At 69.9% G+C, this 55,598-nt stretch carries 61 protein-coding genes, 1 tRNA gene and 1 pseudogene; 32 read left to right on the top strand and 31 right to left on the bottom strand.

Annotation, left to right across the window (positions count from 1 at the left end):
- A partial coding sequence (locus ACZ7CD_RS39110) for an ANTAR domain-containing response regulator (protein ID WP_470380940.1) occupies positions 1–378 on the top strand: 378 nt, incomplete at its 5' end.
- Positions 379–905: 527 nt separating this feature from the next.
- Here ACZ7CD_RS39110 and ACZ7CD_RS39105 read toward each other — a convergent pair.
- Positions 906–1,502: a hypothetical protein gene (locus ACZ7CD_RS39105; protein WP_458433547.1), complete on the bottom strand. Its 597-nt coding sequence runs from the start codon at positions 1,500–1,502 to the stop codon at positions 906–908.
- A 240-nt stretch (positions 1,503–1,742) separates the two neighbouring features.
- Between ACZ7CD_RS39105 and ACZ7CD_RS39100 the strand changes: the two genes are divergently transcribed.
- From ACZ7CD_RS39100 to ACZ7CD_RS39085, 4 genes are all read left to right on the top strand, one after another.
- Complete coding sequence (locus ACZ7CD_RS39100; RefSeq protein WP_470380939.1) at positions 1,743–2,213, top strand: helix-turn-helix domain-containing protein; 471 nt, start codon at positions 1,743–1,745, stop codon at positions 2,211–2,213.
- A gap of 50 nt (positions 2,214–2,263) precedes the next feature.
- On the top strand, positions 2,264–2,854 hold the full coding sequence (locus ACZ7CD_RS39095) for a transposase (RefSeq protein WP_470380938.1): 591 nt from the start codon (positions 2,264–2,266) through the stop codon (positions 2,852–2,854).
- 678 nt (positions 2,855–3,532) lie between these two features.
- A complete protein-coding gene (locus ACZ7CD_RS39090) occupies positions 3,533–4,261 on the top strand; it encodes a calcium-binding protein (protein ID WP_470376297.1) in 729 nt (242 codons plus the stop codon).
- Between the two features lie 322 nt (positions 4,262–4,583).
- Positions 4,584–4,718 (top strand): hypothetical protein, encoded by a 135-nt coding sequence (locus ACZ7CD_RS39085; RefSeq protein ID WP_458433552.1) that lies wholly within the window; start codon positions 4,584–4,586, stop codon positions 4,716–4,718.
- 125 nt (positions 4,719–4,843) lie between these two features.
- Here ACZ7CD_RS39085 and ACZ7CD_RS39080 read toward each other — a convergent pair whose 3' ends face one another.
- Positions 4,844–5,020: a hypothetical protein gene (locus ACZ7CD_RS39080; RefSeq protein WP_470380937.1), complete on the bottom strand. Its 177-nt coding sequence runs from the start codon at positions 5,018–5,020 to the stop codon at positions 4,844–4,846.
- Positions 5,021–5,303: 283 nt separating this feature from the next.
- Here ACZ7CD_RS39080 and ACZ7CD_RS39075 point away from each other — a divergent pair, with 283 nt between their 5' ends.
- The 7 genes from ACZ7CD_RS39075 to ACZ7CD_RS39045 all read left to right on the top strand — a co-directional run bounded on the left by ACZ7CD_RS39075 (position 5,304) and on the right by ACZ7CD_RS39045 (position 8,825).
- Positions 5,304–5,552: an isoprenoid biosynthesis enzyme family protein gene (locus ACZ7CD_RS39075; RefSeq protein ID WP_360401477.1), complete on the top strand. Its 249-nt coding sequence runs from the start codon at positions 5,304–5,306 to the stop codon at positions 5,550–5,552.
- Positions 5,553–5,564: 12 nt separating this feature from the next.
- On the top strand, positions 5,565–5,948 hold the full coding sequence (locus tag ACZ7CD_RS39070) for a terpene synthase family protein (protein ID WP_470376302.1): 384 nt from the start codon (positions 5,565–5,567) through the stop codon (positions 5,946–5,948).
- A gap of 415 nt (positions 5,949–6,363) precedes the next feature.
- Complete coding sequence (locus ACZ7CD_RS39065) at positions 6,364–6,591, top strand: DUF2188 domain-containing protein (RefSeq protein ID WP_458433553.1); 228 nt, start codon at positions 6,364–6,366, stop codon at positions 6,589–6,591.
- Between the two features lie 221 nt (positions 6,592–6,812).
- Complete coding sequence (locus ACZ7CD_RS39060; protein WP_470380936.1) at positions 6,813–7,340, top strand: glycosyltransferase; 528 nt, start codon at positions 6,813–6,815, stop codon at positions 7,338–7,340.
- A 614-nt stretch (positions 7,341–7,954) separates the two neighbouring features.
- On the top strand, positions 7,955–8,149 hold the full coding sequence (locus tag ACZ7CD_RS39055) for a hypothetical protein (protein WP_360401486.1): 195 nt from the start codon (positions 7,955–7,957) through the stop codon (positions 8,147–8,149).
- A 59-nt stretch (positions 8,150–8,208) separates the two neighbouring features.
- The gene (locus ACZ7CD_RS39050) at positions 8,209–8,346 is read left to right on the top strand and encodes a hypothetical protein (RefSeq protein ID WP_360401489.1); all 138 of its coding nucleotides are present in this window, start codon (positions 8,209–8,211) and stop codon (positions 8,344–8,346) included.
- Entirely contained in the window at positions 8,343–8,825 is a 483-nt protein-coding gene (locus ACZ7CD_RS39045) for a hypothetical protein (RefSeq protein ID WP_458433555.1), read from the top strand. Before ACZ7CD_RS39050 ends, ACZ7CD_RS39045 begins: the two co-directional genes overlap by 4 nt.
- A gap of 16 nt (positions 8,826–8,841) precedes the next feature.
- On the opposite strand, the gene ACZ7CD_RS39040 is transcribed toward ACZ7CD_RS39045, so the two are convergent.
- Complete coding sequence (locus tag ACZ7CD_RS39040; RefSeq protein WP_470380935.1) at positions 8,842–9,012, bottom strand: hypothetical protein; 171 nt, start codon at positions 9,010–9,012, stop codon at positions 8,842–8,844.
- A 68-nt stretch (positions 9,013–9,080) separates the two neighbouring features.
- Positions 9,081–9,236 (bottom strand): hypothetical protein, encoded by a 156-nt coding sequence (locus tag ACZ7CD_RS39035; protein WP_470368765.1) that lies wholly within the window; start codon positions 9,234–9,236, stop codon positions 9,081–9,083.
- Between the two features lie 219 nt (positions 9,237–9,455).
- Between ACZ7CD_RS39035 and ACZ7CD_RS39030 the strand changes: the two genes are divergently transcribed.
- From ACZ7CD_RS39030 to cas6e, 7 genes are all read left to right on the top strand, one after another.
- Positions 9,456–10,061 carry an ANTAR domain-containing response regulator gene (locus tag ACZ7CD_RS39030; protein WP_470380934.1) on the top strand — a complete coding sequence of 202 codons (606 nt, stop codon included), beginning with the start codon at positions 9,456–9,458 and terminating at the stop codon, positions 10,059–10,061.
- 206 nt (positions 10,062–10,267) lie between these two features.
- Positions 10,268–11,149 (top strand): tetratricopeptide repeat protein, encoded by an 882-nt coding sequence (locus tag ACZ7CD_RS39025; RefSeq protein ID WP_470380933.1) that lies wholly within the window; start codon positions 10,268–10,270, stop codon positions 11,147–11,149.
- Positions 11,095–11,343 carry a sigma factor-like helix-turn-helix DNA-binding protein gene (locus tag ACZ7CD_RS39020; protein ID WP_470380932.1) on the top strand — a complete coding sequence of 83 codons (249 nt, stop codon included), beginning with the start codon at positions 11,095–11,097 and terminating at the stop codon, positions 11,341–11,343. The genes ACZ7CD_RS39025 and ACZ7CD_RS39020 overlap by 55 nt, the downstream gene beginning before the upstream one ends.
- Positions 11,344–11,788: 445 nt before the next feature.
- Positions 11,789–12,187, top strand: a complete 399-nt coding sequence (locus tag ACZ7CD_RS39015; protein WP_360401504.1) for an HPF/RaiA family ribosome-associated protein — start codon at positions 11,789–11,791, stop codon at positions 12,185–12,187.
- The gene (locus ACZ7CD_RS39010) at positions 12,184–12,813 is read left to right on the top strand and encodes a GAF domain-containing protein (RefSeq protein WP_360401507.1); all 630 of its coding nucleotides are present in this window, start codon (positions 12,184–12,186) and stop codon (positions 12,811–12,813) included. The genes ACZ7CD_RS39015 and ACZ7CD_RS39010 overlap by 4 nt, the downstream gene beginning before the upstream one ends.
- A gap of 72 nt (positions 12,814–12,885) precedes the next feature.
- On the top strand, positions 12,886–13,296 hold the full coding sequence (locus ACZ7CD_RS39005) for a GAF domain-containing protein (protein ID WP_470380931.1): 411 nt from the start codon (positions 12,886–12,888) through the stop codon (positions 13,294–13,296).
- A gap of 415 nt (positions 13,297–13,711) precedes the next feature.
- Complete coding sequence (gene cas6e, locus ACZ7CD_RS39000) at positions 13,712–14,242, top strand: type I-E CRISPR-associated protein Cas6/Cse3/CasE (RefSeq protein ID WP_470380930.1); 531 nt, start codon at positions 13,712–13,714, stop codon at positions 14,240–14,242.
- Between the two features lie 199 nt (positions 14,243–14,441).
- Here the strand turns inward: cas6e and ACZ7CD_RS38995 are convergent, their stop codons facing one another.
- The 4 genes from ACZ7CD_RS38995 to ACZ7CD_RS38980 are packed head-to-tail and all read right to left on the bottom strand — an operon-like array spanning position 14,442 to position 18,631.
- Positions 14,442–16,988 (bottom strand): cation-translocating P-type ATPase, encoded by a 2,547-nt coding sequence (locus ACZ7CD_RS38995; RefSeq protein WP_470380929.1) that lies wholly within the window; start codon positions 16,986–16,988, stop codon positions 14,442–14,444.
- Positions 16,969–17,343, bottom strand: coding sequence for a universal stress protein (locus ACZ7CD_RS38990; protein ID WP_360401513.1), 375 nt, complete (start codon positions 17,341–17,343; stop codon positions 16,969–16,971). Before ACZ7CD_RS38990 ends, ACZ7CD_RS38995 begins: the two co-directional genes overlap by 20 nt.
- On the bottom strand, positions 17,340–17,762 hold the full coding sequence (locus tag ACZ7CD_RS38985) for a universal stress protein (protein ID WP_470380928.1): 423 nt from the start codon (positions 17,760–17,762) through the stop codon (positions 17,340–17,342). The genes ACZ7CD_RS38990 and ACZ7CD_RS38985 overlap by 4 nt, the downstream gene beginning before the upstream one ends.
- Positions 17,759–18,631, bottom strand: a complete 873-nt coding sequence (locus ACZ7CD_RS38980; protein WP_470380941.1) for a universal stress protein — start codon at positions 18,629–18,631, stop codon at positions 17,759–17,761. Before ACZ7CD_RS38980 ends, ACZ7CD_RS38985 begins: the two co-directional genes overlap by 4 nt.
- A 407-nt stretch (positions 18,632–19,038) precedes the next feature.
- Here ACZ7CD_RS38980 and ACZ7CD_RS38975 point away from each other — a divergent pair, with 407 nt between their 5' ends.
- Positions 19,039–20,052, top strand: a complete 1,014-nt coding sequence (locus ACZ7CD_RS38975) for a magnesium transporter (protein WP_470380927.1) — start codon at positions 19,039–19,041, stop codon at positions 20,050–20,052.
- Here the strand turns inward: ACZ7CD_RS38975 and ACZ7CD_RS38970 are convergent.
- The 13 genes and pseudogenes from ACZ7CD_RS38970 to cmk form a co-directional block, all read right to left on the bottom strand.
- Entirely contained in the window at positions 20,030–21,130 is a 1,101-nt protein-coding gene (locus ACZ7CD_RS38970; RefSeq protein WP_470368772.1) for an acetate/propionate family kinase, read from the bottom strand. The genes ACZ7CD_RS38975 and ACZ7CD_RS38970 overlap by 23 nt on opposite strands.
- A gap of 9 nt (positions 21,131–21,139) precedes the next feature.
- A complete protein-coding gene (locus ACZ7CD_RS38965; protein WP_470376288.1) occupies positions 21,140–23,515 on the bottom strand; it encodes a phosphoketolase family protein in 2,376 nt (791 codons plus the stop codon).
- Positions 23,512–24,651, bottom strand: coding sequence for an AI-2E family transporter (locus tag ACZ7CD_RS38960; RefSeq protein ID WP_470380926.1), 1,140 nt, complete (start codon positions 24,649–24,651; stop codon positions 23,512–23,514). Before ACZ7CD_RS38960 ends, ACZ7CD_RS38965 begins: the two co-directional genes overlap by 4 nt.
- Before the next feature lie 163 nt (positions 24,652–24,814).
- A complete protein-coding gene (locus ACZ7CD_RS38955; protein WP_470368774.1) occupies positions 24,815–25,552 on the bottom strand; it encodes a GAF and ANTAR domain-containing protein in 738 nt (245 codons plus the stop codon).
- 5 nt (positions 25,553–25,557) lie between these two features.
- Positions 25,558–26,151 carry a GAF and ANTAR domain-containing protein gene (locus ACZ7CD_RS38950; protein WP_470376301.1) on the bottom strand — a complete coding sequence of 198 codons (594 nt, stop codon included), beginning with the start codon at positions 26,149–26,151 and terminating at the stop codon, positions 25,558–25,560.
- Positions 26,105–27,460: a transcriptional regulator gene (locus tag ACZ7CD_RS38945; RefSeq protein WP_470368775.1), complete on the bottom strand. Its 1,356-nt coding sequence runs from the start codon at positions 27,458–27,460 to the stop codon at positions 26,105–26,107. The genes ACZ7CD_RS38950 and ACZ7CD_RS38945 overlap by 47 nt, the downstream gene beginning before the upstream one ends.
- Positions 27,461–27,631: 171 nt before the next feature.
- A pseudogene (locus ACZ7CD_RS38940) lies at positions 27,632–28,807 on the bottom strand (IS3 family transposase).
- A gap of 503 nt (positions 28,808–29,310) precedes the next feature.
- Positions 29,311–29,384, bottom strand: a tRNA-Pro gene (locus ACZ7CD_RS38935).
- A 189-nt stretch (positions 29,385–29,573) separates the two neighbouring features.
- A complete protein-coding gene (locus tag ACZ7CD_RS38930) occupies positions 29,574–30,689 on the bottom strand; it encodes a sensor histidine kinase (RefSeq protein ID WP_470368817.1) in 1,116 nt (371 codons plus the stop codon).
- On the bottom strand, positions 30,683–31,315 hold the full coding sequence (locus ACZ7CD_RS38925; protein WP_470380925.1) for a response regulator: 633 nt from the start codon (positions 31,313–31,315) through the stop codon (positions 30,683–30,685). The genes ACZ7CD_RS38930 and ACZ7CD_RS38925 overlap by 7 nt, the downstream gene beginning before the upstream one ends.
- A 51-nt stretch (positions 31,316–31,366) precedes the next feature.
- Positions 31,367–32,788 carry a ribosome biogenesis GTPase Der gene (gene der, locus ACZ7CD_RS38920; RefSeq protein WP_360398898.1) on the bottom strand — a complete coding sequence of 474 codons (1,422 nt, stop codon included), beginning with the start codon at positions 32,786–32,788 and terminating at the stop codon, positions 31,367–31,369.
- A complete protein-coding gene (locus ACZ7CD_RS38915) occupies positions 32,785–33,423 on the bottom strand; it encodes a lysophospholipid acyltransferase family protein (protein ID WP_470380924.1) in 639 nt (212 codons plus the stop codon). Before ACZ7CD_RS38915 ends, der begins: the two co-directional genes overlap by 4 nt.
- Positions 33,420–34,163, bottom strand: coding sequence for a (d)CMP kinase (gene cmk, locus ACZ7CD_RS38910; RefSeq protein ID WP_458433598.1), 744 nt, complete (start codon positions 34,161–34,163; stop codon positions 33,420–33,422). Before cmk ends, ACZ7CD_RS38915 begins: the two co-directional genes overlap by 4 nt.
- A gap of 151 nt (positions 34,164–34,314) precedes the next feature.
- Between cmk and ACZ7CD_RS38905 the strand changes: the two genes are divergently transcribed.
- Entirely contained in the window at positions 34,315–34,755 is a 441-nt protein-coding gene (locus ACZ7CD_RS38905; RefSeq protein ID WP_470380923.1) for a pyridoxamine 5'-phosphate oxidase family protein, read from the top strand.
- Between the two features lie 50 nt (positions 34,756–34,805).
- Here the strand turns inward: ACZ7CD_RS38905 and ACZ7CD_RS38900 are convergent, their stop codons facing one another.
- Together ACZ7CD_RS38900 and ACZ7CD_RS38895 are read right to left on the bottom strand one after the other, a co-directional pair.
- Entirely contained in the window at positions 34,806–35,777 is a 972-nt protein-coding gene (locus ACZ7CD_RS38900; protein ID WP_470375861.1) for a 5'-methylthioadenosine/S-adenosylhomocysteine nucleosidase family protein, read from the bottom strand.
- Positions 35,774–36,493, bottom strand: coding sequence for an NUDIX hydrolase (locus ACZ7CD_RS38895; RefSeq protein ID WP_458433601.1), 720 nt, complete (start codon positions 36,491–36,493; stop codon positions 35,774–35,776). The genes ACZ7CD_RS38900 and ACZ7CD_RS38895 overlap by 4 nt, the downstream gene beginning before the upstream one ends.
- Before the next feature lie 92 nt (positions 36,494–36,585).
- On the opposite strand from ACZ7CD_RS38895, the gene ACZ7CD_RS38890 reads away from it, so the two are divergent.
- The 4 genes from ACZ7CD_RS38890 to ACZ7CD_RS38875 are packed head-to-tail and all read left to right on the top strand — an operon-like array spanning position 36,586 to position 42,264.
- Positions 36,586–37,629: a 5'-methylthioadenosine/S-adenosylhomocysteine nucleosidase family protein gene (locus tag ACZ7CD_RS38890; RefSeq protein ID WP_470368820.1), complete on the top strand. Its 1,044-nt coding sequence runs from the start codon at positions 36,586–36,588 to the stop codon at positions 37,627–37,629.
- A complete protein-coding gene (locus ACZ7CD_RS38885; protein ID WP_360398922.1) occupies positions 37,630–39,768 on the top strand; it encodes a hypothetical protein in 2,139 nt (712 codons plus the stop codon). It abuts the gene before it with no gap.
- A complete protein-coding gene (locus tag ACZ7CD_RS38880) occupies positions 39,765–41,183 on the top strand; it encodes a hypothetical protein (RefSeq protein ID WP_470380922.1) in 1,419 nt (472 codons plus the stop codon). Before ACZ7CD_RS38885 ends, ACZ7CD_RS38880 begins: the two co-directional genes overlap by 4 nt.
- Positions 41,184–41,187: 4 nt before the next feature.
- On the top strand, positions 41,188–42,264 hold the full coding sequence (locus tag ACZ7CD_RS38875; RefSeq protein WP_470380921.1) for a TIR domain-containing protein: 1,077 nt from the start codon (positions 41,188–41,190) through the stop codon (positions 42,262–42,264).
- 186 nt (positions 42,265–42,450) lie between these two features.
- On the opposite strand, the gene ACZ7CD_RS38870 is transcribed toward ACZ7CD_RS38875, so the two are convergent.
- Positions 42,451–43,575, bottom strand: a complete 1,125-nt coding sequence (locus ACZ7CD_RS38870) for a DUF1015 family protein (RefSeq protein ID WP_470380920.1) — start codon at positions 43,573–43,575, stop codon at positions 42,451–42,453.
- 18 nt (positions 43,576–43,593) lie between these two features.
- On the opposite strand from ACZ7CD_RS38870, the gene ACZ7CD_RS38865 reads away from it, so the two are divergent.
- The 5 genes from ACZ7CD_RS38865 to ACZ7CD_RS38845 all read left to right on the top strand — a co-directional run bounded on the left by ACZ7CD_RS38865 (position 43,594) and on the right by ACZ7CD_RS38845 (position 47,332).
- Complete coding sequence (locus ACZ7CD_RS38865; RefSeq protein ID WP_360398934.1) at positions 43,594–44,067, top strand: cation:proton antiporter regulatory subunit; 474 nt, start codon at positions 43,594–43,596, stop codon at positions 44,065–44,067.
- Positions 44,068–44,072: 5 nt separating this feature from the next.
- Positions 44,073–45,245 (top strand): cation:proton antiporter, encoded by a 1,173-nt coding sequence (locus tag ACZ7CD_RS38860; RefSeq protein ID WP_360398937.1) that lies wholly within the window; start codon positions 44,073–44,075, stop codon positions 45,243–45,245.
- 62 nt (positions 45,246–45,307) lie between these two features.
- The gene (locus ACZ7CD_RS38855) at positions 45,308–46,465 is read left to right on the top strand and encodes a S8 family peptidase (protein ID WP_470380919.1); all 1,158 of its coding nucleotides are present in this window, start codon (positions 45,308–45,310) and stop codon (positions 46,463–46,465) included.
- Entirely contained in the window at positions 46,462–46,683 is a 222-nt protein-coding gene (locus tag ACZ7CD_RS38850) for a hypothetical protein (protein WP_458433606.1), read from the top strand. The genes ACZ7CD_RS38855 and ACZ7CD_RS38850 overlap by 4 nt, the downstream gene beginning before the upstream one ends.
- A gap of 94 nt (positions 46,684–46,777) precedes the next feature.
- A complete protein-coding gene (locus ACZ7CD_RS38845; RefSeq protein WP_470380918.1) occupies positions 46,778–47,332 on the top strand; it encodes a DUF6319 family protein in 555 nt (184 codons plus the stop codon).
- A 530-nt stretch (positions 47,333–47,862) separates the two neighbouring features.
- Here the strand turns inward: ACZ7CD_RS38845 and ACZ7CD_RS38840 are convergent.
- The gene (locus ACZ7CD_RS38840; protein WP_470380917.1) at positions 47,863–48,834 is read right to left on the bottom strand and encodes a quinone oxidoreductase family protein; all 972 of its coding nucleotides are present in this window, start codon (positions 48,832–48,834) and stop codon (positions 47,863–47,865) included.
- Between the two features lies 1 nt (position 48,835).
- Positions 48,836–49,636: an SDR family NAD(P)-dependent oxidoreductase gene (locus ACZ7CD_RS38835; protein WP_470380916.1), complete on the bottom strand. Its 801-nt coding sequence runs from the start codon at positions 49,634–49,636 to the stop codon at positions 48,836–48,838.
- 125 nt (positions 49,637–49,761) lie between these two features.
- On the opposite strand from ACZ7CD_RS38835, the gene ACZ7CD_RS38830 reads away from it, so the two are divergent.
- Both ACZ7CD_RS38830 and ACZ7CD_RS38825 read left to right on the top strand, forming a co-directional pair.
- Positions 49,762–50,514 (top strand): SDR family oxidoreductase, encoded by a 753-nt coding sequence (locus ACZ7CD_RS38830; RefSeq protein ID WP_470380915.1) that lies wholly within the window; start codon positions 49,762–49,764, stop codon positions 50,512–50,514.
- 10 nt (positions 50,515–50,524) lie between these two features.
- Entirely contained in the window at positions 50,525–50,977 is a 453-nt protein-coding gene (locus ACZ7CD_RS38825; protein ID WP_360398958.1) for a MaoC family dehydratase, read from the top strand.
- Here ACZ7CD_RS38825 and ACZ7CD_RS38820 read toward each other — a convergent pair.
- The 5 genes from ACZ7CD_RS38820 to ACZ7CD_RS38800 all read right to left on the bottom strand — a co-directional run bounded on the left by ACZ7CD_RS38820 (position 50,964) and on the right by ACZ7CD_RS38800 (position 55,444).
- A complete protein-coding gene (locus ACZ7CD_RS38820) occupies positions 50,964–51,533 on the bottom strand; it encodes a TetR/AcrR family transcriptional regulator (protein WP_470368826.1) in 570 nt (189 codons plus the stop codon). The two genes, ACZ7CD_RS38825 and ACZ7CD_RS38820, sit on opposite strands and share 14 nt — an antisense overlap.
- 94 nt (positions 51,534–51,627) lie before the next feature.
- Positions 51,628–52,170: a 3'-5' exonuclease gene (locus tag ACZ7CD_RS38815; RefSeq protein WP_470380914.1), complete on the bottom strand. Its 543-nt coding sequence runs from the start codon at positions 52,168–52,170 to the stop codon at positions 51,628–51,630.
- Between the two features lie 22 nt (positions 52,171–52,192).
- Complete coding sequence (locus ACZ7CD_RS38810) at positions 52,193–52,903, bottom strand: hypothetical protein (RefSeq protein WP_470375854.1); 711 nt, start codon at positions 52,901–52,903, stop codon at positions 52,193–52,195.
- Positions 52,890–54,326 carry a vWA domain-containing protein gene (locus ACZ7CD_RS38805; RefSeq protein ID WP_470380913.1) on the bottom strand — a complete coding sequence of 479 codons (1,437 nt, stop codon included), beginning with the start codon at positions 54,324–54,326 and terminating at the stop codon, positions 52,890–52,892. The genes ACZ7CD_RS38810 and ACZ7CD_RS38805 overlap by 14 nt, the downstream gene beginning before the upstream one ends.
- Complete coding sequence (locus ACZ7CD_RS38800) at positions 54,323–55,444, bottom strand: hypothetical protein (protein ID WP_470380912.1); 1,122 nt, start codon at positions 55,442–55,444, stop codon at positions 54,323–54,325. Before ACZ7CD_RS38800 ends, ACZ7CD_RS38805 begins: the two co-directional genes overlap by 4 nt.
- Positions 55,445–55,598 lie beyond the last annotated feature (154 nt).

Raw genomic sequence — 55,598 nt, 5'->3', positions numbered from 1 at the left:
GCCTACCTGTCCGTGCCGGTGCTGCTGCCCTCCTCGAACTCCTCCGACGAAAAGCACCTCGGTTCACTCAACATCTACAGCCACACGGCCGCGGCGTTCGACCCCTTCGACGAAGGGCTCATGCGGCTGTTCACGACAGCCGCGTCGGTCACGATCGCCAGCGCCCAGCGCTGGCAGCGCTCACGAGACCACATCGACAGCCTGGAGAAGGCCCTCGCCTCCCGGGCCGTCATCGACCAAGCAAAAGGTGTCCTGATGGCCGTGCACTCCTGCAGCGCCGACGAAGCCTTCACGATGCTCGTGCAGCGCTCACAGCACGAGAACGTCAAACTCCGCGACGTAGCCAAGAACCTCCTCGACTCGGTCGCCGGTTCCTGAACGGTCGGCGCCGTTCGCGGCAGACGGGCAACACCTCGCCCCGCCAGCTATTCGTCCTGGGTTCTCAAGCGTTCTGAGGCGCCGCTGATGAAGCTCTCCGCCGTCGACCGTGGCCTCGAGTGATGTGCGGCGGCGGCGCCGGGAAAGCGGGGATCGTGGACGCGCGAACTGTTCGCCCGCATGCGGTGCGCTGGTGGGCGTGTCAATGAGCAAGGCGACGTCTGGGCGCACGTCGCCGACTCCCTCCACGCTGAAGACGCAACTCGCCGGTTTCGTGGGAGCTCCACCTCAAAACTCGGCATACTGATGGGGCTCTGCCGAAACATCGGGCCGACCGCTATCCGCACCTGGACCCATTACCTGATCAAGGTTGCGTGACGCAGCACTAGCTGGGTCTTTCAGCTCAGGCTGAGGCGTGTTGACGGAGGTTTCTGCGAGGGCTTCCCATCCCGCAGAGCCCAACCGTGGGGCGGACCCGGTCGGCGCGGTGCTCATGGCTCATCCGTGCCGCGCGGTGCGTGGTCCCCCTACCCTTCCCGGTTCGACCAGGACAGGAAATCCGACCAGAACGCTGCTGTGGCGGCAACGACGTGCCGCTCCTCGTCGGCTCTGCCCTGCGGGCCGCCGAACTCCTGGTGCACGTAGTCGATGAGGTCGTACCCGTAGGGGATGATGTCGGCGCCGCGGATCGACAACACCGGGTGAGCGAATGTCGCCTGGCCCGCGGGCAGGTAGCGATGGGAGTAGACCGGAACCAGCTGCGGCACTGACGCCAAGTGCGCCCTCGCGCCGGCTACGGCGTCGGTCCGCCGGGCAGGGCGCGTGCCCCAGCTCGGATGCCAGAAGTCCGCCTCCGCCACCGCGAATACCACGTCCTCGACCGGTCTGTCGAGCCAGGAACGAAGCTGCGCGGCGTTGCCGTGACGCCAGTCGGGCCATGCCCCTCCCGTGGGCAGCCCCGCCGCGAGAAAAGCGCGGTGGTCGTCGGCGAACGCGAACCCGAACCGCGCTTCGATACCGGTCAACTCCTGCTCCGTCAACCCTGGGCGGATCTCGGCGCGTCCGAGCCGGGCCAGCAGGCGTGCAGCCTTGGCGCCGAGACTCACCCCGAACGGATTGATCATTTGTGCAGGTTACAGCCCCATGGCGTGCAATCAGGGCCCAAGAGCTGCGAGTTCGTCGACGCGCAGAAGATGTACGACGCGCATCGGAGCGATCGTCAGCACCGCACTCGCCCCGCTCGACATGGGAGGACCAGCCTGGACCGTCAGCAGACCGAGCCGATCACCGGGTCAACGTTCCGAGATGCGGCACCAGTAGTGTCGCTGCTTAGTTATGGCGCGTTTGGCTGGGAGGCTGTTGTCATGGCCTCCCAGTTGAAGCGGCCGGTGACGTTGTCGGCGCGGGATCGTGAAGAGCTGATCCGGCTGACCACCACTGGTGTGCGCTCAGCCTCAGCGATCAGGCGGGCGCGGGTACTGCTCGCGCTGGACACCTCGGCAGGTGAGCCCGATCCGAAGGAAGTGATCGCAGATCGGCTCGGGGTCTCGGGTGAGATGCTGCGGCTGGTCGCCAAGCGATTCGCCGAGACCGGCGGTGATGTCCTGGCCACGATCGGGCGCAAGAAGCGTGACCTTCCGCCGGTGCCCTCGCCGGTCACCGGTGAGGTCGAGGCCCGGTTGATCGCCCTGGCGTGCTCGCAGCCGCCGGCGGGGCATGCTCGATGGTCGTTGCGGCTGCTGGAAAAACACGTCGAGCTCACCGAGGACATCCCGAACCTGGACCACTCGACCATCGGCCGGGTTTTGAAAAAACGGAACTGCGTCCTCATCTGAGGAAGTGCTGGAACATCCCGCCGAAGGCGAACGCGGAGTTCGCAGCCCGCATGGAAGACGTCCTCGCCGTCTACGCCCGCCCGCACGACCCTGCCCGCCCGGTCGTGTGCATGGACGAGAAGCCCTTCCAGTTCCTTGGCGAGGTCCGCGACCCGCTGCCGGCCCGGCCGGGCCGCGATGCCCGCCAGGACAGTGAGTACGTCCGGTGCGGCACCTGCTCGATCTTCGTGTGGGCAGAACCGCTGCGTGGCTGGCGCCGCGTGCATGCCCTGGCCCAGCGCACCAAACTCGACTGGGCAGGGCAGGTCAAACACCTACTGGCCGTGGACTATCCCGACGCCGAGACCGTCGTGCTGGTCATGGACAACCTCAACACCCACGGCATCGCCTCGCTCTACGAAGCCTTCGACCCCGGCGAGGCCTTCGCCCTGGCTCAGCGACTCGAGATCCACCACACACCCAAACACGGGTCCTGGCTGCTCCTGCCACCGGTTCGCAAGCGCCCTCTCGTCCAACGCCAGTGCCGACGCCGCCGGCCGCACCGGCGCCACCGATACCACCGGCACCCGCGCCACCGGCGACGAGACCGCTGTTACCTCCGAGGCCACCAAGACCGCCGTTGCCGCCCTTGCCCGCGGTGAGCACGACGGTATCGCTACCGGCGCCGCCGGTGACGGTCCCGGCGTTGCCGGTAAAGCCGTCCCACCGCGGTGCCCAGGTCGACCAGGGCCCGGCCCGTCGTACTGGTACGTGCTGTCGATCCCTTGACCGACCTTTCACTCTGAAGTGAGCCCGGGACTGAGGTCTCCCCTGCCACCGCCTGCCTTGCTTTCGCCCGCCTGACCACCCACACGCCACGAAAATATCACCGAAACAGCGGACGGAAATTACGGAGGCGCGAATTACGAGAACAGCGGCAACGATCAACCGGTACTAGCCTGCGATCTTCACCGGGACGTTGACCAAATCTGTGGGACAACCTCGGTTCCAAGCCATGAGAAAATATGTGTTCCATAGTGTCTGATCAGGTTTTTTGCCAAGCCCACCACAATCAACTTCCGCACAGGTGGGCCATTTAGGGGACGGCGGTACCGGTCGGCGCATCTGAAGGAGTACACTTCGGTCTGTTACCCCGGACCTCGGTGACGTGACATGACCCGCGATGATCATGGGTACAGATCACGAGCCGAGGTTTTCGCATGTGCGAGTAGCCGCACAGGCTGCTTCGGCAAGGTCTCCGCGCGTCGCTCGCGCACTCTTCTCCGCTGGCGCGTCCGCGCTGTGCGGCTATGAACAAATCGTGTTCGGGAAATGAAGACATGAGGATCCAGCAGAGTCAGATCCGCCGGGTGATCGTCGCCGCGGTGGCCGGAGTTCTCGCGGTCCCCGGCTTGTGGGCGGTCGCTCCACTGACCGCCCAGGCCGCCGTCAACTGCGTCGTGAGCGCCGGTGTGACCCAGACCGACACCGTCGTGATTGGAAGTCCCGGCAACGACACGATCGACTGCGGCGGAACGGATCCCGCCAAGACGATCCGCGGCAACGGTGGCAACGACACCATCACCGGCTCAGCGCTCGACGACACGATCGACGGCGGCGACGGCAACGACACCCTCACCGGCGGCACCGGCAACGACACCCTCACCGGCGGCCTGGGCATCGACACGATCTCCGGCAGCGCGGGCACCGACACCCTCATCGGCGCTTCCGTCGACGGCAGCCAGGACAGCCTCGACGGTGGCCTCGGCGTCGACACCTGCCAGGGGCCCGCACCGGACCCCGACATCCACGCCAGCTGCGAGAACACCAGCACCCCGCCGGCAACGGGCCCCGGCTCGGGCACGGGAAACGCAACCGCACTGTGCATCGCGACCGGCGGCGTGCTCACCCTCACCGTGAACCCGGTGGGATATGTCTGCGTGTTCAACCCCCTCAGCCCGGCGAACCGCCGCGTCCAGGAAGCCCGCAGCATCTGCACCGGAGCCGGAGGAACGTTCGTGAGCCTGCTCCCCCTGAGCTACACCTGCCTCCTACCGACCACGCCATGAGGTATCCGCCCCACGAACTGATCCAGTCGCTGGGCATCCGAGCGAGGAGAGAAGTCAGGCCCTGATCCCGTCCCGAGAGGGCCCCGGGCTCCGCGGAGGCCAGGGTCCTCGTGCCGAACGCACCTGTCAGCCCCGGAACGCCGCTCGTGGCGTCTTCGACCGGTTGCGAACTCTCTCAGCAGGTATCGCAACCGGGTGAAATTCCAGACCGAAGTGTCCTGCCCAGCAGAATGTAGTCCGATGTGGACATACTGATCCCCAACCTCCGACAAGGCACCTCGCCGGTCGGGCCCGCCGCTCATGCAACGAAACGCTCCTCCGTTTGGACATCGTCACAACCATCGGCCAGTCGATCGTTGCGCAGGCCGAGCGCAACCGGGCCAAGACGCCACACCTGTCCGCCGCGGTCTGCTTCTACCGCTCCGTGCACGGGTTCGGCACGAGTTTCGTGTACTGAAGGGCGTGGGTCGAGGGCGGGGAGAGAGTCGATGGAACATCGTCTGTTCACCGTCATGCGGGTAGCGGATCTTTCCCGCCGCAAGGAGTTCTTCACCGCGATCGGGCTTCGGTTCGACCTCGATCTCACGCGTCGTCGACACCCGGACCGAAATCGAAGCCGTGTTCGACATCTTCGCCAACGACCGCGGCGATGTGGAGCTCATCGTCGACCGAGCCATCATCGCTGGTGGCCAGGAGTACTCGCCACCGTGGGATGCGGACTTCTTCCATCAACGCGTCTTCGAGGACCTCGACGGCCACCAGCGGAAGATCTGCTGGGTCAAGAACGCCCCGGCATCATGAGATGACACGTGCGCGACCTCGCACCGTCCGAGAAGTAATCACTCTCCCGGGTGTCTCAGCAACCGCCTGAACGGACGGCTCGGGTCGCGGCCATTCGTCGGTAGTGCCCGATGCGATGACGACTATCTGCAACTCGTACTGAATTCACGCTGAACGCCAGGCCAGGTCGTGGGCTGCCCGACACGGCCTGGTCAGCGCGGGCGAGCAGGCGCGGCGGTTGGGTCGCATGGGGCACGGGCGCATGGCCGGATGGCTGACTCCGCATGCGGACCCTGCTGAGCTGGGAGTCAAAGCCGAGTGGGGTGCGTTCGTCGCGCTGGTCGACGACAGGTTCGACCAGGAAGGGCAGTCACCGGCCGAGGTGCGGAAGCTGCTGCAACAGCTCCTTGAGGTGCTCAGCGGCGCGGACCGAAGTGAGCACCCGGTGGCAGCGGTGCGCGCACTCGGCGACCTGTGGGGCCGCACGAAAGCGGCGGCTCGGCCGGGATGAAGCGACCAGTTCATCGGGCTGTACCGGGACTTTGCCGAGGCCATCTGCACGGAGGCGGAGCTGCGGGCGTCTGGTGAGCGGCTCGGGCTCGACGATTACGTGGTGTTGCGCCGACGCACCATCACGGTGTTGCCGGTGCTGGCCGTCATGGAACGCGCTCTGCCCGAGGCCCGTCAACTGGACGGGTTGCGCAACGCGACCGCCGACATCATCGCCTGGACCAACGACCTGCGTTCCGCGCGGCGGGAGTTGGAGGAGGGCACGGACAATCTCATCACTGTGCTCGCCCGGCACCACCGGTGCAGCCTGGTCGAGGCTGCGGCGAAAGCTCGCACGATGCTCGCCGGGCGCATGGACGACTTCGAGCAGGGCGGTGCCGGCGGCGACCGGGCCTAGCTGATCCGCCGGGCGCGGGACGGATCCCTCGCCTGGCAACGCGAAACCCGTCGAAACACGACGGGCTCGGTGACTTCGGGCGAGCCTCGGAGGGGTGTGCGGGCGCTGGCCAGACATCTGGCTGTCGAGGTGGACGCCACCGGTGTCGTGGATGACCGGTGATGGCCGCGATCCACCGACGCTCGGCTGACCTGCACGAAACGTATTCCCGGCATGCACGAACTCGCTTTGATCTGATCTCGATCGGGTTTCCGGGCAGCGGCTTCCGAACCTGATCTGCGCGGGCACGCTGCACAAGGCCCGCACGACGGGCATCTCGACCAAGCGGCGCGACCGATCGGCTCGCGGAGGGCAAGCGGTGTGACAGCCGGCGCCAGCGGGTACTCGGAAGGTCGAACCTGCGGGGAGTGAGCCCATGCGTGGCGACATCGAGACCTACTTCGAAAACGGCCGGTGGAAGAACAAGGTCGAGGGGAACGACCTTCCTTCCAGCATTCACCTGTCCAAGGAAGATGCGCGCACGAACGGCCGTGAGATGGCCATCTCGCACGCGGTGGACCACGTCGTCCGCGGCCGGGACGGTTCGGTCGCGGAGCACGAGGTGTACCCCCGCGGGCGCGACCCGCGCACTCTCTCCCGCTGAATCTCTGGCGGCCGCCGGCAACGCGACTGTCCTGTGCTGGTGGCGTTCCGCCGTCCTGCTGAACGAGGCCGGCCCAATTCGCGACAACATCCACAGTGGACTTCGAACGCCACGGTCGGATAAGCGGCAGACAGTGTTCAAAAATTGAAGAATCGGTGAACGGCGAACGGCCGCACAACGGATCCCCCAGAATCACGGGAAGGGTTCGAACGGGTGCCGTCGTGGTGGCGTGCTTGCTCGCGCTGCTCGCGGCGGCTCTGATCGCGGGGCAGACCCATCCGAAGGTGCTGGCGCACGGGGGCGAGAGGTACCGGACGCACCTGCGCGACCGTGCCGCCGCCCACGGCGTCGGGGACCTGGTGGAGTTCGATCCGACCTACCTCGAGGCGAACGCGCTGGCGGACCTCGTGGGCCGGGCCGATGTCGTCCCGCTCCCCTACGACTCCTCCGAACAGGTCACGTCGGGCGTGCTCGTCGAAGCGCTCGCGGCGTGCGGACCGGTCGTCACCACGGTGTTCCCGCACGCCGTCGAACTGCTGGCCGGCGGAGCCGGTCTGCTGGTGCCGCACCGAGACCCTGCGGCCATCACGGCGGCGCTGCGGCGCGTGCTGACGGAGCCCCAGCTCGCCGCGGGAATGCACGACCGCTCCACCGAGCTCGGTCCGGCGCTGAGCTGGCCCGCGGTGGCCGGCCGGTATCTCCGCCTCGCCGAGGACCTGCTCACCACCCGAGTCGTCCTGACACGATGAGGGAACCCGACTTCTCCCACCTGGTGCGGCTCAGCGACGACACGGGTCTCTACGAGCACGCGGAAGGCCCCTTGCCGCGGCGGGAGCACGGCTACTGCCTCGACGACGTCGCCAGGGGTCTGGTGGTCCTGAGCCGCGAACCGGAACTGCCCGCCGAACTGGCCGGGCTGGCTGAGGGCTATCTGGCCTTCATGGCCTACGCGCAGAACGAGGACGGGCGCTTCCACAACCGTCTCGGGCCTAGGCCGCGACTGGCAGGACGAGCCGGGACTGGGCGACTGGTGGGGCCGGGCGCTGTGGAGACTCGGCACCGCCGCCGCCCGCTGCCCGGTGCCCTCGATCCGCCGGACAGCACTGGAGTGCTTCGACCGCAGCGCCCACCACCGGCCGCCGTCGGTGCGCTCGATGACGTTCGCCGCGCTCGGCGCCGCCGAGGGCCTCAGCGCCGATCCGGTCCACGCCTCCGCCGCCGCGCTGCTCGGCGATGTCCCCTCGTACGTCGGTGAACCACGTCCCGACCCGACGTGGCCGTGGCCCGAGAACCGGCTGTTCTACGCCAACGCCGCGCTGGCCGAGGCGCTGATCGCCGCGGGGATCTCCTCGCCGACGACAAGGTGCGCGATGACGGCCTGCGGCTGCTGGAGTGGCTGCTGGGCGTCGAGTCCACGGACTTCCACCTCTCACCGGTCCCAACCGGTGGGTGGTTCCTCGGCGAGCAGCGCCCGGCGTTCGACCAGCAGCCGATCGAGGCGGCCGCGATGGCCGACGCCTGCGCCCGCGGCTACCGCTGCACCGGCGACCCCACCTGACTCGCGGCATCCACCGTTCGATCGCGTGGTTCAACGGTGACAACGACCTCGGCTCGTCGATGCGCGACGATCAGACCGGCGGCGGTTACGACGGGCTGACCCCGCAAGGCCCGAACAACAACCAGGGGGCCGAGTCGACCCTGGCTCTGATCTCCACCCGCCAGCACCTGCGCACGCTCCTGAGGAGCACCGGATGAACGCACGCGTCACCCGAAGCCGGCTGCGGCTGCGTCCGGACCCGCGCCGGGTGATCACCAGGCTGTTCGTGCCCGGCGAGAAGGTGCCCGAGCACGAGTCGCGGTCCGCAGCCGTGATCCGGCGGGTCATGGCACTCGACGACGGCGTCGTCCTCGCCGCGCTCGAGCGCACGGTCCGCCTGTTCGCGGAACGGCACCAGGACATCCGCGCGACCTTCGCGGACAACTTCGCGAGCGTCAGCCACCGCCTGCCCGCGGACGTCGACCTGGCCGAACCCCGCCGGTTGCTGATCGGCGCGTACTTCACCCACGTGTACGCCGTCGTAGGGAGCGGCGGTGTGCACCCCGTCCATGGTCGTGCATCCCGACCAGAGCGGGATGGCACCCGACCGGCTGAGGTTCGTGCTGAGCGTCCGCTGCATCGGCGAGGGGCACCTGCCCTCGACAAGTTTCCAGACCGGGACGCTGGGGCCCGGTGACGACGTCAGCACGGATTCACGACCAGACGTCATCAGCATCGGCCTGCGCCGCGACGCCGTCCACGAGAAGAACGTCTTCCAGGGCAAGCTCTCCGAACGCGGCCACGACGACGAGGTCTCCGCCGCCGTGCTGAACCGGTGGCTGCCCACCCGGTTCACCGGCGCCGAACTGTTGGCAGGCCTGCACCCGAAGCTCCTCGCCAGGCAGGCGGCACACCGGACCGTCGAACTCGTCAGGTGGATCGCCGCGTACAACTACACGACCGAGTTCCCGGAGAACTCGATCGTGGGCGGGCGGGTGCTCTGGCCGTCCGGGGTGGCCGCAGGGTCGCGACGCGAGCGCTGCCGACCGCCTTCGTTGTCGTGGAACCGCTTCGCGTGGCCGCCGGGCTGGTACGGGCCTTGGAACACCCGGTCACCACATCGATTCGTCGTCCTCGCCTTCGCGGCACTCTCGCCGACACCTCTGCGCCGTACCATTCGCTGCGCGTTGAGCACGAGCGCCGCGAACTCGTTCCCCGCGGAAGGCGATGCAGCATGGACAACCTGGCTACCGTCCTCGGACGGAAAACGCGCACACCGCCGAAGCCGACCCGCAGGGACGCGGTGGAGTGCCGGGACGAGGCGGCCGTGGCTCTGACCACGCTGAGGGACGGGATGTCCGTCGAGGAGCCCCTCGACGGACATCCTCGAGCGGCTCGCCGACACCGCGACGAAAGCGATCCAGGACGCCGACGCGGTCACGGTCACGGTCACGGTGAGCGCCCGAGGACCGCCGCGGCCAGCGACAGCACTTTCGCCGGAGCCGACGAGAGGCAGTACGACGCCGACCGCGGCCCCTGCCTGGAATCCGCGCGCGCTTGCCTTTCCGTGGCCATCGAGCTTCCGGCATCGGACAGCAACGACGCCGTCCACATGGGATCGCTCAACATCTGCAGCTACAGCGCGCCGGCCTTCGACCCGTCCGACGAGAGCGTGATGTGGTTGTTCACCACGGCGGCCAGCGCGGCGATCAGCAACGCCCACCAGCGGCAGAGATCGCGTGAGCACATCGGCAACCTCGAGACCGCGCTGGCCTCACGTGCAGTCATCGAGCAGGCCAAGCGGATTCTCATGGCGGTGCACGCCTGCACCGCCGACCAGGCCTTCGAACTGCTCGTCCAGCAGTCGCAGCACAACGACGTCAGACTCCGTGACGTCGCCAGGCACCTCCACGGCAGCGTCGCCGGGCGGTGAGCAGGTCCGGTCGGTCCGCCCAGGTACATGGCGACCCGAGTCATGTGCACCCGAACAGCGGCGGATCACGACGTGGGTGCCGTACTAAGATCGATGTCGATCCAGCCGCCCCGGACCCCGGCGGCACCATCCGCCACTCAAGGCTCGGGGTGCCCGTCATGATCGGACTTTCCAACGCCACACGCCCGGAAGAACACACTCGGGCGTTGCGCGAACTGGACCACCGCAGTGGCGGTGAGAACTGCCTCGATGACATCCGGCGCCAGGTCCGTGACAGCCTGCCGTTGCTCACCACACGCGTGCCGGCGCACGTACGGCAGCGACTGCACGCCGCTGTGGCAAATCTGCGGAACATCGCGGGGTGGGCCAGATTCGACGCGGGCCTGGTGAGCTCCGCGCACCACCACTTCGGCCACGCCCTCGCCCTGGTCGGGCTCGCGCGTGCGGACGGGTTGACGGCCAACGTGTGCTACCGGCTGGGGCGCGTGTTCCTGCACCACGGGCAGATCGACAAGGCGTTGCGCCACTTCGACATCGGCCGGCTCGCGGCTGCCAAGGCCGGCGACGACCTCGCGGCCGGCATCCTCTCCGTGAACGCGGCGTGGGCGTACGCCAAGAAGGGGGCCGAGCACGGCGCCCTCGCGCTGCTCGATCGCGGCCAGGACGAGTTCGCGGCCGTGAACCGCGTCGACGTGGCCGGTTGGGCGGCTTTCTTCACCGAGGCGGAACTCTCCGCGATCGCAAGAGCCGTGCACACGGACCTGTCGGTCACGGTGGGACGACGGCACGCGCGGACCGCCGTTCCCCTGCTCACCACGGCAATCGGCGAGTACGACGAGATACTGGTCCGGGGCCGAACGTTCAGCTTGATCCTGTTGTCCACCAGCCATCTGGTCGAAGGAGACGTCCGGGGCGTGGTGGACTGCGGGATGCGGGCCCTCACGATGTCGGCACTCGTCGACTCGGCCCGCGTGCGCGACCGCTTCCGCCCGCTCGCGTCCCTGGTACGCAGGCATGAGGACTACGCAGGGGCGTGGGGCCTCGCCGACCACATCGACGCGGGTCACGGTACTTCCAGGGCGTCGTGAGCGGTCCGGTGTGGCCCGGCCTTCGGCACCTCGCGGCACTCACCGAAGATCAGCGCGAAGTCCTGCGCCTGCGGGTCGTTCGAGGCCTCTCCGCGGAGCAGACGGCACACGTGCTCGGGTCCACGCCAGCAGCGGTACGCCTGGTGCAGCACCAGGCGCTCGAAACCCTCCGTGCTGTGATCAGGCTGTCCTGACCTCGGTGCCGTGAGGCGCAATCACTGCATCGGTGCTTCCGCCACTCGCCAAACAGACGCACGAGCGTCGATACGTTTGTGAGCCGCACCGCGAAAAATCGCGACAAAAATCGTTGACCACGAGATGGTCCAATTTTTCCTAAGGGAGATTGTTTCAGAACAAACCCCCGGAAACCATTCTGGCGCGACCATGCGGAGCGACACCAGGGCCCTACTGCAGCCCACCCTTCGACAGAGAACGCTGGTCACGTGCACTTTCAGTCCGGCACCAGGTCACGCGCACGCCCGTCCCGCAGCACCGGCCGCCCGGCGCGGCCTTCGCACAATGAGTTGAAGAAGTTTGAGAACGACCGCGCAGGGGCTACTCTGATATTGATCCGCCCGGACCCCGCGGTCGCTCTGATCTCACGAGGAGATTTCAGTTGAGCACCGTATGCGGCAAAGCATGAACGCGGTCCCGGCCGACGCGTCAGTGATCGTCCAGCGCCTGCATCTCTCCGCCGGCTTCCACGCCACCGGACGCGACTGGGTCGTGGGGTGTCTGGCCGCGCTCGGCACCCGCCTGCGGTCGTACCGCGACGACCAGGTGGACCTGGAGATCAGCCTGAAGGACCGCGACGGCGACGAGCAGCGGGTCGTCCCGCAGTGCTGGATCAGCAGCGCGCACCGCGTGCACTTCGTCGCGACCTCGTCGAAGCAGCGGTTGTTGTCGTCGGCACTCGGCGAGGCCAGGGACGACCTGATCCGTCAGGTCGACGAGGCGAAGACAGACCCGCACCGAACCGCGTCACAACCGATCGCTGCGGCCGGTGGCGCCCGAACCCGGGATCGGCTAGCGACATGAGCACCGAGCAGCACCGCCAGGTGGCCGACGTGGAGACCTACGAGAACGAGGACGAGCACCGGCAGGTCGCCGTTCGCCACGTCTGCATCGCCTGCGGCGTGCGGACGAACGCGGTCGGCAGCGCGATCTACCTGCGGACCACACGAAATGGCGTCCAGCCGTTCGAGACCGCCGGCTTCTGCGGGGTGGAAATCGCTGAATTGCAGACCATGCTCGCGGAGGGTCCGGCTTTCACGGCGACGCGGCAGAACTGGCCCGTGCTGGTGCCGGACCTCGCCGCCACGAAGCACTGGCCCGTCTTTGCCCCCGCTGCCATCGCGATCGGGGTGGCGGCGATGTTCGCGTTCCCATTGGTGCTCAACGCGCACTCGCTCGGCACTCTGGAGATCCACCGGGACGCCTGCGGCGCCCTGCTCCCGGACGAGATCGCCGACGCGGTGCACCTGGCCGACGTGGCCACGGCCCTGTTGCTCGACCGGCCCGCGGGCCGGAGCGCAGAGGACGAGCACGGCGGAAAGGCGTCCATCCGCACGCGTGGACCGTCCGGCCCTGCGGTCCGCCACCTCTTCTCGGTGGCGAACGACCGGGCCGAGCGCGGACTCATGTGCACCAACATCGACAAGTAGAGGTGGCGTGAATGTCGGACCGGGTGGCCCAGACCTTCGTCGCGCTGGCCGACGAACAAGGTGCTCAAGCTGATGGCCGTCTCGACCAAGATGACCCGGCCGCTGGAGCACCACCTGGCACACGACGGAGAAGGCCCTTCCGAGGAGTGCTTCCGCTCAGGTCAGAGCGTCCGGTGTGACGACCTGCGCGCGGGGCCACCGCGGTGGCCCCGGTTCAACGCCGCCTCGGTGCGCCTCGGGTTCGTCGCGGTCGACGCGGTGCCGATGCGGCTGCGGAGCGAGGTCATCGGCACGCTCAACCTGTTCCGGACCTCGCCGGATGCACTCCCCCCGAGGCGACGACGTTGGCGCAGTCGTTCGCGAACGTCGCGACGATCAGCCTTCTCCAGGTGCGCGCGATCCGGCGGAACCGGGTGCTCGCGGAACAGCTGCAAGCCGCACTCACGAGCCACATCACCATCGAGCAGGCCAAGGGCGTGCTGACGGAGCGCCCGCAGATCGACGTGGAGGACGCCTTCTCGCTGATGCGCACCCACGCCCGCAACACCAACCAGCTGCTCTCCGAAGTGCCCCGAGGGCGAGCCCGGCAGCGAACTCGTCCGCGACGAACCGCTGAGCTTCGATCCCCGCGAACGCCGCTACGGGTGGCGCACCGTGCGACACGGCCGGGTCACCATCCCCAACCCGGCCCACCTGCCGGTACCTGCGGACGTCGCCAGCGATCCCCTCGACCCGATGACTGTGTTCGAGGAGATCTTCTGATGCACCTGACCCGGTTCGAGATCAACCCGGCCCGCCGCGCCGCCCGCGATCTGCTCGCCTCACCGCAGAAACTCCACGCCGCCGTGCTGGCCGGTTCCCCACCCTGGCCGCGGCACCGGCCGGGAACGGGCGGGTGTTGTGGCGGCTTGATCAGCGTGACCATCAAGCCCTGCTCTACATCGTCAGCCCGCACAAGCCCGACCTCACCCATCTGGTCGAGGACGTCGGCTGGCCCACCACCCACGGTTGGGACACCCGTGACTACACCCGCCTGCTCGACCGGCTCAACGCCGGCGACGAGTGGGCGTTCCGGCTCAAGGCCAACCCGGTGAGCAACCGGCGCAAAAGCGACGACGCCGCACGATCACAGCGTTTCGGTCACGTCACCGTGGCCCAGCAGACCGACTGGCTGCTCAACCGGACCGAACGCCACGGCTTCACCATTCCCCGCGGCGAGCACAAAGAACCCGACGTGGCCGTCCGCGGTCGCGAACACCTCAAGTTCCAGCGCCAAGGACGCGCCGTCACCCTGGCCACCGCCGTGTTCGAGGGCCGCCTGGAGATCACCGACCCCGACGCGCTGCGGCACAGCCTCACCCACGGCATCGGACACGGCAAGGCCTACGGCTGCGGGCTGCTCACCCTCGCCCCGGTGAAGCGTGCCTGACATCCCCGGCGCGAGGCCGGTCCCGCTGTCGCAGCTGGTTCAGCGCAGCTCGACCCTGTTACCACACCTTGACTTCTTCCAGTGTTCTCCCCCGGCCAGCCGGCACATGCCGACCGCCGCGGAGCGCGGACGCCCGTGCGCAAACCAAGTGAAAAGAGCTGACGCAGGTACCAAGAGCGCTGCGGCGACGCCAGTGCCGCTAGCCGGAAGGACGTCGCCTCACCGCTGCGATACGGCGGCGCCATTTGTCGAGTTCCACCAGCACGTACGTCAGGGCGCTCAGCACCAGGACGGAAGTCCAGGTGTGCCAGGGCATTGGCGCGGCGTGGAACAAGGTGTTCATCGCGGGCAGGTAGGTCAGCAGCAGTTGCAGACCGATGGTCAGCGCGATACCACCGAGCAGCCATCGGTTGCTCAGCAGCCCGGCGCGCGACCGCAGGTTTTCCAGTGATCGGCAGTTCATCAGGTAGGCGATCTGCGCGCCGACGAACACGTTGACCGCCACGGTGCGGGCGAGTTCGAGTGACGCCCCGGAGGAGAGCTGCCAGCGGAACGCTCCGAACGAGCAGGCGAGCAGGACCGCGGAGACGAACGCGACGCGCCCCACCAGCGATCTGGTCAGCAGGGGCAGGGTCGGCGGCAACGGCGGCCGGCGCATGACGCCTGGCTCGCGGGGTTCGAAGGCGAGGGGCAGGCCGAGCGCGACGGCGGTGGTCATGTTGATCCACAGGATCTGCACCGGGAGGATCGGCAGGGCTGTGCCCAGCACGATCGCGGTGAGGATCACCAGGCCTTCTGCCATGTTGGTGGGCAGGGTCCAGATGATGAACTTGCGCAGGTTGTCGAAGACCGCGCGGCCTTCCTCGACGGCGGCGCGGATCGAGGAGAAGTTGTCGTCGGTGAGCACCATGTCGGCCGCCTGCTTGGCGACCTCGGTGCCTCCCTTGCCCATCGCCACGCCGATGTCCGCGCGGCGCAGGGCGGGTGCGTCGTTCACACCGTCCCCGGTCATCGCGACCACCTCGCCTCGTGCCTGGAATTCCGTGACCAGCCGCAGCTTCTCCTCCGGTGACACTCTCGCGTAGACGTCGTCGATGTCGAAGTGGGCCGCGATCGACCGTGCGGTCGCCGGGTGGTCACCGGTGATCATCTTCACTTCGATGCCGGCGGCCTGGCAGGCGTGCACGGCCTCGATCGCCTCGGGACGAGGTGGGTCCTGCATCGCGACCAGTCCGAGCAAGGTCACCTTGCCGCGCAGTGCTTCCTCGGTCAGCTCAGCGCCATGGGCGGTTCCGATCGCGAGCACTCGCAGGCCGTCGCGTGCCAGTTCTTCGGCTTCGACGCCGTGTTCCAAGCCTGCGAGTTCGAGCACGCGTTCCACCGCGCCCTTGACGTACACGGCGCCGCCGGTGTGCTGGGTCGCCATGAACAGGCGTTCCGAGCTGAACGGCAGCACGTCCACCCGTGCCGGCACGTCGGCGGTGCCGAGTCCTGCTTTGCGGGCCGCGACGACGAGTGCGGCCTCGGTCGGGTCGCCGACAGGCTGCCACTCACTTTTCTCCTCGATGATTCGCGCGTCGTTGCACGCCCACGCGGCGAGCAGGCATTCTCGGACCGCCGCGTCCGCGGGTGGCGCGAGGTCCCCTTCTGGGGAATAGCCGATACCGGTTAGCTCGTGGTGCCGGGTGCCGACGACGACCGTCCGCACGGTCATGGCGTTTGCGGTCAAGGTGCCGGTCTTGTCGGTGCAGATCACCGTGGTGCTGCCGAGGGTTTCCACGGCGGGCAGCCGGCGAACGATCGCGTTCCTGCGTGCCATCCGCGCGACGCCGATCGCGAGCGTCGCCGTCACCGCCGCGGGCAGGCCTTCCGGAATCGCGCCCACCGCGAGGGCAACCGCCGCGGTCACCATGCCCGCCAGCGGTTCTCCTCGCAGCAGTCCGACCGCGACGCTGGCCACGGCCAGCCCGAGGATCACCAGTGTCAGCACCTGGCTGAACCGTGCGAGTTTGCGTGTCAGCGGCGTCCGGACCGTCACCGTCGTGCCCACGAGGCGGTGCACTCGGCCGATCTCGGTGTCGGTGCCCGTCGCGGTGACGACGCCTCGGCCGCTGCCGGCAGTGACCAGTGTGCTGGAGTAGGCCGTGTTGGCCCGGTCGGCGAGCGCGGTGTCCGGTGGCAGTGCCAGTGGGTCTTTCGACACCGGCGAGGATTCGCCGGTGAGTGCGGACTCGTCGACGCTGAGCTCCTGCGTGTCGACGAGTCTCAGGTCGGCGGCCACCTGGTCGCCCGCTTCCAGGAGAACGACGTCACCGGTCACCAGTTGGGCGGATGGGACACGGGACGTGACGCCGTCGCGCAACACCGTGGCCTCGGTGCGTGTCATCGCCGCGAGGGCGTCCAGTGCGCGTTCGGCCCGCATCTCCTGCAGAAACCCGATGATCGCGTTGATCACGACGACGGCGAGCACGACAGACGCGTCGACGATCTCGCCGAGTGCGGCGGTGAGCACCGCGGCCGCGAGCAGGACGTAGATAAGCGGGTTGTGCAGCTGTTTCAGCAGCCGCACAACCCAGTTCGACCCTCGGCTGGGCGGCAACTCGTTCGGTCCGAGCTCCGCGAGCCTGCTCTGCCAGTCTGAAGTGGACAGTCCGGTCATCGCATCGGAGCGGGCCTGTCGCACGACCTCGTCGGCCGGCTGCGCGTGCGGAGTGGGAGCCTTGGGATCAGCTGTGGTCAGCGGCATGGCTCTGCTCGTTGCGTGCCTCTCGTTGCACGGGGATCACGAGGACGGGTGCGGACGAGTGCCGCACGCAGTGCGTGCTGGTCGATCCGAGAACGGTCTTGCGCAGCCAGTGCCCGCTGTGAGTGGCCACGACGAGCATGGCCGCACCCACCGACTGCTGCTCCAGTGCTTCGGACGCCGGCATCCCTCGGGCCGCGTCTGTTTGCGTCCAGTCCGCGAGCGGCTCGTAGTTCCACGCGTGCACGACGTGCAGCGGGCAGTCGCGGACGAGAGCCTCGTCCATCGCCCACTGCAACGCTCGCTCTGACACCGACGTTCCATCGACCCCGACAACGATCGGGTTTGCTGTGCTCATGACTCCACCTCGTCGACTCCGAGCCTCGACCGGCGGCGGGCGCCGGCACGCGTTGCCTGTCCTTGACCCGTGTCGGAAAGCGCTGCCACGAGCAGCACGGCGCTGCGCGAGGCCTCGATCAGCACCGACTTGGGATCGCCCTCGGCGAGGGTCCTGCACACCCCGGAGCCGTTGCCCGCCCTCACCGCTTTGTCGAGTACGGCCTGGTGTCCCGCGCGCACGCGTTCGGACGTCCACTCCATGCCGAACTCGACGGGAATCGGACCGATCATCAGGGCGTGGTGCCGGTGCCAGGCGAAGATCGCGACGACCGGGTAGCCGTGGTGCCGCGCCTCCGCCGGAGCCCAGCCCGGTGCCGCCTCGCTGGAGGGAGATCCGTCCACGCCAACCACGATGGTCCCGGTCGCGATGTCGCTCATGGCCGTACGATCGCGAGCGGGCAGGGCGCGTGGTAAACCAGCGCCTGGCTGGTCGAGCCGATCAGCATTCCGGCGAACCCGCCGTACCCTCGACTGCCCACCACCAGCAGCTGGGCCTGCTCGCCGAACCGCGTCAAGGCTCGTACCGGCCGGTCGTGCAGCACGACGCGGTCGACCTGCACGTCTGGGTACTTCTCCTGCCAGCCGGCGAGTTGTTGTGCCAGCAGGCGTTGTTCCTGCTCCTCGACACGGTTCCAGTTGATCGCGAACTGCGAGTCGTCGAAGTCGCTGCCGATCATGAGGTTGTGCCACGACATCACCGCGGTGAGCGGCGCGCGACGCACCGATGCGGCCTCGAACGCGAACGCCACCGCTGCCTCGCTCGTCGGCGACCCGTCGACGCCGACGACCACCGGCCCCTCAGAACGCGGTGTCCCACGCACGACCACGAGCGGGCATTGGCCGTGCGACGCCAGTGCGAGCGCGGTCGAGCCGACGAGCAACCCGGTGACGCCGCCGAGTCCTTGCGATCCGAGCACCATCAGCCGGGCCTCACGCGACTCCTCGATCAGCGATGTCGCTGCACCCCCTGCGACGACGTGCGTCGTCACATCGATGTCGGGCGCACCAGCCAGTGCGGCTTGGGCGGCCTCGTCCAGCCATGTGCGCGCTTGTGCTTCGATCGCCTGGTGGACCTCGGTGCCCGTGAGGATGACCTCCGGATAGCCGCGGCTCGGCAGGAGGTAGCCGTGCACCAGGCGCAACGGTGCGTGGTGGCGGGCGCAGTCGTGGGCTGCCCACCTCACCGCCGCGAGCGCAGAGGACGAGCCGTCGATACCGACCACGACGGGTGCCGCAGGTCCCTTCATCACGAGTTCTCCTCATACCAAGAGTCGTACGTGGGCATCACCATCCACTCAGGACACACCCAAGTGGCGCGCGGAGACGCGGAACCCTCGCGAGCGAGGTTCCGGCGATTCGGTGCACGGCGATCACGTTGCGCGACAATTCGGCGACTTAAGAGGGAACATCCCACGACCTCCTCGGCGCGTCAGCGATCCACGCGTGCGCCGCCGAGGTCCGGGGCGGATGTACCACTCAGCGTAGAGGGCCTCGGACAGGAGCGCACCTTGTGCGGGAAGGATGCTGGTCTCTACGCTCGAGCAACCTTCCTCCACGCCCGCCCGACCCCGCGGTCGCCACGGTCTCGTGAGGAGACGTCCGTGAACATTTTCATCGGCTGGCGCCGGTCAACCGACCACCGGCACGCAAGACGATGAACCCGTCCCTGTCCGGGACCGCGGATCCGAACCAGCCGGTGACCGGCCGGGGACCGGCCGATCTGCTCAGCACAGCGGCCGCGCACGCCTCCATGAACGTGCCGGTCGTGGCGGCGACCGACATCGCGGACGAGGTGCACGCCGGTCTGCGGGGGCGGAAGTTCGACAGCGCGGCGGTGCTGGCCGTGTGTCGTGGCGACGCCCTGATCGGGCTCGTCACGATCGAGCAGCTGCTCGCGGCCTCGCCTGACACGCCGATGAGCGCGATCATGGATGCCCGGCCTCCTGTGGTGCACCCCCACGTCGATCAGGAGAAAGCGGCCCGGCAGGCGGTGCAGAACCGGGAACCCGGGCTCGCCGTCATCACACCGGACGGCCGGTTCCGCGGGTTGATCTCGGCACAGCGCCTGCTCGGCGTCCTCATCGAGGAGCACGACGAGGACCTCGCCAGGCTCGGCGGTTTCCTCACGACATCTGCATCTGCGCGAAGCGCGAGCACGGAGCAGGTGGCAAGGCGGCTGTGGCACCGTCTGCCGTGGCTGCTCGTCGGCTTGGCGGGAGCACTGCTGGCGGCGGGAATCGTCGGGGCCTTCGAGGAACTGCTGGCCCGCCAGGTCCTCGTCGCGCTGTTCGTGCCGGGAGTGGTGTACATCGCCGACGCGGTCGGCACCCAGACCATGGCCCTCGTGATCCGAGGGCTGTCCGTGGGCATCGGGATCGGACGTGTCGCGCTGCGCGAGGTCGTCACCGGCGTGCTGCTCGGCACCCTGCTCGCGGCGATCGCCTTCCCGCCGATCCTGCTGGTGTGGGGTGACTTCCAAGTGGCGCTGGCCGTGTCGGCCGCGTTGCTGGTGGCTTCGTCGATCGCGACCGCCATCGCCATGGCCCTGCCGTGGCTGCTGCACCGGCTGGGCCGCGATCCCGCGTTCGGTTCTGGCCCGCTGGCCACCGTCGTCCAGGACCTGCTCTCGGTCTACGTCTACTTCGTCATCGCGACCGCTCTGCTGTGACGATACCGCGCGCCTCGCGAGCGATCTGGAGGTCCTCCCGAGCGGTGATCACCAGTGTCCTCACGTCCGCACCGGCGGCGGTGATGTCCTGATCGTCGCGCACGGTGTCGTTGCGGTCGAGATCGATGGCCGCGCCGAGGAACCGCAGCCGCTCGACCGCTCGACGTCGCACCGCGGACGAGTGTTCACCGACCCCACCGGTGAACACGAGAACGTCCATCCCCCCGGTTGCCGCCGCCATGGCGCCGATGCCACCCACCAGTCGATGTGTGTAGACGTCCAGAGCGAGGGCCGCGTCCGTGTCTCCACGATCCGCCGCGGCTTCTACTTCGCGCATGTCACCGGTGCCGGCGAGCGCGGTGAGTCCGGAGCGCTGTTCCAACGCCGTGGCGACCTCGTGCGGTGACAGGTGTTCGTGCTCTTCCAGCCAGAGCACCAATCCGGGATCGACGGTACCGGACCGGGTCGCCATCACGAGACCTTCCAACGGGGTGAAGCCCATGGTGGTGTCGACGCTGCGTCCGTCCACCACTGCCGCGAGCGACGCTCCCGCGCCCAGGTGACAGGAGACGACCCGCAGTCCGGCCTGCGGCCGGTCGAGCAGTTCTGCCGCGCGGCGCGAGCAGTAGCCGTGCGAGAGGCCGTGGAATCCGTAGCGCCGGATCGCGTAGCGGTCCCGCCATTCGCGTGGCACCGCGTAGGTCGCGGCCGCCTCCGGGATCGTGGCGTGGAAAGCGGTGTCGAAGCACGCCACCGCGGCGATACCGGGGAATTGTCCGGTGACGGCGTCCAGAGCGGCGAGCGACTTGGGTTGGTGCAGCGGGGCGAGGCCGGTCAGATCGTGCAACCGCTCCCGCACCACGTCGTCGATCCGTACCGGACCGGTGAAGCCGGTTCCACCGTGCACGACACGATGCCCGACCACATCCGGTTCGTCCCAGTCACGCAGGACTCCGGCGAGGCGCGACGTGTCGAACCCGTCCGCTCCGGCAGGCAGGTCAGCGGTGTGCCGCACCGCGTCGTGCTCGTCGAGGAAGCGGAGCTTCAGGCTCGACGAGCCCGCGTTGACGACCAGCACTCGCACTGCTCAGTCCTGTTCCGGCCAGGTCCAGCCGGAGATCGCCGGGTCGTCCTCGCCGTGTTCGCGGGTGTACCGGCGTGCCGCCAAACGAGCATCCGTCATCCGCTGGCGCAGCGTCGCGGCGTTGCTGCCCAACGACGGGACGCGGTCGATGACGTCCATGACGAGGTGGAAGCGGTCGAGGTCGTTGAGCATCAGGACGTCGAACGGCGTGGTCGTGGTGCCTTCTTCTTTGTAGCCGCGCACATGGAGGTTGTGGTGGTTGTTGCGCCGGTACGTGAGCCGGTGGATCAGCGCCGGATAGCCGTGGAATGCGAAGATCACCGGTTTGTCCGTGGTGAACAGCGCGTCGAAGTCGCCGTCGGACAGCCCGTGCGGATGTTCGCTGGCGGGCTGCAGCCGCATCAGGTCCACGACGTTGATGACCCGCACCCTCAGCTGGGGAAGGTGGGCGCGCAGCAAATCCGCGGCGGCCAAGGTTTCCAGCGTCGGGATCTCTCCCGCGCAGGCGAGTACGACATCGGGCTCGCCGTCGGTGTTGCTCGCCCACGGCCAGATCCCGAGACCGCGCGTGCAGTGCGCGACCGCCTCGTCGATGCTCAGGTAGGTCAACGCGGGCTGTTTGCCGGCGACGATGACGTTCACGTAGTGCTTGCTGCGCAGGCAATGGTCGGTCACCGACAGCAGCGTGTTGGCGTCCGGCGGCAGGTACACCCGGATGATCTCGGCTTTCTTGTTGACCACGTGGTCGATGAACCCGGGGTCCTGGTGGGAGAACCCGTTGTGGTCCTGGCGCCAGACGTGCGACGACAGCAGGTAGTTCAGTGACGCGATCGGTGCTCGCCACGGAATCGCGCGTGTCGTCTTGAGCCACTTCGCGTGCTGGTTGAACATCGAGTCGATGATGTGGATGAACGCCTCGTAGCAGTTGAACAAGCCGTGACGGCCGGTGAGCAGGTAGCCCTCGAGCCAGCCCTGGCACAGGTGCTCGGACAGCACCTCCATCACCCGTCCGTCCGGAGCGAGGTGATCGTCACCGGGCTCGGTGATGGCGTTCCACGTGCGGTCGGTCGCCTCGAACACCGCGGAGAGGCGGTTGGACGCCGTCTCGTCCGGCCCCATGACGCGGAACCGGTCGGGATTGCGGATGATGATGTCGCGCAGGAACGCGCCCAGCACCTTGGTCGCCTCGGCGGCTTCTGCGGCAGGACGCTCCACCGGTACGGCGTGGTCGCGGAAGTCGGGCATGACGAGGTCGCGCAACAGCAGGCCGCCGTTGGCGTGCGGGTTGGCGCTCATCCGCCGGGCCCCTCGCGGGGCGAGTGCCTGCAGTTCCGGGATCAGTCGCCCGGTGCGGTCGAACAGCTCGTCCGGGCGGTATCCGCGCATCCACTGTTCCAGCAGTTCACGGTGCTCGGGGTTCGCGCGGGTCGCGGCGACCGGTACCTGGTGGGCGCGGAACGTGCCCTCGACCGGCAGGCCGTCGACCACCTTGGGCCCCGTCCAGCCTTTCGGCGTGCGCAGCACGATCATCGGCCACAGCGGGCGCTTCCCCGTGCCGGATCCTTCGCGGGCCCGGTGCTGGATGGCGGCGATGTCATCGAGCACGAGGTCGAGCGTGGCCGCCAGTTGCTCGTGCACGTCCATGGGATCGTCACCCACGACGAAGTGCGGGACATAGCCGTACCCGCGCATCAACGCGGTGAGCTCGTCGTCGGGGATCCGTGCGAGCACGGCCGGGTTGGCGATCTTGTAGCCGTTGAGGTGCAGCACCGGCAGCACCGCGCCGTCCGTCGCCGGGTTGAGGAACTTGTTTGAATGCCAGCTGGCCGCCAGCGGACCGGTTTCCGCTTCCCCGTCCCCCACCACGCACAGCACCAGCAGGTCCGGGTTGTCGAACGCCGCACCGTAGGCGTGCACCAGCGCGTAGCCGAGCTCTCCGCCCTCGTGGACGGAACCGGGTGTCTCGGGCGCGACGTGGCTGGGAATGCCGCCGGGGAAGGAGAACTGCCGGAACAACGCCCGCAGCCCGTCCTCGTCCTGCCCGATCGAGGAGTAGACCTCGCTGTAGGTGCCTTCCAGGTAGGCATTGGCGACCAGTCCTGGACCACCATGACCAGGACCGGTCACGTACAGCGCGTTGAGGTCACGAGCGTTGATGACCCGGTTCATGTGCGCGTACAACAGGTTCAGCCCGGGAGTGGTTCCCCAGTGCCCGAGCAGGCGCGGCTTGACGTGTTCGGTCCGCAGCGGATCGCGCAGCAACGGGTTGTCCAACAGGTAGATCTGACCGACCGACAGGTAGTTCGCCGCCCGCCAGTACGCATCGATCAGCTCGAGGTCGTGCCGGGTGAAGGCCGGTGCCAGGTCGGTGCGTGTCACGAGCGTGACTCCTCATCAGGTTGTAGCGATCGTCTGTTGTGGACGGTGTTCGACGAACCGGTCGTCCAGGCCGCGTCTCCTCGGATCGTGGTGTCCGTCACCGCGGTCGGCGCCGCAACCGGTTGTCCGCCGCGGTGGTGCCAGATGTCGCGCAGGACGACCTGGATGACGCCGACGACCGGGATGGCGAGCAGTGCGCCGAGTATTCCGGCGAGTTCGGTCGCCAGGAGCAAGGCGACGAGCACGGTCAGCGGGTTGAGCTTGACCGTCCTGGAGAAGATCACCGGTTGCAGCAGGTGGTTCTCCAGCTGCTGGTAAACGATGAAGAAGATGACCACGGTGATGGCCGCGGGCAACGAGTGGATGAGCGCGGCGACACCCGCGACCACCGCGCCGAGGGTGGCGCCCACCAGTGGGATCAGGTCTGCGATCGCGACGAAGATCGCGATCAGCTCGGCGAACGGCACACCGAAGATCTTCAGCACGACGTAGGTCAGCACACCGCAGATCGCGCTGATGAGGAGATTGCCCGAGATGTAGCCGGTGACGGTCTTCGCGCAGTCGCCGCCCACCCTGCGGATGTGCTCCGCCCGCTGTGAGGAGAACAGCGCGAGCGTTCCCTCGACGACCTTCGGGCCCTCCAGCACCGCGAGGTAGGCGATCACGAAGATGGAGATGGTCGCGACGATGCCGGTGACCGCGCTGCGCAGCAGGTTCAGCGCCGGGGTGCCGAGGCCGGTGGCGAACTCCCGGATGCGTTCTTCGTTGTCACGGGCGAGCTCCAGCGCGTTCGTGCGCTCCAGCAAGATCCCGACGGGGCCTCTGCCACCACGTGCGTCCGCGATCATGTCCGGCAGCGCCGCCGCCAATCGTGTGCCCTGCTCGGCCAGCGGCACGGCGAACAACGTGAGAATGCCGCCGAACGCCAGCACGACGACGAGGAACACGACCAGGGTCGCCAGCGGGCGGCGGCACCACCTGACATGGTCTTGCAGCCAGTTCACCGCCGGGTAGAGCGCGACCGTGAAGACGACCGCGATGAGCATCCACACCAGAACTCGCTGGACGTGCATCACGAACACCACCGCCACGACCGTGGCCAGGGTCAGCCCGATAGTCGCGAGGATGGTCCGCACAGGAACCTTATGGTCGCGCTGGCTCGGCATCGTGTTCACCACTCCCGTTCCGGCCGTACGACGACCGTTTCCGGGGAACACCGAGGACAGCGCCAGTCCGGCTTCCGACGCGCGAAGTGCCCTCGGCACCTCGAACTTACGCCGGTGGGCTGTACGCCGCTTTTTACGGGCGTCGGGGGCTGCTGTCCCTCATCAGCTCGGTGATCTCCGGTGATCGCGATACGACGTGCTGCGCAACCTCTGACAGGAGCTGGTTGCTGTTGCGGGCGTGGGTGCGCATGAGGGAGAACGCGTCCGCGACATCGATCTGCAGGCGCTCGGCCAGGATGCCCTTCGCCTGCTCGATGACGATGCGGCTGTTGAGCGCGTTCTGCAGTTGTTCGGTGACCATTTCGCTGTGCCGCAGCGCCCGGACCTGGAGGATGCTGATCGTCGCGACGTTGGCGAAGGACTGGGCCAGTTCGACCGCGTCCTGCGGGATGGCGCCGGGCGAGGTCCGGAACAGGTTCAGCGCGCCGACGACCTGCTCGCGCAGCCGCATCGGCACCGCGTGCACGGCGGCGAATCCCTGGTCGCGCGCCGCGGCCGTGAACCGGGGCCAGCGCTGCGGTTCCTGCTCCAGGTCGGCGCACTCCACGGGCTGCCCGGTGTGGAAGCAGTCCAGGCAGGGGCCTTCCTCGTCCTGCAGCTGGAACAGTTCCAGCATGCGGGCCTGTTCGGTGGACGCGGCCACCAGGTTCAGCGCACCGCGCTGGTCTGCCAGCAGGATCCCGACCGCGTCCAACTCGAGCAGTTCGACGCAGCGTTCTGTCAACGTCTGCAGGAAGTCGATGGCGTCGAACCGCAGCACGAGCGTGTCCGCCAGCTCGACGAAGGTCTGGGTGATCCGCCGGTCCAACATGTGACTCACCTCTGTTTCTCGAAATCGGTGTCCGGGGTGAATCTCAGTCTGCGCGCGACCACGTCGGCCGCCACCTCCGACAGACGCAGGCCGGCGAGATACGCGTGCGCCCGCAATCTCAGGAACGCTTCCCCGAGATCGGTGTCCAGCTGCACCGACACCATGCCGGTGGCCTGGTGCACCACGCCCCAGCGGCGTTCCGGCTCGGTGGCCCACAGGTCGCCGCCGTCCAGCGCCTCCGGCGCCGCGGTCCGGCCGAGCAGCAGCGCCGTCGCCGTGTCCGCGAACAGCAGCGCGTCCGCGAGCTCCTCCGCCGACAGCGGGCCGTCGACATCCCGACAGATCTCCAGGGCGCCCAGCGCGATCGCGCCGAGCGTCAAGGGGATCACGAAGATCGCCGCCACTCCCGCGGCGGCCGCGGCCGGGGCGAACACGGGCCAGCGCCGCGCACTCCACCCGCCCGCCAGATCGGATGCGAACACCGGCTGGTTCTGCCGCAGAGCCTCCGACACAGGCCCCTCGCCCACCGTTGCCTGGAGCTCGGCGATCTCGTCACCGGCAGTTCCGGCGACTTCGAGCGGTTGCGCGGTACCGACCAGGTAGACCGCGACACCGGCCGCGTTCAGACCGGTCCGGCAGGCGAGGCAGACATGGCGGACGCCGACGGGCTCCCGCTCGGCCACGGCGATCTTGTTGACCACCGCGAGGATGTCGAGATGCCGATTCGTGCCCATGCCGGTCACTCCTCGCCATTGTGATCCAGAACGAACCATAGCCCTTCACGCCACCGCCCACCGCCTCGGTTGCCGAACCACGGGGACCGGCGCAGAGGTGGAGCTGGGCCGAGCGCGGGAGCTCCGACGGAAACGAGTCAGTGTTGCCGGTGCGGGAGGCCGGCGTATTCGGCGATGCGCGCGATGAGCTCCCGCGCACCGTGTGGGAGCGGTGGCGCGCCGCTTGCTCGCCGAGTGGCCGGATGCGATCGCGGACGCGTGCCGAGGTGAAGGTCTCGGCGGGCGCCAGCGCGCGGAACCCGACAGCTACGCCGTGACCGAGGTCCCGGTCGAGCAGGTGGTTGATCGACAGCAGGACGAGGCTGAACACACGGCTGCGGGCCATGTCGTCGCCGTAGTCGTCGACCGCTCCGGTGAGCAGCGGAATCGCGGTTCGGGCGTGGCGAGGGCTCGTGGTGCGGGCCAGGTCGGTGTGGACGGCGCCGACCATGGCCGACAGATCCGTCTCGGTGAAGAACCCGGCCCAGCTGGGCACATCGGTGTGGCCGGCGGCCGCGAACCGGTCCCTGCCGCGATCGAGCTCGGCGAGCGCCTGACCACCGTCGCCCTTCCTGGCATGGGTCCAGGCCGAGTTCATCGACAGGATGCCGGCAGCGATCTCACCGCCCGGCCCGGCCGCGGCCAGCTGACCCAGCTCGAAGTAGTCCAACGCCTCGGCGAGGCTCCCGTGGTGCAAGCACACGCGGCCGAGCCGGTAGCAGATGTTGGCCACCAGGCCGTTGTGCCGGCCCCGACCGGCGAGCACGAACGCTTGGGCGAAGTGGACACGGGCACTGCCGGCCAGGCCGACGTCGAAGCACACCCAGCCGGCGAGGTTGTAGAGATCGCCCAGCGCCACGTGCAACCGGCGCCGCACGTACTCGGCGGCTGACGCGTCGAGCATCAACCGCCCCTCCCCCATCCGGCGGCGGATCGCGTCGAGACACGCATCGCCGCCTTGGCGGTAGTGCACCAGGCGCAGGGCGTGCGTGTCCGCCTTCAGCTGTTCGACGTCGGGCAAACCGATCGTGCGGGGCGCACGTTCCGCGCCGGGGAAGGATTCCGCGGTGGCCATAGCGGCACTCCTGACAGTAAAACTGGAGAAGTGGTCGCCGCCGGGGTCCAGGACGGTCACACGCCCTCGATGTCCAGCGGCTCACAGGCCACCGAACCGGCGAGGGGACTGCACATTCGTCGGCGTGAGCCGACTGCTACCCGAACACAGCCGAGCTCTTTCCCCCAATGCTGCCACCGAACAGGGCGGCACGCGAACGGGGTCTGCTGCACGAGTAGGTGACAGTGGTAGTCACGCAGCCCGGCTGGCTGGCGTGGCCATGATTGCTTCGTATTCGATCGGGGTCAACCTGCCGAGAGCTGCCTGGCGCCTGCGACGGTGGTAGGTGCGCTCGATCCAGGTCACGATCGCGATCCGCAGTTCCTTGTGGGTGGTCCAGGTGCGCCGGTCGAGAACATTGTTCTGCAGCAACGCGAAGAAGCTCTCCATCGCGGCGTTGTCTCCGGCGGCGCCGACCCGGCCCATCCAACCGGACAGGCCGTGACGAGCGAGCGCGCGGACGAATTTCCTGGATCGAAATTGCGATCCGCAGTCGGTGTGGACCACGCAGCCGGCGACCTCGTCACATCTCGCGACGGCCGTTGGTGAGTGCGGTGACGGCGAGGCGGGACTTCATCCGGGAGTCGATGGAGTAGCCGACGATCCGGTTGGAGCAGGCGTCCTTGACCGCGCAGAGATACAGCTTTCCTTCTGTGGTGCGGTGTTCGGTGATGTCGGCCAGCCACAGCCGGTTCGGCGCGGCGGCGGTGAAGTCACGGCGCACCAGGTCGTCGTGCACCGGCGGACCGGCTTTCTTGCCGTTGCGGCCGCGTTTCTTGCCGAACGCGCTCCACCAGCCCATGGACGAGCAGATCCGCCACGCGGTCCGGTCCGCCATCGACACACCGGCGTCGCGGGCCTCGTCGGCCAGGAACCGGTAGCCGAACTCCGGATCGTCGCGGTGCGCGTCGAACAACGCGTTCGCCCGCTGAGCCCGCTCGAGCTCGATCCCGGTGACCGGCCGGACGCGCCACCGGTAGTACGGCTGTCGAGCGATCCCGAGTACCCGGCACGTCACCGCGACCGGGATCCCGTCCGCGGCCAGCTCGGTCACGAGCGGGTAGAGCCTTTTCCCGACAAGTTCGCCTGCGACAGATACGCCGTCGCGCGGCGCAGGACCTCGTTCTCCTGCTCAAGCAGCTTGATCCGCTTACGCGCCTCACGCAGCTCAGCCGACTCGGCCCTGCTCGCACCGGGCTTGGCGCCTTCCTCGACCTCGGCCTGGCGCAACCACTTGAACAACGTCATCGGGTGAACCCCGAAGCCCTTCGCGATCTGCTCGACCGTCACGCCGGGCTCGCGGTCACGGGCGACCCGCACAACATCGTCGCGGAACTCCCGGGGGGTAGGGCTTGGGCACAGCGACATTCTCCTCGGCCAGCTCGTGGTCGCCAACTTCTCTGACGATCTCTGCCTCCACCAGTGTCCACCCGTCGACGCCGCCCCGGCCCCGCCAGCATGGTCTGACACCGGTCGCCCATCGACGAAGACGACCTGCCCCGACAAACCCGTCACCGCCCCAGATGACCGCCGCGCGCGAGGAACGCCGCGATGTCACCCCACTGGCCACAGCCCAGCGCCGCAGGTGCAACTTCCACGATCCATGAGATCACCAGGCTCTGCCGCACTTGGACAACGCCGTCACACGCCGATCATGACCAGGAAGAACACCCGAACGGAGGACACGATTCGCTTTAGCCAATGCGACCCCATTTCGCCCCGCGCAAACCGATTCTCTCAAAATCCTCCCAAACACCGGGTTACTGACCAGTACAGACCGCTGTGGACAGTCACTTCAAGATCGAAAAATGCGCACGAAAAAGCCCGCTGAACTGGGCTTTCACCCAGAATCAGCGGGCTGATTCAGACCGTCGGGACGACAGGATTTGAACCTGCGACCCCTTGACCCCCAGTCAAGTGCGCTACCAAACTGCGCCACGTCCCGGCCACACTCCCGGTTCCCCGGCGTGCAGGAAGAATCCTACAACACCACCAACGGAGATCAAAAACGGGCCCCCGTACCCACAACGACCTGCGAAAATGTGGGGATGCGGAGATGCAGCGGGGACCCGAAGCCGGGTCCCCGCGTCCCTCGGCCCGACCGATCCCCCCGATCTTCGACCGACGAGGAGAACTATGCGGTGGCCGGGTCCCGGGCGCCACCGCCGAAAGTCGAGTCCCGGTCGTCGGCCTTCGGAGCGCCGGGTGGCAGGACGGCGGTGACGCTGAAGCCGCCGTCTGCACGGTAGGAGGTGGTGAGGGTGCCGCCCACCAGGCGGATGCGTTCGGACAGGCCGTGAAGGCCGGCACCGCCGCCGTCGGCTTGGGTGGGGAGGTCGCTGGGGCCGTTGACGACTGTCACGCGGAGTGGGGAGCCGCGGTCCACGGTCACGGTCACGGGGGCGCCTGGGGCGTGTTTCGTCACGTTGGTCAGGGACTCCTGGACGACGCGGAAGAGGGCTCTGGACACGGCTGGGGTCGTCACACCGTCGCCGGTTTCGGTGAGGGTCACGGAGACGCCGGCCACGCGGGCGCGGTCGACCAGTTCTTGCAGGGAGGGGTAGGTGGTGTCGGAGTTCAGGAGGCCCAGGGCCGTGCGCATCTCGGAGAGGGACTCCTTTGCCAGGGCGCGGAGGCGGAGGGCGGTGGCGCGGACGGTGTCGTCGGGGGCGGTGGCGGCCAAGGCGGCGGACTCCACCGCGATGAGGGTGGCGTGGTGGCCCACGGCGTCGTGGATTTCGCGGGCTATGCGGGCGCGTTCCGCGGCGCGGGCGGAGGTTTCGAGGGCTTCCAGTTCTGCTGCTCGGGCCCTGCGGGTTTCGTAGAGGGACTGGGTCAGGTCCTTGCGGGTGGTGACCAGGGCGCCGAGTGCGGTGGGGGCTGCGGAGAGGCCGAAGGAGAACGCCGTCGCCAGGAGCAGGGGGCCCAGGGGGACGGTTTCGGTCAGCACCGCGGGGAGGACGGAGGCCGCGGTCAGGAGGACGACCCACAGGAGTTGGACGGGGACGGACTTCTCCTCGCGGCCCAGGCGGTACTGGGCGACGAGCGCGGGGGCCCAGCCGAGGCCGCCGGCCACGGCGGGGACGCAGATCAGGGAAGCGAGCCACGGCCAGCGCAGGCGCACCGGGAGCAGTAGCGCGGCGAGGACGGCGGTCCAGAGCGACCACGGGAACGGGCGGTCCTGGGTCAGCAGCACGACGCCGGTGGTGGTGCCGACGGTCAGGAGCTCGCGCAGGAGCTGCTTCACCACACACCGACCTGGTGGGCGACGAGGGCCGCCTGCACCCGGTTCTCGACGCCCAGCTTGGTCAGGACGGTGGAGACGTAGCTCTTCACCGTGGCCTCGGAGAGGCAGAGCTCCTCGGCGATGGCGTGGTTGGAGCGGCCGCCGGCGAGGAGCTCCAGGACCTGGCGTTCGCGGGCGGAGAGGAAGTCCAGGCGGCGGTTGGCGCGGAAGCCGCGCAGGCGTGGGAGGAGGCGGGCGGTGATGCGGGGGTCCAGGACCGCGCCGCCGGCTGCCAGGTCGACGACGGCGCGGACCAGGGTGTCGGGTTCGGCGTCCTTGAGCAGGAAGCCCTGGGCGCCCAGGTCCAGTGCCGTGGCGACGTAGTCGTCCAGGTCGAACGTGGTCAGCACGGCGATGGCGGGTGGGGTGGCCCACGTGCGCAGGCGCCGGACGGCCTCCAGGCCGTCGACGCCCGGCATCTGCACGTCGACCAGCACCACGTCGGGCAGGTGGGTCAGCGTGACCTCGACGAGCTCGGCGCCGTCGGCGGCCTCGCCGACCACCTCCACCCGGCCGTCGGCCTCCAGCAGGACCTTCAGGCCCCGCCGCAGCAGGGACTCGTCGTCGGCAAGCACCACTCGTACGGCCACGAACCCAACCAACCGCACCCCATGGCAAAGAGCAACCGTGGGGCTGAAGAACTACTTCTTGCCCGCGCCGGCCTTCTTCTTCTCGCGCACGCGCACGGAGATGCGGACCGGGCTGCCTTCGAAGCCGAACTCCTCGCGCAGCTTGCGCTCGATGAACCGGCGGTAGCCCGCCTCCAGGAAACCGGTCGTGAACAGCACGAACGTCGGCGGGCGGGTCGAGGCCTGGGTCGCGAACAGCACCTTGGGCTGCTTGCCGCCGCGCACGGGCGGCGGGGTCGCGGCGATCAGCTCGGTCAGCCACTGGTTGAGGCGGCCGGTGGGGACGCGGGTGTCCCACGAGTTCAGCGCGGTGCGCAGGGCCGGGGCGAGCTTGTGCACGGCGCGGCCGGTCAGGGCCGAGATGTTGACCCGGTCGGCCCACGGGACGCGGACCAGGCCGCGTTCGAGCTCGCGGACCATCTCGTTGCGGCGGTCCTCGTCGACGAGGTCCCACTTGTTGAACGCGAGCACGCACGCGCGGCCGGACTCGACGACCATGGTCAGCACGCGGAGGTCCTGTTCGGACAACGGCTCGTGCGAGTCCAGCAGCACGATCGCGACCTCGGCGGTCTCGATGGCGGACTTGGTGCGCAGCGAGGCGTAGTACTCGGCGCCGCTCTCGAACTTCACCCGCTTGCGCAGGCCCGCGGTGTCGACGAACCGCCAAATCTCGCCGTCGAGCTCGACCAGCGAGTCGACCGGGTCGACGGTGGTGCCGGCGACCGAGTCGACGACCGAGCGGTTCTCGCCGGTCAGGCGGTTGAGCAGGGAGGACTTGCCGACGTTGGGCTTGCCGACCAGTGCCACGCGCCGGGGGCCGCCGCTGCGGGCGCCGAAGTCGTCGCGCGGGGTCTCGGGCAGCCGGTCGAGGATCACGTCGAGCAGGTCGCCGGAGCCGCGGCCGTGCAGGCCCGACACCGGGAACGGCTCGCCCAGGCCCAGCGACCACAGCGACGCGATGTCGGCCATCAGCCGCTCGTCGTCCACCTTGGACGCGCACAGGATCACCGGCTTCTTGGACCGGCGCAGCACCTTCGCGACGGCTTCCTCGGTCGCCGTGGCGCCCACCGTGGCGTCCACGACCACGAGGATCACGTCGGCGGTGGCCATCGCGAGCTCGGCCTGGGCGGCGACGGCGGCCTGCAGGCCCTGCGCGTCGGGCTCCCAGCCGCCCGTGTCGACCACGGTGAACTTGCGGCCGTTCCACAGCGCGTCGTAGGTCACGCGGTCACGCGTCACGCCCGGGACGTCCTGCACCACGGCCTCCCGGCGGCCGATGATGCGGTTGACCAGCGTGGACTTGCCGACGTTGGGTCGCCCGACCACCGCGAGCACCGGCTGCGGCGGAGTCGACTCGCCGTCCTCGCCGGAGGAGAGGTCGTCGAAGGCTGACCAGTCGGCCTCGTCCTCCCAGGTGCCGTCCAGGTCCGTCATCGTCCTTCAACCTCACTCACACGAAGTCCATCGAGTTCGGCGACCAGTGTCGCCAGGCGGTCGCGCACCTGCTCGGTGGCAACGCCCAGTGCGGCCCGCCCCTTCCCTTCCGGGAGGTGGAACGGCTCACCGATCAGCACGTCGACCGGCGGACGCCAGCCCGCGGCCCGGTAGGTCCCCCGGCAGGCGACCGGCAGCACCACCGCGCCGGAGGTCTTGGCCAGCCACGCCGCACCGTTCTGCGCGCTGGTGACGCCGCCGTCCCCGCGCGTGCCCTCGGGGAAGACCCCGATCACGCCGCCCGCCCGCAGGACGGACAACGCGCTGGTCAGCGCCGTGCGATCGGCTTCTCCCCGCTTCACCGGGATCTGGCCGATCTTGCGCAGCAGGTGGCCCACCACGGCGTTGGCGAACATCTCCTGCTTGATCAGGAACGTCACGCGCCGGGGCAGCACCCCGAACAGGATCGGGCCGTCCGCCATCGAGCTGTGGTTGGCGACGACGACCACGCCGCCGCTCAAGGGTACGCGGTCGAGGCCGCGCACCCGAATCCGGAACTGCCACGCGTAGGGCACGCGCCCGATCCAGCGGCCGAAGTCGAACATCCAGGGCACGGTGCCCTCGGGATGGCTCACCCGGTCACCCGCAGCCCGCGCCGTTCGACGAGGTCCAGCAGCGCGTGCACGGTGCCGGCGAGGTCGAGGTCGGTGTTGTCGAACTCGACGGCGTCGTCGGCCGCCTTCAACGGCGACACGGCGCGCGACGAGTCGTAGGTGTCCCTGCGCTGCACGTCCTTCAGCACGGCGTCCACAGTGGACACGCGACCGGCGGCGTTGTCCTGCTTGGTGCGCCGCTGCGCCCGCGCGTCCGCCGACGCGGTCAGGTACACCTTGAGCGGGGCGTCCGGCGACACGACGGTGCCGATGTCGCGGCCCTCGACCACGATGCCGCCGACGGTGTCGACCGCGTCCGCGATGATCGCCCGCTGCTGGGCGACGAGCAGCTCGCGCACGTGCCTGGTCGCGGAGACCGGCGACACGGCGAGCGTCACCTCGGGGCCGCGGATCTCGGCGGAGACGTCGTCGCCGTCGAGCGTGATGCCCGGCCGCTCCGGGTCGGTGCCGACGACGAGCACCGCGGCGTCGGCGACCCCGCCGACGGCGGCCTCGTCCGCCGGGTCGACGCCGGCGCGCAGCACGGCGACCGTGACCGCCCGGTACATCGAGCCGGTGTCGAGGTAGCGCGCGTCGAGCGCCGACGCGAGGCGCTTCGCGACGGTGGACTTGCCGGTGCCCGACGGTCCGTCGAGTGCCACCACGCCGCGCAACTGACCCTGGCCCACCACAGCTCCCTCCGAGACACCCACGGCCCTCATTGTGCCTGGTGCGGACGCCCGCACCGGCAGCGGGACGGTCCAGGCGCGTGATCGGCCGTCACCGCGGGGGTATCGATCGGGGGAATCCGCACCAGCACCGGGCCGGTGGCGCCGATCAGGTCAGCGCAGCACCGACCCGTGTGGAGGACCGATGACCACGACCGAACGCAACCCCGCCGTCCAGACCCTGCTGGAGTGCACGCTCGCCAGGCACAAGACGATGTTCCTGGCCACGTCCGGCTCGGACGGGTCGTGGGTGAGCGGCGTCTACTTCGCCGAGGACGGCCCGCAGCGGCTCGTGCTCGTGCTGGAGGAGCGGGGCCGGACGCTGAAGGCGGTCGAGGAGAACCCCGAGGTCGCCGTCGTCGTGTCAGCCGCGTCGCCGATGGAGCCGTTCCTGCAGGCGCGGGCCGTGGCCAGGGTGGTCGGGGGCGCGGAGGCCGAGGCGGTGCGGGAGCGGCTCGTGGCGAAGGTGCCGGAGGCGGCGCCGTTCCTGGCCGCGCCGGTCCGCCCGGTGGTGCTGACGGTGCCGCGGTGGCGCGTGACGGACATCCCCAACGGCTGGCTGCCCGGCCGGGAGTTCCCCGGCTGACGCCGCCGGCCCGCCGGAACCGGTGACCGGTTCCGGGCGGACATCAGAACTCAGGAGCTCTCCAGCCGGCGTTGCAGGTCCGGATGGCCGGCGAGCAGGTCGCGGACCACGCCCCGCGGTGCCGGGTCGGACGGGCGGGCCTTCATCTCGTGCAGTGCCAGCATCACGCGGAAGTACGTCGACTCGTCGAGCAGACCGGCCTGGGCGGCGGCGGTCAGCGAGGTGTTCAGGTCCTCGTCGCGGGCCGGGGTGGCGGAGCCGTGGGTGTGGACGCCGCCGTTGATGTTGCCGGCCTGGATGACGATGCCGTGGCTGTTGCCGGTGTGGACGTTGTGCACGCTGTGGACCACCGGGCGCTCCTCCTTGGGCTTGCGGGTGTCCTGGCCGGCGGGCAGCTCGGCGATGAGGGCGGCCACGAACGCGGCGGCGGGCGCCGGGGTGCCGATGGAGCGGACCGTCAGCACGGGCGTCGCGTTGTTCAGGTGGGCCGCGCTCGCGACCCCGGCGCTCTCGGTGTCGACGGCCGCGGCGTCGTTGTAGCCGGCGTCGAGGAACGCCGCGGTCGACGAGCCGGGGGTGAGCAGGAGCTCGCCGGCCGCGACCGGTTCGAAGTGCACCTTGGCCGGGAACGAGCGGTGCACGTAGCGCGCGCGTTGCTCCAGGGCGTGCGGTGCGGGCCAGGCGTTCGGGCGGGCCTTGAGACCGGCGTCGTCCTCCTTGCCGCCGTGATAGCCGTAGACCTTGGTCGCGACGACGACGTCACCCTGCTCGACCCACGAGTGCAGCGCGCCCGCCTCGCCGACGATGAACGCCGCGGACGGCGCGAACTCGGTGAGCACGCGCTCGGTCAGCGCCGCCGCGTTCGGGTTCCCCTTGCCCACCAACGCGAGCGCGACCGGGCGACCGGCCACCTCGCCCACGTCGTAGAGGGAACCGGCCGGCCCCTCGTACATGCGCGGACCGGACAGCAGGGCTCGCACCGAACCATATGCGGTCTCGGTGGCCGTTAAGACAACGATCATGCGGTCACCTCCAGGGACCCTCGGGAACGCAACAGCGCCGGGTGCAGCAGCGTGGCGGGACCGCGGCGGTAGAGCAGGGCGGGACGGCCGCCGTTGCGGATCGTCTTCTCGCCCGTGGGCACCAGGAAGCCCTCCGCGCCGGTGACCTTGCGGTGGAAGTTGCGGGGTTCGAGCTGCTCGCCCCAGACGATCTCGTAGACGCGCCGCAGCTCGGTGACGGTGAACTCGGCCGGGCAGAACGCCGTGGCCAGGGTCGTGTACTCCAGCTTCGAGCGGGTGCGTTCGAGCGCGTCGGCGATGATGCGGGCGTGGTCGAACGCCAGCGGACCGGCCAGCGCCGCCTCCACCGGCACCCACCGCGCCTCGTCGGCGTCTCCCCCGGCGACGGGCACCGGCAGGTTCGGCAGCACCGCGAGGTAGCACACGGTGATGACGCGCCGCCGGGGGTCGCGGTCGGGGCTGCCGTAGGTGCGCAGCTGCTCCAGGTGCAGCCCGTCCGCGGCTAAACCGGTCTCCTCCGCGAGCTCTCTCCTGGCCGCCTTCTCGATGTCCTCCAGAGCAGACGCGAGGAAGCCGCCCGGCAGCGCCAGCGCTCCCCGGAACGGCTCAATCCCCCGCTCTACCAGCAGGATCTGCAGTTGCTCCGCTCGGACGGTGAGCACTGCGAGGTCGACGGCCACCGCGACATCCGGGATCGTCCACTCCTCCTCGGTCATCCCACGAGACTAACCCACTATCCGTCATGTTGACGGAAACTCACCCCGTCGGCTACCGTCTGGAACTCGGATCCAAACGACCGGAGCGACACATGATCGTGATGCTCACCGCGCTCGAAGTGGAGTACGCCGCGGTGCGCGCGCACCTGTCCGGCACCGCCCTCCACCACCACGCGTCCGGCACCCTGTTCGAGGTCGGCACCACCGGTGGTGGGCAGCAGGTCGCCATCGCCCTCACCGGCATGGGCAACTCCAGCGCCGCCACGATGACCGAACGCGCCATCACCGAGTTCGACCCGGACGTCGTGCTGTTCGTCGGCGTCGCCGGCGGCCTGCGCGACTGGCTGCGGCTCGGTGACGTCGTGGTCGCGAGCCGGGTCTACGGCTACCACGGCGGCCGCGAGACGGAGGACGAGTTCCTGGCGCGGCCGCGGGCGTGGGACGTCCCGCACCACGTCGAGCAGATCGCCCGCTCGATCGCGCGTGCGAAGGAGTGGAGCGCGAACCCGCCGAACGTCCACTTCGAACCGATCGCGGCCGGCGAGGTGGTGCTCAACTCGACCGAGTCGACGCTGGCCAGGCAGATCCACCGCAACTACAACGACGCGGTGGCGGTCGAGATGGAGAGCGCCGGGGTCGCGAACGCCGCCCACCTGCACATGGCCACCCCGTCGGTGACCGTGCGCGGCATCAGCGACCTGGTCGACGACAAGGACCTCACCGACAAGCAGGGGTGGCAGCCCAAGGCCGCTGCCAACGCCGCCGCGTTCGCCGTCGCCCTCGCCGGCGCACTCGCGCAGCCCCGCCGTCACAAGGGAAAGGCCCGGCCCGTGGGCGACACGACGAACAACTTCCACAACTACAGCGGTGTCGGTCAGCAGATCGGCATCAACAACGGCGTCGTGAGCGCGGCGCACCCGGCGGCCGCACCGCGCGACCGGCTGGACGCCATCACGGCGGCGGTGGTGCACGCGCACAAGAACGGCCAGATGGACACCGCGTGGTTCACCACGGCCATGGTGGCGCTGGACAACCTGCGCAACTCCTCCGCACCGCTCGACCTCCGCCCCCTCAAGGCACTGCTCGGCGGCGTGCCCGCCCTCCGCCCGGTGCTCGACTCCATAGTGGACGACTAGATGACCGCTGCAGCGACCAACACCTTCGACAACCACGGCGACGTCGAGACCCAGGTCGGCGTCAACAACGGCGTCATCCACAAGACGTCGATCTACAACAACAACGCCGGCGAGCCGCCGGAGACCAAGTTCGAGAACGCGCTGACGTACTTGCGCGGTGGCCAGCCGCGGATGGCCGAGCGGCTGCTCGAACAGGTGCGGCAGGCCGGTCTGGTCACCACCCGCTTCCACTACTACTACGTGCTGGCGCTGCTGAGCGACCGCACGCTGAACGAGCTGCCGCCCAGCGAGTTCAAGAAGATCGTGTTCGAGCTGTCCAGCGCGAAGACCTCGCCGGAGACGCCGGGCGAGTACCACCGGGCGCTGTGGGTGGTCGAGCACCTGATCGCCTACATCGAACGGCAGGACCGCGCCGCTGACCCGAGCGGCGGCGAGCTGCACGAGGTGTCCACGGCGTTCCGGGAGCTGCCGGCCGCACGCCAGCAGGAGATCGCCCGGCACCTCGACATGATCCTCGACGGCGCGGTGCAGGACTCGCTCGACGCCTCGATCGCGGCCCTCGCCGAGCAGCGCCGGATGGACAACCGGCGCGAGCACCGGGCGTGGCTGTACTTCCAGCCGGAACCGGCGCCGCCGCTGCTCGCGGAACCGGTGAAGGCGCCGGTGGACCTCAAGGCGTGGGCCATGTCCGTGCTCGGCGGGCTCGCCGGGCTGTGGGGCCTGGTGCGGCTCTTCGACTTCCTCACCGGCGCGGCACCGGGTGCGGCGTGGCTCGCGGTGCTCCTGGTGCTGGGCGGGGCGTTCCTCTTCGTGTGGTTCCGCGTCCAGGCCAAGGTGCTGGACCGCCGCCGCGGTGTGCGCGAGGCGCGGCTGCGCGGCTGGAACGAGGGCCCGCCGCGGGAGGTGCCCGACTGGAAGGTCGAGGAGATCTCCTGGCGCGTGCACGCGGCGTTCGACGCGGAACGACCGCCGAAGCGCACGGTCCGCCACCACGTCAACCCGAAGAACCCGGAGCCGCAGAAGGACTGGGACGCCGACACCGCGGGTCTGCGGGTGTCGATGGTCGACTGGTTCGTGCGCATCTACGGCGCCACGCACACCGAGCCGTCCGGGCTGATGTGGCTGATCCGCTGGCACACCCGGCGGCTCAGGGAGCAGTGGCAGGCCGACGGGCTGCACGCGTTCCGCAAGGAGCTCAAGACCCCGTGGTACGCCAAGGTGCTGCCGGTGGCCGGGATCGTGCTCGTGGTGCTGTTCGGGCTGTCGCTGATCGGGATGCAGCCGGGTCCCGGCTCGTTGTTCGCCCTCGGGCTGGGCGTGTGCGCGTTCGGTGCGAGCGAGGTGCTGGCGGCGTTCCGGGTGCGGGCGGCGCTGCGGGCCGACTACGCCGAGCAGCTGCGCGAGGAGACCGAGGCCTACCGCGGCTGGCTCGACCTGCTGCGGGACCGGCCCTCCGACGACGAGATCGCGTACTGGCTGCGGTTCGACGTGCTGCACCTGAAGTGCCGTGCGATGCGACGCAGCCAGCTGTCCAGCAAGGACATCATCTGCCACGTCGAGCTCACCGAGGGCGCGCCGGGGGCGTTGCGGGCCCGCGACAAGATGGCGCCGGTGCGGTACTCCGAGTACTGGGTCAAGGTCTTCCTGCTGACCAGCGGCGGTGTGCACGAGACCGAGTACTGGCTGGACTTCTTCAACGGCAACGTGCACGACCCGCACGACATGTCGTTCCGCTACGACGCGGTGGCCTCGGCCACGCTGAACGAGGTCGGCGTCCAGTTCTCCGGCAAGCGCAGGCACATCGTGCGGATGGGCGACAACGTCCAGGTGGGCGACCAGTTCACGTTCCGGCAGGCGATGCAGCTGTCGCTGGTGAACAGCCAGGACATCTACGTGCTCGTCGACGACTTCCGCGGGATGACCGACGAGAGCGAGGACGAGGCGAAGCTGCGGGAGATCGCGCAGCAGTCCTCGGGCGTGCAGAGCGCGTTGCACATCCTGCAGGCCGTGGCCCGCGAAGGCCGTGAGTGGATCTCCCGGCAGCGCGACCGCCGGCAGCGCCGCTGGCAGGACTTCGCCGAGCAGCAGCAGTTCCGGGAGCTGCAGAGCGGCTGGGAGCAGCGCCGGGAGATCGGGTGATGGACCCGCGCCGGTTCGTGAAGCGGCTGCCGGTCGCCGACGCGCTGCTCGACCGCATGGCCTACACCGGGGCGCGCGGTGACCGGCGGGCGGCGCTGCTGAACGCCTTGCTGCCCTCCGGTGCCCTGGCGCACTCGCTCACGTTCGCCGTGGCACCGGCGGGCGAGGAGGTGCTGTCGTGGCCGGCGCGGTTGCCGCCGCTGACCGCGCTGCTCGCCCCCGGGTCGCCGTTGACCGGCGCGCAGGTCGTCGTGCACACGCGGCCACCGGCGCCCGGTGCCTACCGCGAGCTGATCCAGCACGGTGTCCCCGCGCACCGCTGGACCTACGTCGCGGTCTCCTCCGACGACCCCGCCTCGGCCTCGGTCTGGACGCAGAACGTGTTGCGGCAGCACGGTTTCACCGCCGCGCAGCTGGACCAGGACGAGCTGCTGGACGTCGTCGCGTTCCTCGGTGGCCTCGACGGTGCGGCGGCGTTGGCGAAGCTGATCGAGCGCGGGTTCGAGGCGTGCACGATGGGCGCGGAGCTGCACGCCTGCTTCACCTGGTCGGAGGCCCCGGTGCTGGAGCTGCTGAGCCGGTTCCCCGCCGTGCCCGCCACGGTCGGGGTGCGGGTCGCGCGGACCGGCGGCGAGTTCGTCGCGGAACGGGTGCTGCGGTTGAGCGGTCCCGACGTGAAAGCCCTGCAGGGCGCCGAGACGTGGCTCGCGAACGGTGTCCGGCACGCGGGGCGGTTGCAGCGGCTGAACGGGCACCACGCCTCGGCGGCCGCGGTGACGGTACCGGTGTGCGTGCCGCCCTCGTTGCCCTCCAAGCAGTCCTGGACGCACGTCGAACCGCCGCACGTCGCTGGTCGGGCCGCGGCGTGGACCGGTGGCGCGGGCGTGGTGCTCGGGTGGGACGTCGTGCGGCAGGCGCACGCGCCGTTGCGGCTGTTCCGGGAACGGCCGGTGGTCGGCGTGGTCACGAGCGCCCGGCTGGCGCACCTGGTCGCGGCGCGGTCGGTCAGCTGCGGTGCGGGCGTGACCGTGCAGTCGGAGGCGCCGTGGCCCGGTCCGTTCGGGCACGCGCGGCCGGGTCCGCCCGCGGTGGCGCTGGGCGGTCCGCGGTTGCCGCACCTGCTCGTGCTGGACCGCCCGGCCGAGGTGCCGGGGCTCGCGGGCCTGCCCGGCTCGCACCACGCGGTGCTCGTGGTCGCCGACCTCGGGCCGGAGCACGTGCCGTTGCTGGAGGTCGCGGACTTCGCGGTGGCCGGCGACCTCGGTGCGCCGCAGCAGTCGTTGCTGCGCGGGGTGTTCGGCACGTGGCTCGACGACCTCCCGCTGGTGCCGGGGCAGGTGACGGTGATCGGGCGCGGTGTCGCTGCCCGCGTCGGCATCACCCTGACCGGCCAGGAACACCACCTGCTGGGCTGACGCGATGCCGACGGTCTTCGTCAACTACCGCGTGCGGGAGCAGCCCGGCTACGCGACGCTGCTGCACCGCGAGCTCGCGCAGGCGTTCGGCGCGGACCGGGTGTTCCTCGCCTCGCGGTCGCTGCGGGCGGGCGACGACTTCGTCGAGGAGGTCTTCGCCCACCTGCGCCGCTCGCAGGTGCTGCTCGCGGTGATCGGGCCGCGCTGGCTCGACCACACCGGCGACCCCGGCGAGGACTGGGTGCTGCGCGAGATCGCCGAGGCGTTCGAGCTCGGCATCCGCGTGGTGCCGGTGCTGGTCGAGGACGCCGAGCTGCCCACCGGCCTGCCCGCGGGCGTGGAGGCGCTGCACCGCTGCCAGTACGTGCGGCTGCGGCACTACTCGGTCGACAGCGACATCTCCGCGCTCGTCACGCACCTGCGCGGCATCGCCGGCGACCGCCCGTCGCCGTCGGTGTTCCGGCTGGGCGACCGGTCGTGCCGGATCGCGATCCACGAGGGGTCGATCCGCAGGGTGTACGACTGCGACGCGTGGGTGAACAGCGAGAACACCGACATGCGGATGGCGCGGCACACGGACTTCTCGGTGTCGGCGATCATCCGGTACTGGGGTTCGGCGCGCGACGAGACCGGGCGGATTGTCCGCGACCTGGTGGCCGACGAGCTGGAGGAGCTCGCGGCACCCCGCCGCCCGGTGGCGCCCGGCACGGCGCTGGTGACCGGGTCGGGGGCCCTGGCGGTGACGCACAACGTGCGGTTCGTCGTGCACGTCGCCGCGGTGCAGGGCGAGCCGGGCGCGGGGTACCGGCAGGTGTCGGACATCGGCGGGTGCGTCACGACGGCGCTGGACCGGGTCGAGCCGCTGGGGGTGCGGACGATCCTGTTCCCGTTGCTGGGCACCGGGGTCGCGGGCGCGGACGTCCCGCACACGGCGCGGATGCTGGTGCAGGCGGCGGTCCACCACGTCGAACGGCACCCGGAGACGGCGTTGGAGCGCATCTCGTTCCTGGCCTACGACGACCACGAGCGGCTGGCGCTGGAGCAGGCGGTGCGGATGCTGCCGCTGGTGTCCGAGCGCTGAGCCGGTGGCGCCCCTCAGTGGCCGAGGTCCGTGCGCAGCGCCGCCGCGCCGCGCAGGTGCACGTGCTTGACCGACGCCCGCGGCAGGTCCGTCCGTCCTCACGTGCGCGAGCAGCCGGACCACCCGCGGCATCGCCCCCGGCACGGCGATCTCCGTCGCCGACAGCAGCGGCACGTCCGGCAGGGCCTAGGGAACCCACTCGGCGGGGTCCTGCGGGGTCAGGTCCGCGAGCAGCAGCCCGCTGCGCGGTTTGGGGGTGAAGTAGGTGCTCTTGCGCGGCATCTTGGCCCCGGCCAGCACGGCGGACAGCGGCACCGGCGCGATCAGCAGCACCGCCTCGGCCTCGACCCGCGGGTCGACCACGGCCTTCACGCACGGGCTCTCCGGGTCCAGGTCCAGCGCCTCGTGCAGCAGCACCGACTCCACCACGGCGTGGTCGACGCCGCGTCCCGCGGGCAGCTCGACGCGCAGCACGGTGTCCGGGGTGCGCACGACGACCACGCCCGGTTCCGGGTCGGTCACGAACGGCAGCTCGCCGACGCGCAGCCCGACCCGTTCCCACGCCGCCACCAGGTCGGCCGTGCCCAGCCCGGTGCCGACGACCGCGCGGTGGAACGGTCCCACCCGCAGACCGGGCCCGGAGGTGACGAGCGCGAGCAGCCCGGCGAGGCCCGCCTCCCTGGCCGCGGCGACCCGGTGGTTGCCGTCCGCGACCAGCAGCCGGTGTGCCCCCGCCGCCGCCAGGAACGCGTCCTGCCGCTCACCGGGGCCGACCAGCCACACCCAGTGCCGCCGGCCACCGGAGTCCACGAGTGACACGGCCGGGTCCTCGGTCATGCCGTGCACCAGGTCCGTGAGCCCGTCGTGCGGCGTCATCGGGACCAGCATCGCCGCGCTCGTGGCGATGCCGAGGGTGGCCAGCACCTCGGCCCGTTCGGCGACCACACCGGGGTAGACGTCCTCGGTGTGCGCGATGGCGTCCGGGTCTACCAGGCACAGCAGCCCGCACGCCGTGCCGTCCGGCCCGTCCACCCGGTAGGGCGCGACCACGTCGGTCACCTCGCGGTAGGCCCGCCGGATCAGGACGGCGAGCTCGGCGCGGGCGGCCGGCAGCGCTTCGAGCAGGCCGGTGCCCGCCGCGAGCGCCCGCGGCGTGCGGTGCGGGTGCTGGACGGCCAGCAGGGTGCCGTGCGGGGCGCGGGCCAGGGCGCCGATGACCTGGCCGGGCTCGGCGAACTCGTCGACGTCGGGGCCGGGCACGCGGTCGCGCACCACCCACCCTCGTCGCACCGGGCGAACTGGGAGAGACATCCACGTATCATGATCTGTGTGAACGTGGAGATCACGCCCCTTCCGGGCATCGGGACGCGTCAGGACTTCACCATCCGCGCCGGGCGCCGGGTCGGTGTGATCACCTACCGCGACGGCAGGTTCGAGCTCATCCTGTCCAAGGCGAGCGACCCCGACTCGTGCGCGGCGTCGATACCCCTCTCACCGGAGGAGGCGAACACGCTCGCGGGCCTGCTCGGCGCGCCGCAGCTCGTCGCCCACCTGCGCGAGGAGACCCGTGACATCGCGGGCATCACGACCCGCCAGCTGCCGGTGACCGCGTTCGCGAACCACACCCTGGGCGAGACCGCCCTGCGCACCAGGACCGGTGCGTCCATCGTGGCCGTGGTGCGCTCGGGCAACGCCCACCCGTCGCCAGGACCCGACTTCATCTTCGAGAACGGTGACCTCGCGGTCGTCGTCGGCACCGCGGAGGGCCTCGACGCCGCCGCCGAGATCCTCCACGGCGGTTAAGCACAGTGCATGAGACAACCATCGCCATCATCCAGCTCGGCGCGGTGTTCTTCGGTCTTGGTCTGCTCGGCCGCGTCGCCTGGAAGATCGGCATCTCGCCGATCCCGCTCTACCTCGTCGGCGGCCTCGCCTTCGGCGTGGGCGGCTTGGTCCCGTTGCACGGCATCGACGAGTTCACGCACCTGGCCAGCGAGATCGGCGTCGTGCTGCTCCTGCTGCTGCTCGGCCTGGAGTACTCGGCCTCCGAGCTCACCACCGGCCTCAAGCGCTCGTGGATGGCCGGCGTGCTCGACCTGGTGCTGAACGCGGCACCGGGCGCCATCGCGGCGTTCCTGCTGGGCTGGGGGCCGGTGGCGGCGCTCGCGATGGCGGGCGTCACCTACATCTCCTCCTCCGGCATCGTCGCGAAGGTCCTCGGCGACCTGGGCCGGCTGGGCAACCGCGAGACACCGGTCGTGCTGTCGGTGCTGGTGTTCGAGGACCTCGCGATGGCGGTGTACCTGCCGGTGCTGACCGCGGTGCTGTCGGGCGTGAGCTTCCTCGGCGGCCTCACCTCGGTCGGCATCTCGCTGCTCGCGATCACCGTGGTGCTGGTGGTGGCGCTGAAGTACGGGCGGTTCATCTCGGCCATTGTGGACAGCCCGGACCACGAGGTGTTCCTGCTGAAGCTGCTCGGCTCCGCGCTGCTGGTGGCCGGTGTCGCCTCGCAGCTGCAGGTGTCGGCGGCGGTCGGCGCGTTCCTGCTCGGCATCGCGATCTCCGGGTCGACGGCGGAGAACGCCACCCGGTTGCTGGAGCCGTTGCGCGACCTGTTCGCGGCGATCTTCTTCGTGGTGTTCGGCCTCAACACCGATCCGAAGTCGATTCCACCCGTCCTCGGAATCGCGGTGGCGCTGGCGGTGATCACGACCGCGACGAAGGTCGTCACCGGCTGGTGGGCGGCGCGGCGGCAGGGCATCGGCAAGATGGGCCGCATGCGTGCGGGGGCGGCGCTGGTGGCGCGCGGTGAGTTCTCCATCGTCATCGCCGGCCTGGCGGTGGCGTCCGGTCAGGTGAACGGGGAGCTGGCGGCGCTCGCGACCGCGTACGTCCTCCTGATGGCGATCCTGGGGCCGATCGCGGCCAGGTACGTTGAGCCGATCGGTGAATTTTTCCAGCGACGTCGGCAGATGGCCTGAAACAGACGCCTCCGGATGACGACTCTCTCTAATAGAGCTACAGGAGAGTAGGGGCGATCATCATGACCGAACCAGCGGAAGTGGAGACGACGGGCCGATTCCTGGTGCTGCTGCGGGAGGACGCCGTCGACGAGGGGGTGGCCGAGCTCGGCGCGATCGCCGGGTTCGACCCGAACAGCGGAGACCTGGACCCGGACACCGTGCAGGTGTTCCCGGAGCTGGGCGTGGCCGTGGTGACCGCGGACCCGGCCCTGCTGGCCGAGCTGAACGGCGCCGCCGAGGGCCCCGGCCCGGTGCAGGTCGTCGAACCGGAACGCGTCGTGCACGTGTTCGCCGCACCCGTGCCCGACGACGAGCCGGAACCGGCGGCGGACGAGTCGGTGCTGACCTGGGGCCTGCAGGCGGTGGGCGCGGACGTCAGCACGGCGACCGGCAAGGGCGTCAAGATCGCCGTGCTCGACACCGGCTGGGAGCAGAACCACCCGGACTTCACCGGCCGGACCATCACCACGAGGTCGTTCATCACCGGCGAGGACGTGCAGGACGGGCACGGCCACGGCACGCACTGCATCGGCACCGCCGCAGGCCCGCGCAAGCCGGCGACCCCGCCCGGCTACGGCGTGGCGTTCGAGGCGGAGGTCTTCGCGGGCAAGGTCCTGTCGAACGCGGGCTCGGGCTCCGACGGCGGCATCCTCGCGGGCATCGACTGGGCCGTGGCCAACGGCTGCGCGGTCATCTCGATGTCGCTGGGCGCGGACGTCCCCGCGGGCACCCCGTACTCGCAGATCTACGAGACGGTCGCCCAGCGCGCGCTCGCGAAGGGCACGCTGATCATCGCCGCGGCCGGCAACGCCTCCACGCGCCCCGGCCGGGTCGCACCGGTCGGTCACCCGGCGCGCTGCCCGTCCATCATCGCGGTGGCGGCGATCGACGTGAACCGCGCGATCGCGTCGTTCTCGTCGGGCTCGGCGGACAAGATCGGCCAGGTCGACGTGTGCGCCCCCGGCGTGGACGTGCACTCGTCGTTCAAGCTGCCCGAGAAGTACCGCCGCCTGCGCGGCACGTCCATGGCGACCCCGCACGTCTCCGGCGTGGCGGCCCTGGTCGCCGAACGCACCGGCGCACGCGGCTACGAGCTCTGGGCCCGCCTGGCCGGCACCTCCCTGCGCCTGCCCCTGCCGTCGACCGACATCGGCACCGGACTCGTCCAGGCGCCATGACCGGTTCGGTGGACCAGGTGATGGTCTCCGTGACCGAGGGTTCCCTCCCGCAGGTGCTCGACGACCTGCGGGAGGCGGGCCTGGTCGTCGACACCGTCCTGGAGGCGCTGGGCGTCGTCACCGGTACCGCCGAGATCCGCGCGATCCCCACGCTGCTCGCGGTGCGCGGTGTCATCGACGTGGAACGGCAGTGGCGCGTGCAGCTCCCACCCTGGTGACTAGGCTCTGCGCTGACCCCATTCCTGCTCGATCGAACACGTGTTCTACGATTGTGCGCGGGGTCACGTCGTTGCGCAGAGAGGAAACCTGATCGTGTCGGACACGCTCACCGAGGTGCAGGCAGTCGAGAAGACCGTGGTGGAGGGCACCCCGGCGCCCGCCGCCGGGCCGGTCGGCGCCGTGAAGCCCGCTGCGGCTGACGCTGCAGCTGCTGTGGTTGATGCCGCGGCCGACCCTGCGGTCGACGCTGCCAAGTCGGCCGACGCTGCCAAGCCGGTCGACGCTGCCAAGCCGGTCGAGGCCGCGAAGCCCGTCGAGGCGGCTCCCAAGGCCGAGAAGCCCAAGGCGGCCGCCCGCACCAAGAGCACGGCGAAGAAGACCCGCACCGTCGAGCTCACGCTCACGGTCACCGGCACCGCCGAAGGCGAATGGCAGGCCGACCTGGTCCACGGCACGCAGCGCGTGGTGTCGGGCCTCGTCATCCCCGCCATCGCCGTGGCGAAGGCCGCCAAGGAACTGCACGAGGACATCGCGGAGGGCATCGAGTCGGTGCTCGAGGCGGCCCGCGACCAGCACCGCACCCGCATGGAGGAGCTCGAAGCCGAGCTCGCCAGGGTGAAGGCGCAGCTGGCGGAGCTGTCGGAGTAACAGCGCGTCGTTGTTCCGCAGTACGGCCCTGGGGGCGGTCCGCGTGTGGCGGGCCGCCCCTTCGGCGTTCTGGGCGGGACGTTTGCGGGGGTGGTTCGCGGGGGCGCGAGAGTTCTGCGGGGTTGCGTCACCCGGACGGGTGAAGCTTGTCCGGATCTGCGCCTGGGCTCGTCTTGTTCACGTCCGGATCGCATGGGCTCGCGCGCCCCGGAATGAGGAGGTGCGGCGGCCGGCCCTGGGTGACACGTCCGCGGTACCGCGGAGGTGCGCCCCGGTCGAGGGGAGGAGAGTCACGCCGAGCCGGGCCGGATCGGGCCGAACCGGACCGAGCCGCGCCGCGCAGGGCGGGTGGGCGCGGGCGGGGTTGAGCAAGACCGTGCCAGGCCCGAGCCACATCGGGCCAGCCAAGCCGAGACCCCGAGACCGCACCGGACCGGGCCGCGCCAAGAGCCGAGAGCCGAGAGCCGAGAGCCGAGAAAGCGAAGGGGCGGTCCGCCGCAGCGAACCACCCCCCTCACCCTCAGCCGGCGCTACCGCGACGGGTCCAGCAGCAGCTTGCCCGCCGTCCGGCGGGACCGCAGGTCCTCGTGGGCCTGCCGGATCTCGCCCATCCCGTACTCGCCGCCCGGGATCGCCTTCAGCTTGCCGTCGACCACGAGCTGGAACAGCTCGGCCATCGCGCGGTGGGCGAGGGTGCCGTGGTCGGCGTCGCGGACCTTCAGGGCGTGGGGCAGCCACATGCCCGCGACGGTCGTGGAGTGCACGAGCAGGGCGCCGAGGTCGACTGGCTTCGGCCTTTCGCGTGAGGCCATGCCGTAGAACGCGAGGCGGCCGAACGGGGCCAGCGCGGCCAGCGACTGGTCGGTGGTCGCACCGCCGGTCATGTCCAGGACGACGTCGACGCGGCGTCCGTTGTTCGCCTCGATCAGGGCGGCCGTCATGTCTTCCGCGCGGGAGTCGACTGCCACGTCGGCGCCGAGGTCGAGGGCCAGTTTGCGCTTGTCGTCGGACGACGCGGTGGCGATGACGCGGCCGGCGCCCCAGAGTTTCGCCAGCTGCACGGCGATGGTGCCGACGCCGCCCGCGGCGGCGTGGACGACGACGGTCTCGCCGGGTTCCTGGTGCGTGGACTTGCGCAGCAGCAGCCAGGCGGTGGCGCCCTGCACGATCAGCGAGAGAGCGGCCAGGTCGTCGACGCCGTCGGGCACGTCGAACGTCGTCAGCGCGGGGGCCACGGCCTTCTCGGCGTAGCCGCCGGAGTTCTTCGTCAGTGCCACGACCCTGCGTCCGTCCTCAGTGGATCCGACGACCTCGCCGCCGGGGACCAGGGGCAGGGTCATCTTCGCCAGGTAGGAGTTCTCCGCCTGGTGCGTGTCGGCGTAGTTGAGGCCGGCGCGGCTGACGTTGATCAGCACCTCGCCCTCGGCCGGTACGGGGTCGGGCAGCTCCACCTGCTGGAGCACCTCGGGGCCGCCGAACTCGGTGATCTGGATGGCACGCACGTCAGTTCTCCTCGAGCGCGATCGAAACGGGGTCCTTGCGGGCGGCGTCGATGCGCGAGCCGTCGGGGTTGCGCGGGCCGGGCGGGTTGCGGAAGCCGAACGGCTCGGAGGGCCGGCCGGACTGCACGAACCACGCCTCGCCGGTGCCAGAGCCCTCCACAATGGACATGAAGGTGTCCACCACAGTCGACACGGGCAGGATCGGCATGCCGATGTCCTGCAACGTCGAACGCAGCGGCGTGATGATGCCGGTGTCGGCGAACGCCGGGCAGAGGGCGTTCACGCGGATGTCGGGGTACGCGCCGGCCAGGGAACGGACCAGGCCGACCACGGCGGCCTTGTTCGCGCCGTAGACCGGGTCGCCGGGCATCGGCATGAGGCCGGCCATCGACGCGGTGGCGATGATCTGGCCGCCCGACGCGCGCACGTAGGACAACGCGGCGTGTGCGCCGTAGACGACGCCGTCGAGGTTGATGGCCATCGCGCGCCGGTACACGTCGGCGTCGAAGTCGTCGCCCAGTGAGCAGCCGGTGCCGATGCCGGCGTTCAGGAACGCGATGTCCAGGCCGCCGAACTCGCGCACCGCGACCGCGACGGCCTCGGTCGAGTCGGCGGGCTGCGTCACGTCGCAGCGCACGAACACGCCGCCGGCCTCGTCGGCGACGAGCTTGCCCCGCTCGACGTCCACGTCGGCGACCACGACCCGGACACCGAGCCCGGCCAGGCGGCGGGCGGACGCGGCGCCGATGCCGTTGGACCCGCCGGTGATGAGCGCGACCTTGCCGGTGAGCTCCACTGGCACCTGCCTCCTCGAAGATGTGCAACATTCCGACCAGTCGGTATGGTCGTCCGCACGACGCTGGACGTCAAGCGGACTGATGGGTACGTTACTAAGCGCTTGCTTAGCTCACAATTGGAGGAGGACCCGTGGCCGACAGGGTTGCCATCGTCACCGGCGCGGCGCGTGGCATCGGTGCCGCCGTCGCGCAGCGCCTCGCCGCGGACGGCCTGGCCGTCGCGTTGCTCGACCTCGACGAGCAGGGCGTGCTCGAAGGCGCCGACAAGATCGTCGCGGGCGGTGGGCGCGCCATCGGGCTCAAGGTCGACGTGACCGACGAGGAGCAGGTCAACGCGGCCGTGGCCAAGGTCGCCGAGGAGCTCGGCGCGCCGACCGTGCTCGTCAACAACGCCGGTGTGCTGCGCGACAACCTGCTGTTCAAGATGTCCGCGAGCGACTGGGACACGGTCATGAACGTGCACCTGCGCGGCGCGTTCCTCATGAGCAAGGCCGTGCAGGCGTTCCAGACGAAGGAAGGCTTCGGCCGCATCGTCAACCTGTCGTCCACGAGCGCGCTGGGCAACCGCGGCCAGGCCAACTACTCCGCCGCCAAGGCCGGTCTGCAGGGCTTCACGAAGACCCTCGCGATCGAGCTCGGCAAGTTCGGCGTCACGGTCAACGCGATCGCGCCCGGTTTCATCGCCACCGAGATGACCAAGGCGACCGCCGAGCGCATGAAGATCTCGTTCGAGGACCTCGTCAACGGTGCCGCGCAGACGATCCCGGTCGCGCGCGTCGGGCAGCCGGAGGACATCGCGCACACCGCGTCGTTCCTCGTCAGCGAGGGTGCGGGCTTCGTGTCCGGTCAGGTCATCTACGTCGCCGGCGGACCGAAGGACTGAGGGCAGCCCCATGCGCGCGTTCGAGAGCATCGACGAGCTGGTCGCCGCGAAGGGCGAGCACCTCGGGTTCGGCGAGTGGCACGAGGTCACGCAGGAGCAGGTCAACCTGTTCGCCGACGCGACGCTGGACCACCAGTGGATCCACATCGACGTCGAGAAGGCCGCGCAGGGCCCGTTCGGCGGCCCGGTCGCGCACGGCTACCTGACGTTGTCGCTGGTGCCGTACCTGGTGCGCGACGTCTACACGGTCAAGAACATCAAGATGGGCGTGAACTACGGCAGCAACAAGGTCCGCTTCCCGCAGCCCGTGCTCGTGGGCGCGCGGGTGAGGGCCGGGGTGGAGCTGCTGGACGTCTCGGACATCGCACTGGGCAAGCAGCTCGTCACGAAGGTCGTCGTCGAGATCGAGGGCAGCGACAAGCCCGCGTGCGTCGCCGAGATCGTCAGCGTCATCGTGCCGTGATCGAGTGGATCAGCAGGTCCGCGTAGTGCTCCGCCAGCCGCCCGGCCGGGATCTCCCCGTCCGGGCGGTACCAGGTGCCCAGCTGGTGCAGTGAGCCGAAGAAGTAGTGGGTGGCGACGTCGGCCGGCACGTCGGAGCGGAACGACCCGTCGCGCTGCCCCTCTTCGACCAGGCCGCGGAACCGCTCGTGGTAGCGCCGCCGTTCGGCGCGCACCTCCTTCTGCTTCTCGGCCGAGAGGTGGTTCATCGACCGGAAGAACACCTTGGCGGCGTCGAAGTCCTCGATGCTCGTGATGATCACGTCGACCGCGGCCTCGCGCAGCCGCGCGGTGACCGGCCCGTCGCCGGAGACGATCTTCTCCAGGTGTTCGGTCTGCAGGCGCAGCAGCCGCCCGTAGATCTCGTGTAGCAGGTCGTCCTTCGACCCGAAGTAGTGGTACATGGCGCCCTTGGTGACGCCGGCGTGTTCCACGACCTCCTGCACGGCGACCCGTTCGTAGCCCTTGTCCGCGAACAGGCGGGTGGCGGCGTCGATCAGTCTTTCAGGCACGGTCACGCCCGGAGCGTACCGCCAGGGCGTGGGGAACCCGGGCAATGACCAGCCACTGGACGGTTGCCGTCGAATCCACAGTGGACTCCCGCTGGCGTGATCACCTCTTGAGCAGCCCGGCCAGCAGGCCCGCGATGTTGTGGGCGTCGTCGTGGCCGCGGTGGTGCGTGCCGTCGAGGCGCTGCCCGGCGATCCGCAGCGCCTCGGCCATCCCGACCTCCCGCGGCAACGCGTGCGCCAGCGCGAACAACGTCTTGACGTTGAGGTGCCGGGGCCCGAACGGGTACTTCACCCCCAGTGCGGCGCACTGCTGCTCGAACATGATGCGGTCGTAGTTGCCGTACGACGCCCAGACGCGGTCGGCGGAGCGGTACTCCTTGCGCAGCAACGCACACGCCTCGGCGAACGGGACACCGCCCGCGACCTGCCCCGCGGTCAGCGTCGTGAGCCGGGTGCAGAAGGGGCTGACGGACGACAGCACCGGCCGCACGAGCACGCTGCGCCGCTCACCCCGCTTCCCCGAGCTCACCTCGAGCGGGCTGATCCCGATCTCGATGATCTCCGAGACCTCGCCGGGCGGCGGCGTCCCCTCCCAGCAGGTCGACTCGACGTCGACGACCAGCACGTGGTCCAGTGCGATCATGTGTCGATCATCCCCGCCCTGTCTACTGGAACACGACGACGGGCAGCACGACGACCTCGCCGGCCTCGGCGTTCCACGACTGCACCTTGCCCAGGCAGCGCGCGTTGAACTGCCCCGGCGGCAGCGTGTCGCGCAGGCTCGCCCGGTCGCACTCCACCCGCACCCGGTGCTCGCCCGCGGAAGCGAGCAGCACCGCCCGGTCACCGGCGTCGTCGCCGAGCTCGAACCGGCCGTGCAGCGACACGTAGTCGCGGATGTCGTTGAGCCGGGTGGCCCGGCCACGCCGCCACGCCTCGTCCGCGGTGATGGTCCGCGTGGTCAGGTCGACGTCCACGACGCCGTGCGCGGCCCGCAGCCCTGCCAGGACCACGCCGATCACGTCGATCTCCGTGGCCGGTTTCTCGTAGGTGTCGGTGTTCTGCTCCACCACCGACCCGTCCACACCGATGCCGAACTCGTTCGGCCCGACCTGGAGCTTGCCGTTCTTGGTGACGGTGATCTGCTTGACGAACTGCCGGGTGACGGCGTCGTCGTAGCGGCCGACCTTGCACAGGTTGATCATCCGCTGGCCGTGCACGTAGAACAGCAGGCCCGGCACCTCCGGCTGCGGGTCGCGGCGGCGCACCCAGTGCACGGCCAGCGCGACGACCACGACGAGCGCGGCCAGCGTCACGCCCCACAGCAGGAGCCAGCCCCACAGGACCGACCACCAGAGCCCTCTATCGACATCCACGGATCTCCCTCACCGCCTGCGGCAACGACGTCGCGCCGGCGTCCACGAGCCGGCCACCACTGGCCTGCGCCACGCGGTCGAGCTCCGCGCGGTCCGCCTCACCGAACCGGATGGGGTACACCGGCACCTCGCCCCGCCCGACCCGCAGGAACTCGTCCACCGACGGGCCCGCGTTGTTCTCGCCGTCGGTCATCAGCACGACCGCCGTCTCCCCGCGGGCCAGCCGCAGCGCGTGGTCGAGCGCACCCCAGATGGCCGTGTTGTCGCGCAGGTCATCGGACGCGACGACGGCCAGCAACGCGTCGAGGTCGGCCCTCCCGCGCACGGTCACCGAGCGCTCTTCCAGCACGGTGCCCGCGAACCGGACGATCGTGACCGTCTCGCCGACGTAGAAGCGGTCGAACCCGGTGAGCGACGCGAACGCCTCGCGCAGCGCGGTGATCCGCTCGCCGCGCATGGACGTCGAGTAGTCCAGCACGAACACGACCTGGCGGCCCTCGCCCGCCCGGTCGTGGAACACGAGCAGCCGGTCGAGCACCTCCTGCCGGTCCGGGAAGTACAGGGCGGTGCCGATGTCGGCGGTCAGCCGCCGGTCGCGCGGTGCGGCCGGGTCGACCGGGCGCCGCCAGGTGCGTTCGGCGATCATCCGCTGCGCGGGCGGTGACCGCAGCCAGTCCACGACCCGGTCGTAGGCGGTCCGGTGCGCGGGGTCGACCAGCATCAGCGGGTAGTCCGACAGCACGATCCCGTCGCGCGGGTACACGAGCTCCAGCGGTTCGGGGAGCCGCCCGGAGGCGTTGAGCGCCAGCAGCTCCGACTCGTGCGCGACGACGCCGTCGACGGTGTCGTCGGCAGAGCGCCGGACGAGCTCGGCCACCGGGTCGGGCACGTCGAACGCCCGCCCGGCGAGGAACCCCTGCAGGCGGTCGCAGCTCACGTCCTCCGGCCGCAGCGCCGCACCGGTGCCTGCGGCCGCGGTGGCCACCCCGATGAGCGCGGCCATCCCGCCACCGGACACCCGCGGGTCGGCCATGCCGTAGCGGAACTCCCCCACCGCCGCCCGGTCCGCGACGTCGGCCCACGTCGGCCGCTCCCCCAGCACGGCCCGCCGGCCCGGCCGCACGCCCAGCACCACCGGGGAGGTCATGATGCTCGCCGACAACGCTGGCTCGGCGCCGCGCAGCCGCAGGAACCGGTTGCTGGACAGCCACGCCAGGTCGAACCCGGCGAGCGACCGGCTGGCCTCGACCGTGCCGCGGTGCTCGACCGCCAGCTCGACACCGGTGGCGCGCCTCAGCTCGGCCAGCACCGGGGCGAGGTCGGCGAGCTCGGGGCTCGCCAGCACCCGCAACCGCACCGGCGGAGGTGAGCTGGAGGTGCACGCGGTCAGCACGAGCAGCAGCACCGCGGCGACGACCCTCACCGGCAGTCGCCGACGACGTCGAGCATGCGCTCGAAGAACTCGGCCTTGGGCAGCGGCACCCGGCCGGCCTGGCCCACCGGTGGCTGCGGCAGCCCGTGCTCGGTGATGACGCGGCCGAAGTCCTGGTCGGTCTCCCCGCTCCAGCCCAGCGGGTGGAACCCGAGCTCGACGGCGCGGCGGCGCAGCTGCGGGTCGTTCATCATCAGCTCGCCGATCCGGTCGCCCTCGGGCGTGAACGAGATGAGCTCGGGCGTGCTCTGGTGCTGCGCCGTCGGGTAGAGCAGCACGCGGTCGCGGTCGGGCTGTTCCCGCCGCAACTGATATGCGATGTACTGGTGCTCATATATCACCGCGATGACCGCGTGCGTGCGTCCTTCCGGCACGAAGAACTTCGGCGACATGTCCTCACCGGCCTGGCCCTGCGCGGCGATGTGCGGTTTGACCAGCAGCCCCAGCTCCTCCGCCTCCCGCAGGCTCTGCACCGGTTCGTCGCGCAGCGCGGCCGCGTAGAACCCGACGAGGGCCGCGCCCGAGTAGGCCTTGCACGGGTCCGGTGACTGGGCGACAACGAGGTTGTTGTTGCTCAACCCGAGGTCGCTCCACCTCTGCTCGGACAACGCCATGAACTTGTCGAGGTCGAGGTCGTAGAACAGCGGCGCGGGGTTCTCGTCGTGCGCCACGGCGGCGCCCGCCCGCCTCAGCGCCTCGGCGTGCTCGCGGAAGGTGGCGAGCACGACCGGGGTGAAGAACGGGCGGAACGGCACCGCGTGCTTGCCCTCGCGGCGTGCCTTGACCCGTTCGTTCGCCACGTGCCCCGAGGGGAACACGAAGTGGTAGCTGTCCAGGTCGGGGCTGTCGGCGAGGTCGCGCGACCCGATCGGGGTCACGTGCACCTGGTAGCCGCGCGCCATCAGGATCTGCTTCACCTGCTCGTCCTGGAAGAACTCCCGCTTGGACGCGAGCATCACCCGCACCACGGTGGTGCTGCGGAACGGCCCGGTGACGTGCCCGGTGACCAGCAGCACCACCAGCCCTGCCACGAACACCGCGAGCGGCGGCGCGAACCACAGCAGAAAACGTCTTCGCGGGTCGACCGCCCTGAACTCCGGCTCCTGCACGACTCCCCCTCATGCCGAAAAGCCCCCGACGAGGATTAGACGCGTCGAGGGGGCTCTTGGCACTAGGTCGTGTTTCAAAGGTGCTGACTGGCGGCGTGTCGGTGCCGGAACGTGGCGAGGTCTCCGGTAAGTGGGTTAGCGACCAAGCAAACCT

Source organism: Lentzea sp. NPDC036949 (assembly GCF_055608075.1).
This window is presented reverse-complemented; position numbering and strand designations above follow the sequence as displayed.

Excerpts from the sequence above, each read along its gene's own strand:
- ACZ7CD_RS39105 (WP_458433547.1), bottom strand. The coding sequence starts at position 1,502 with ATGATCAATCCGTTCGGGGTGAGTCTCGGCGCCAAGGCTGCACGCCTG.
- ACZ7CD_RS39100 (WP_470380939.1), top strand. The coding sequence starts at position 1,743 with ATGGCCTCCCAGTTGAAGCGGCCGGTGACGTTGTCGGCGCGGGATCGT.
- ACZ7CD_RS39095 (WP_470380938.1), top strand. The coding sequence starts at position 2,264 with ATGGAAGACGTCCTCGCCGTCTACGCCCGCCCGCACGACCCTGCCCGC.
- ACZ7CD_RS39090 (WP_470376297.1), top strand. The coding sequence starts at position 3,533 with ATGAGGATCCAGCAGAGTCAGATCCGCCGGGTGATCGTCGCCGCGGTG.
- ACZ7CD_RS39075 (WP_360401477.1), top strand. The coding sequence starts at position 5,304 with ATGGCCGGATGGCTGACTCCGCATGCGGACCCTGCTGAGCTGGGAGTC.
- ACZ7CD_RS39065 (WP_458433553.1), top strand. The coding sequence starts at position 6,364 with ATGCGTGGCGACATCGAGACCTACTTCGAAAACGGCCGGTGGAAGAAC.
- ACZ7CD_RS39050 (WP_360401489.1), top strand. The coding sequence starts at position 8,209 with ATGCGCGACGATCAGACCGGCGGCGGTTACGACGGGCTGACCCCGCAA.
- ACZ7CD_RS39045 (WP_458433555.1), top strand. The coding sequence starts at position 8,343 with ATGAACGCACGCGTCACCCGAAGCCGGCTGCGGCTGCGTCCGGACCCG.
- ACZ7CD_RS39015 (WP_360401504.1), top strand. The coding sequence starts at position 11,789 with ATGAACGCGGTCCCGGCCGACGCGTCAGTGATCGTCCAGCGCCTGCAT.
- ACZ7CD_RS39010 (WP_360401507.1), top strand. The coding sequence starts at position 12,184 with ATGAGCACCGAGCAGCACCGCCAGGTGGCCGACGTGGAGACCTACGAG.
- ACZ7CD_RS39005 (WP_470380931.1), top strand. The coding sequence starts at position 12,886 with ATGGCCGTCTCGACCAAGATGACCCGGCCGCTGGAGCACCACCTGGCA.
- ACZ7CD_RS38995 (WP_470380929.1), bottom strand. The coding sequence starts at position 16,988 with ATGCCGCTGACCACAGCTGATCCCAAGGCTCCCACTCCGCACGCGCAG.
- ACZ7CD_RS38990 (WP_360401513.1), bottom strand. The coding sequence starts at position 17,343 with ATGAGCACAGCAAACCCGATCGTTGTCGGGGTCGATGGAACGTCGGTG.
- ACZ7CD_RS38985 (WP_470380928.1), bottom strand. The coding sequence starts at position 17,762 with ATGAGCGACATCGCGACCGGGACCATCGTGGTTGGCGTGGACGGATCT.
- ACZ7CD_RS38980 (WP_470380941.1), bottom strand. The coding sequence starts at position 18,631 with ATGAAGGGACCTGCGGCACCCGTCGTGGTCGGTATCGACGGCTCGTCC.
- ACZ7CD_RS38975 (WP_470380927.1), top strand. The coding sequence starts at position 19,039 with ATGAACCCGTCCCTGTCCGGGACCGCGGATCCGAACCAGCCGGTGACC.
- ACZ7CD_RS38955 (WP_470368774.1), bottom strand. The coding sequence starts at position 25,552 with ATGTTGGACCGGCGGATCACCCAGACCTTCGTCGAGCTGGCGGACACG.
- der (WP_360398898.1), bottom strand. The coding sequence starts at position 32,788 with ATGACGGACCTGGACGGCACCTGGGAGGACGAGGCCGACTGGTCAGCC.
- cmk (WP_458433598.1), bottom strand. The coding sequence starts at position 34,163 with ATGAGGGCCGTGGGTGTCTCGGAGGGAGCTGTGGTGGGCCAGGGTCAG.
- ACZ7CD_RS38905 (WP_470380923.1), top strand. The coding sequence starts at position 34,315 with ATGACCACGACCGAACGCAACCCCGCCGTCCAGACCCTGCTGGAGTGC.
- ACZ7CD_RS38900 (WP_470375861.1), bottom strand. The coding sequence starts at position 35,777 with ATGATCGTTGTCTTAACGGCCACCGAGACCGCATATGGTTCGGTGCGA.
- ACZ7CD_RS38895 (WP_458433601.1), bottom strand. The coding sequence starts at position 36,493 with ATGACCGAGGAGGAGTGGACGATCCCGGATGTCGCGGTGGCCGTCGAC.
- ACZ7CD_RS38890 (WP_470368820.1), top strand. The coding sequence starts at position 36,586 with ATGATCGTGATGCTCACCGCGCTCGAAGTGGAGTACGCCGCGGTGCGC.
- ACZ7CD_RS38885 (WP_360398922.1), top strand. The coding sequence starts at position 37,630 with ATGACCGCTGCAGCGACCAACACCTTCGACAACCACGGCGACGTCGAG.
- ACZ7CD_RS38875 (WP_470380921.1), top strand. The coding sequence starts at position 41,188 with ATGCCGACGGTCTTCGTCAACTACCGCGTGCGGGAGCAGCCCGGCTAC.
- ACZ7CD_RS38870 (WP_470380920.1), bottom strand. The coding sequence starts at position 43,575 with ATGTCTCTCCCAGTTCGCCCGGTGCGACGAGGGTGGGTGGTGCGCGAC.
- ACZ7CD_RS38855 (WP_470380919.1), top strand. The coding sequence starts at position 45,308 with ATGACCGAACCAGCGGAAGTGGAGACGACGGGCCGATTCCTGGTGCTG.
- ACZ7CD_RS38850 (WP_458433606.1), top strand. The coding sequence starts at position 46,462 with ATGACCGGTTCGGTGGACCAGGTGATGGTCTCCGTGACCGAGGGTTCC.
- ACZ7CD_RS38825 (WP_360398958.1), top strand. The coding sequence starts at position 50,525 with ATGCGCGCGTTCGAGAGCATCGACGAGCTGGTCGCCGCGAAGGGCGAG.
- ACZ7CD_RS38815 (WP_470380914.1), bottom strand. The coding sequence starts at position 52,170 with ATGATCGCACTGGACCACGTGCTGGTCGTCGACGTCGAGTCGACCTGC.